The organism is Pseudomonas sp. AF32 (genome assembly GCF_022342325.2).
In the GTDB taxonomy this organism is placed as follows: domain Bacteria; phylum Pseudomonadota; class Gammaproteobacteria; order Pseudomonadales; family Pseudomonadaceae; genus Aquipseudomonas; species Aquipseudomonas uvaldensis.
This window is the reverse complement of the sequence record NZ_RQJK02000015.1, coordinates 1-57,154: the sequence shown is the minus strand read 5'-3', so window position 1 is coordinate 57,154 and position 57,154 is coordinate 1. Positions and strand designations below refer to the sequence as shown.

The window sequence follows — 57,154 nt, the reverse complement described above, 5'->3', positions numbered from 1 at the left end:
CGCCACGATGCATTGACGGGCCTGCCCAACCGTCGGTATTTCGACGAGCTGAAGGAAATCGAATTCCGTCGCGCGCTGCGCCACAAGATCCCGCTGACAGTGCTCATGTGCGATGTCGATTTTTTCAAGGCCTACAACGACACCTACGGCCACCTGAAAGGTGACCAGTGCCTGCAACAGATCGCTGAAACCCTGCGCAGCGTCTTCGAACGCTCGGGGGAACTGACCGCGCGCGTGGGCGGCGAGGAGTTCGTCGTCATGCTGCCCAACGTCGACGCCAGACAGGCTTACGAGGCGGCCCAACAAGTGCGGGCACACTTGGCCGCACGCGAGCTGCCCCACGGCGGCTCGGCGGTATCGCCCTTCGTCACCTTGAGCATCGGCGTGGCCGAGCTGGACCCACTGACCATGGACCATTTCGATCAGTTGCTGCAACGCGCCGACCAAGCGCTTTACCGGGCCAAACACCAGGGGCGCAATCGCGTCGCCCTCCAAGACCAGTGAGACCTGTATGCATTACTGCCTGACGTTCTGCCTGTATTGCATCCTCGTTTTGTTCCCCCAGGCGAGTCATGCCCTGGAGATCGAGGTGGTGACCGAGGACTCCCTGTATGCCTACCTTCGTGATGACAAACTCGTGGGGCCAGGCACCCGCGTCGTCGAAGAAACCCTGAAAAAAGCAGGACTGACCGATCACCATATCCTGCTCTATCCTTGGGCCCGGGCTTATGAAAAGGCCCTGCACGAACCCAATGTACTGATCTATCCAATGGATCGCACCGCGCTGCGCGAGCCATTGTTCAAATGGGTGGGTGAACTGGAGCGGGTCACGATCAAGCTCTACAAGCTGCGCAAGCGCCACGATATCGTTCTGGCCAGCCTGGAAGACGCCAAACGCTACAGCGTGGGGGTGGTGCGCAACGACTCCAAGCAGTTACTGCTGGAACAACAGGGATTCACCCGGCTGGTCGTCTCGGCCGATCGTCGCGACAATTTTCAAAAACTGCTCAACCACCAGGTCCAGCTATTGCCCATGCCCGAGAATGCGGCACGAGTGATCAGCGAGGACGAGCACGTGCCGTTTGACGCGCTTGAAGAGGCCTATTCCATCGACGAGCGGCCGGCCAGTGTCTCCATGGCCTTCAGCCTGGACACTTCAGACGAAATCGTCGCCCGGGCACGGCGCGCTTTCGAGCAGTTGAAGGCTTCTGGCGAAGTGGATCGGATCATGCGGGAGGAACGTTAGGCTCTGTACGAAAAGTCGCTGAACGGCGATCAGGCGTCGTTCGTACAAAGCCCGGGCTGAAAATGAAACAAGACTGCCTACGCCACGTCGATACATCTCTGCTACGCTGGCCGGCTCGCAGGTAGCGCCATCGCGAGCAACCATCAAGTAAGGGAGGCTTAACGGACATGATTGTCGGCATTGACCTGGGCACCACCCATAGCCTGATCGCGGCATGGCGCGATGGCGCCGCGCAACTGGTGCCCAATGCGCTCGGTGAATGGCTGACGCCCAGTGTGGTGGGGCTCGATGATGAAGGTCGGATGATGGTCGGCCGGCCCGCACTGGAACGCCTGCAAACCCATCCCCAGGCGACCGCCGCGCTCTTCAAGCGCTACATGGGCAGCGCCCGCCTGACCACGCTGGGCAATCGCCCGTTCCGCGCCGAAGAGCTTTCGGCCATGGTCCTGCGCAGCCTGCGCGAGGATGCCGAGCGGCATTTCGGCGAACCGGTCGAGGAAGCCGTCATCAGCGTGCCGGCCTACTTCAACGATGCCCAGCGCAAAGCCACGCGCATCGCCGGTGAACTGGCCGGCCTCAAGGTCGAACGGCTCATCAACGAACCCACGGCTGCCGCCCTCGCCTACGGGCTGCACCAGCGCGACAACGCCAGCACCTTTCTGGTGTTCGACCTCGGCGGCGGGACCTTCGACGTGTCGATCCTGGAACTGTTCGAAGGGGTGATGGAGGTCCGGGCCAGTGCCGGCGACAACTACCTGGGCGGCGAAGACTTCGACACATTGCTGCTCCAGTCTTTCGTCGCCACCCAGGCCAAGGCTGCCGCAGGTCCCGTCCCCCTTGGAGACGCGCACCTGTTTGGCCGCTTGCGCCGTGAAGCCGAACGCGTGCGCAAATCCCTCGGTCATGACCCCAGCACCACGTTTTCGGTGCGCCATGGCGACCGGGAATGGCACCATGAATACACCCAGGCGCAGATGGCCGAGCTCTATGCCCCGCTGTTCGCTCGCCTGCGTGCGCCCATCGAGACCGCCCTGCGCGATGCCCGCATCCGCGCCAGTGAACTTGACGAAGTGCTGCTGGTCGGCGGAACCACCCGAATGCCGCTGGTACGCAAATTGACCGCCAGTCTGTTCGGGCGCTTCCCGTCCATCCAGCTCAACCCTGACGAAGCCGTGGCACTGGGTGCTGCCGTGCAGGCGGGATTGAAAAGCCGCGATGCGGCGCTTGAAGAAGTGGTGCTCACCGATGTCTGCCCTTATTCCATGGGCATCGAGATTTCCGTCGAGTACGGTGGCAGACTCGAATCCGGCCATTACCTGCCGATCATCGAACGCAACTGTGTGGTGCCCGTGAGCAGGGTCAAGCGTGTGGTGACCCTGCGCGACCAGCAGAAAGTCGTTGTGCTGAAGGTTTATCAGGGCGAGAGCCGCCAGGTCAGCGAGAATATTCTCCTTGGCGAACTGGAAATTCCAGTGCCGCCCATGCCTGCGGGGGAAGTGAGTATCGACGTACGTTTCACGTACGACACCAATGGCCTGCTGGAAGCCGATGCGCAAACCGTCCAGACCGGGGAACGGCACAATCTGGTGATTGCCAATAACGCCGGCGTGCTGGACGACGAAGAGATCGCCCGGCGTCTCAAAGCGCTGGAGGCGCTGAAGATCCACCCGCGCGACGAACAGCCCAATACCGTGCTGGTCGCACGACTTGAACGCCTTTACCAGGAAAGCCGCGGTGAACTGCGTCAGCGGATCGATGACCTAGCCACTCGTTTCGCCCAGATGCTCGAAACCCAGGAGCTTCATGATATCCGGGCGATGCGGATACAGATTTCGGAGCAGCTCGATACGTTGGAACGGGATGTCTGGCGATGAGTTGCTGGGAAGTATTGGGACTGTCGGAAGACGCCGACAAGCGCAGCATCAAGCGCCAGTACGCCAGCCTGCTCAAGCGCCATCGGCCGGACGATGATCCCGAGGGTTTCCAGAAGTTGCGCCAAGCCTATGAACAGGCTTTGGAATGGGCCGAATGGCAACCTCAAGCCCCTACCCTCAGCCAACTGCCTGCGCCTCTCGACGACGTTCAGGCACCACTGCCCGTGCCACCTCACCCACTCGAAAGGCCCTCCCCGGCCCAGCGCCTGGCTGAGCAATGCCTGGAGGGGATCGACGCTGCCAACCTCGCCGACCGCCTGGCCCAGGCGCGCCTCCAGGGTTGCGAGCAAGCGTTCGAGCACGGTCTGCTGCAGCGCTGTCTGCCAGATGAGGACAACTACGCGCTGGCCGAAGCGGCCATCGAGCAGTTGCACTGGCTCACGCCCTGGCAGCGTGAAGACCTGCCCCCTGCCGCCACCGAACACCTGCGCAGCAGGCTCATGGATCATGCCTGTTCCCGCTTGACCGAGGTCTGGCACGATACCCAGCGTTTCCTCGATCTGGCCCGACAGCTCGCAGCCAGTCCCTGGCTGCAAACACTGGACGCGCGCCAATGGCTGAACCAGAGTCTGGCCATCATCCTGCTGCAGGCACCGGGCTGGTCGGAACGACTCTTCGAAGGCGTGTGTGCCCAACAGGGGTGGAGGCTGAGCGGCCACCACAGCGCTTGCCCCGAGCCCTGGTGGAGCCAGCTGCTGGCTCAAAGTCACTGCGCCACGTTCGTGCAAAACCAGGTCCGGCTCACCCAGTTCTACGACAGCAGCGCCTCCCAGGCAGCACGCATGTTGTTTGGATCCCTGGACGAAGACGCCCGCGTGCGCCTGAGCATTACGTTCAGCGCGGCCGACTGGGACGCCTGCGAGGAGCTGTATCGCACTGTTCAGCTTCGCCATCCGCAACTGTTGTACCAAATGCCCCAGCTGGCCCCCGACAACTGGCGCCCGCTGCGCCGGCGGCCACCTGCGGTGGCCGTGCCAGCGGCCATCGTTGGCGCCAGCGCCTGCATGAGTTGGCTGCTGGAGTATCGCCTCGGTGGCAGCTTCTACGTCAGCGTGATCGATCTGCTCCTGCGTGCCCTGTTTCTCGGTGCTGTCGCGTGGATACTCAACGCGGGCTGCAAAATGTTGAGCCGCGCATGGCGCCTCGACCAGTGGCTCCACGAGCGATACGGGCACTGGCTCAGCTTCAGGCGTCCTGCCCCGCTACCGATTCGCGAGAGCCTGTGGGTCGGGCTGCTGGGTGGTGTCATCTACATGGCTGGGGGGCTTGCAGGGTCGGCCACGTATTTCGGCATCCTCGCCCTGTCGGCCATCATGAGCCGGTTCGCGGCTTCCAAACGCGTCGCTTCACTGTATTCGCGGCTTTATGAACGGTTGCCGGACGACGTCCTGGTCGGCCTTTTCCTGGGCATCCTCATTCCCCTGGTCCTGTTGGGCAATACCTTCGCAGGGAACGCGCCACTCGCCGCCAACGAGGGTCTGCAGGCCTGGCCGCAGCGAACCTGCGTCGCCCGCCAGCTCACCACGACGCCCTGCCCAGCGCAATTGTCCGCCACCCAGTGGCATGTGCCCAAGACGTCCCAGGCAGATCAACCATGATCAGTAACCGAGCCTTTGCCATTGCCGTTATCGCGCTGCTGGGCCTGACCTGGCTGGTCCTGCAATTGGAGGGGCCAAGGCACATCGATCAGCAAACCCGTTCGCGTTGGCTCGAAGTCCAACAGATCAACACCTGCCTGTTGAACGGCGCGGACCTTCTGGAACGTCGCTTTGCCGACTACCGCGACTTGATTGCGCCAGCCACCGAGACCAGCCCTTACCGGAGGTTGTTTTCCGGCTTCGGCATGGGCTCCGGCAACGTCATTCCTTCCAAGGACACCCAACCATCGCCCTGCTACCGATGGTTCGATGGAGAACCCGGCAGCTTGCAGTACTTCGCCAAAAACTACGTCAGAGCCTATGACAGCCTGCGACCGCATGCCGAAGCGACCGAGCGATGGCTGGCGACCCGGCCCAGCGATCGGGATCAATCGCGACTCGAACCACTCGACCGCGCCCTGCGCTCGGGTCTGCAAGAAGTCCGTACCCAATCGATTCCCTTGCGCCAGGCCTTGGAACGGCCGCAACTGTTGGTTCGTGAGCAGCAGCTGGCATCCATCGAACAACGCCTGGGGCACGACCAGCATTGGCATACGCTGCGCTTCATGATCCACGCACGCGAAACCATCAACGCTCTGGACGCCATGACCAACGGGGCGGATTTGACACCGCAACAGTTGCTCGACTTCTATCGACCGCTCACCACCAGCTGGACGGCCGCCGAGGCCTTCGTACAGGCGCGGCCCCGGTTACGCTCGTCCGATGGCGGGCAGCCCGTGTGGAGCTCAATCAGCCTGGCGGCCAAGGAATGGCTCGGTGCCGTCGAGCGCCTGCAACGACACTGGGCATCGGGTGCCGACGCCACGGCGTTGAACCAGGATCTCGCCGCGGTCCGGTCCGGCTACGATGAATTACAGACGCGCTACAACGCGGCGGTGGCGCTGCAGTATTGAGACAGGTATCGAGTCGTCAATGACCGTTCGCCGCCGTGGCACGTCGTCCGGCCCGCTTTCGGCATGCGTTGCCAAATGCCTGGAAGATTGCCAGGTAATCCGGATTGCGCATCACCTGCCATTCCGGATGCCACTGTATGCCCAAGGCAAAAGCCTTACTGCCTTCTACGGAAAGTCCCTCCACCAGCCCGTCCTCGGCCACCGCCTCGACGCGCAGGCCATTGCCCAACCGCGCAATGCCCTGGCCATGTACGGAATTGACTTCGATCACGCCTGACAGCCCCAAACGGGAGAGCACCCCGCCGGGCTGCACGGTCATGGCGTGGGTGCGGGCATACTGGTCTTCGACGGGCTCGTTACTGGGAGGCTCGTGTTCGGCACCTGGCCCATCGAGTTGCTGATGGAGGGTGCCACCGAAGGCCACGTTCATTTCCTGAAAACCCCGGCAGATGCCCAACACCGGGACACCGGCCTCGACGGCAGCGCGCCAGAGCGGCAGCGTCAACTGATCGCGGGCGGCGTCGTGCGGTGTACCGGGCGGGCTGGGCAGACCGCCGTAATGTTTGGGCTCGATATTGGAGGGCGAACCGGTGAAGAGCAGCCCGTCCACGTTTTCGAGGATCTCGGCCAGGTCAAGCAAGTCCGGGAACAGAGGCAAAATGAACGGTAGCCCTTTGGCGGCGGTGGCAACCGCCTGGGAATACTTGTCGTTGCTGATCTGGACGGCGTGCGGGCCGATCTGCCAGGCGCACGCGGTAACGCCTATGATGGGCGGACGAGACATGGAGCCCGTTTCTTCGTCCCCGCTGGGGGACACTTCGAGCTTTTCGTCGCTTGGTTTCGATTGGGCAGAAGCTCGCCCCTGGGATGGCTTTTCAATGTCGGCATGATCGGGATGCATCGGCAGGCTCTTTATCGCAGGAAATTCGAGCGTTGGATGCCGATGCAAGACAGGTTGTTCATTCAGGATGACAGGAATCGTCACCGCTACGCAGGGCGTGATGCAGGCGAGTCCTACTCTTTTGCCGGGTCCTTGGCGGTTTTCTTGCGCTTACTGGAAGCGCCCACCTTGTACTCGTCGGTAGCAGCCTCCGTCACTGCATGTGCAGCCAGAGGTTCACTGCGGGAATGATAATAAGCGGGGGCTTTCTTCACGGCGGGTCGAACCGTTTCCATGCGAGCTGCCTTGGCCGGCGCCGTCGGCACGAAAGCACTTGGGTCCATCGCGAACCGCTTTGCCAGTGCATAGGCCATCTTGTGACTGATAGGCCTGTCTCCGCTGAGCACTTTCGACACCGCCGTCTTGTCACCGATCTCGGGAAGATCCGATCCGGTCAGCCCGAGGGTTTCCATCAAGTCCCTGATCAGTTGCACCGGGGTGCATGTCGCCTCGAGGGCGGCATTGGATTCGCGAAACTGGTCGGACTCGCGTTGGTAAGCCAGGATTGCATCCTCGAGCTCGATGAGAATCTTCTCCTCCACCTTGCTCAGTTCGCGACCATCGGTGAGTTCATCGAGCAGGTCGGTCGCCCGTTCATAGTCGGCAGGCGTCTTGATTCCATGCACGAACTCACCGCGCAGGCGGTCCAGTACTGCTTGCAGCTCACCGAGGGTTGCGATCACGGTCTGGAGGTGGTTTGGGGCTGCGCTCATCTCTTTATCCCTTTGTTTCTTGCATACCAGACGTTCGCGACGTCGTAGTCGGCATGTGTGTAGATGTGTTTGACGTAGAACTTCTGCCGGATGTAGTTGATACCGCCTATCACCCTGAGGTTGTTGCCGCCTACGTCAATCACGACCCAGTTCACTGCGGCCCTGGGCTTGAACAGGTCGATACCGTGCGTACCGAAAAGTCCTTGCAGGTCCGCGAATGCTGTCGGACGGGCCATCTTCAAAAGGCGCAGGCAGCGATCGAGCCCGGCCTTGTCGTTCGGGTATAGAACTGCTGCGTCGTCAAAACGTGATGGCTTGAGTATATCCATGGGCTTCCCTGTCCTTGAGCCGGATGCTACTCCAGTTGTGTTTTTTCACAACCTGAATTTATCGGCATCGGTAAAATTCAAAGCGCGCGCATTGGAGAATGCTCGCGCTCCCCTTGCTGATACTGCCTCGGCGTGCACCCAAACTCCCGACGAAATACTGTGTGCAGATATTGCGCCGACTTGAAGCCGCAGTTCCGGGCCACGTCCGCAATCGCCAGATCCGTCTTCTGCAACCCGCTGGCAGCGGCCGCCAATTTGAACCGCAGGATCTCGTCATGCACGCTGCGTCCTCGCTCCCTGCGAAAATGCGCCTCAAGCGATGACCGCGAGACCCCGACATATCCCGCCACTTGGGCGGTCTTGATGCCCTGGCAGGCGTACTGGCGGATAAAGAGCAGGGCTTGCATGACGTAGGGGTTACCCAGCGGCTGATGCAGGCTCGACGCCTGGACGTTGATTGCGTCCGGAGGGATCAGCACCTGAGTGCCCGAAGACGGCATGCCATGCAACATCTGGTGGAGCAGCCGTGCGGCGGTCCGCCCCATGGTTTCGGTGCCCTGGATGACTGAGCTCAGCGGTACCCGGGTCAAGCTTCGGGTCAGAGGGTCGTTGTCGATGCCGATCAGCGCCACTTGCTCCGGTACGGCGATACCGGCCGTCAGGCAGGCTTGCAGCAATTGCCGGGCTCGCGCATCGCTGACGGCGATGATGCCGATGGGTTTGGGCAGGCTTTGCAGCCAGGCGATCTGCTGTTCGACGGCGCTGTCCCAGAGCGGTGCGCTGGTACCCATGCCGCGATAGACCTCGGCCGGCAGGCCATCGCGTTGCACCAGTGAGCGAAAGGCCTTTTCCCGCTCCTGCGCCCAGCGATTGGCTTGCGATTCAGGCAGGCTGAAGCAAGCGAAGCGCGTCAACCCGGCTTCGATCAAGTGTTCGTACGCCAGCTTGATCAAGGCGAAGTTATCGGTGGCGACATAAGGAATGCCCTTGGGGTAGGCGCCCTCGTCCTGGTAGGACCCACCCACGGCCACCACGGGCATGCGGATCCCGGCCAGCGCCTCACCGATCTGCGGGTCGTCGAAGTCGGCGATGATTCCGTCGCCCTGCCAGCGCTCGATGCCTCTCAATCGGCAGAGGAAATCCTCTTCCAGGAACAGATCCCAAGAGGCGCGAGTACTGCTCAGGTAATTGCCGATACCGCTGATGATGCCGCGGTCATAGATCTTGCTGCCATTGAACAACAGCGCAATGCGGTGGACAGGAGGCACGGTTTTCATTGTCTGGACCCTGGGCCGGAAACACCGAGACGGTCAGTGCAGATTACTACTCAAAATCGCACCACGCTTTGGTGATTTTCATAATCGGCAACCTTGGAGCCGTTGCTAGTATCGAGACACCGCCAAGAACAACAAGGAAATTGCAATGCCTTACTTTCCCGTTGTCGACAAGATTCGCTACGAGGGGCCTGCCAGCGACTCGCCCCTTGCCTTTCGCCACTACGACGCCAACAAACTCATCCTTGGCAAACCCATGCGCGAGCACCTGCGCATGGCGGTCTGCTATTGGCACTCATTCGTCTGGCCGGGGTCGGACGTGTTTGGCGCCGGTACCTTCAAGCGCCCCTGGCACCAGGCCGGGGATCCGATGGCCGTGGCCATCGGGAAGGCCGAGGCAGCCTTCGAGTTTTTCTCCAAACTGGGCGTCGACTACTACTGCTTCCATGACACCGATGTCGCCCCCGAAGGCCACTCGCTGAAGGACTACCGCAACCACTTTGCCCAGATGATCGATCATCTGGAACGCCATCAGGAGCAGACCGGGATCAAGTTGCTGTGGGGCACCGCCAACTGCTTCAGTCATCCGCGCTTTGCCGCCGGCGCCGCCACCAACCCGGACCCGGAAGTGTTCGCCTGCGCTGCCGCCCAGGTGTTCAGCGCCCTGAACGCCACCCAACGCCTCAAAGGCGCCAATTACGTGCTGTGGGGCGGGCGCGAAGGCTACGAAACCCTGCTCAACACGGACCTGAAACGCGAGCGCGAGCAGTTGGGCCGCTTCATGGGCATGGTGGTCGAGCACAAGCACAAGATCGGCTTCAAGGGCGACCTGCTGATCGAACCCAAGCCCCAGGAACCGACCAAGCACCAATACGACTACGACAGCGCCACAGTCTTCGGCTTCCTGCAACAGTTCGGCCTGGAGAAAGAAATCAAGGTCAACATCGAGGCCAACCATGCGACCCTGGCCGGTCACAGTTTCCATCACGAGATCGCCACGGCCGTTTCGCTGGGGATCTTCGGCAGCATCGATGCCAACCGCGGCGATCCGCAGAACGGCTGGGACACCGACCAGTTTCCCAACAGCGTCGAGGAAATGACCCTGGCCGTTTATGAAATTCTCAAGGCCGGCGGCTTCAGCAATGGCGGCTTCAACTTCGACGCCAAGGTCCGGCGCCAGAGCGTGGACGAGATCGATCTGTTCTACGGCCACATCGCCGCCATGGACGTGCTTGCCCTGTCTCTGGAACGCGCCGCCGCCATGGTGCGCAATGACCGGCTCCAGCAACTCAAGGATCAACGCTACGCCGGTTGGCAACAGCCTTTCGGTCAGGCAGTTCTGGCGGGCGAGTTCAGCCTCGCCTCGCTGGCCGAGCACGCCTTCGCCAACGAACTGAATCCCCAGGCCGTCAGCGGTCGGCAGGAGATGCTCGAAAACGTAGTCAACCGGTTCATCTACCCCTGACGACGGGAGGACCGGGGGCGCCGCGAGGCTGTTACATTCTCGCGACAAATCTCTGCTCGCGTCGCCCCGCGACTCTCTACAGTTCTACCGGCATTACGTTCACCGTCAGGCAGTGTCTTTCAAACAACAATAAAAGGACGCAACCCATGAAAACTTTCAAACGCACGTTGCTCGCCGGCGCCCTGGCCCTGCTGTCGCTTCCGGTCATGGCCGACGCCACCCACCCGAAGATCGGTTTCTCCATCGATGACCTGCGCCTGGAACGCTGGTCGCGTGACCGGGATTACTTCGTCGCGGCGGCGGAAAAACTCGACGCCAAGGTCTATGTGCAATCGGCCGATGCCAACGAGCAGAAACAGATTTCGCAGATCGAAAACCTCATTTCCCGTGGCGTCGATGTGATCGTCATCGTGCCGTTCAACGCCACCGTGCTGACCAACGCCGTCGCCGAAGCCAAGAAGGCCGGAATCAAGGTCGTGTCCTATGACCGACTGATCCTGAACGCCGATATCGACGCCTACATTTCCTTCGATAACGAAAAGGTTGGTGAAATGCAGGCCAGCGGCGTGTTGAAGGCGGCGCCCAAGGGCAATTATTTCCTGCTGGGTGGCGCGCCGACGGACAACAACGCCAAGGTCCTGCGCGAAGGCCAGATGAAGGTGCTGCAACCGGCCATCGACAAGGGCGATATCAAGATCGTCGGCCAGCAATGGGTGAAGGAATGGAACCCCACCGAAGCCTTGAGCATCGTTGAAAACGCCCTGACCCGGAACAACAACAAGATCGATGGCATCGTCGCCTCCAACGACGCCACCGCCGGCGGCGCCATCCAGGCCCTGGCCGCACAGAAACTGGCCGGCAAGGTACCGATCTCGGGCCAGGATGCCGACCTCGCGGCGGTCAAGCGGGTGCTCGACGGCACCCAGACGATGACCGTCTACAAGCCACTGAAACTGATCGCCTCGGAGGCCGCCAAGCTCTCGGTGCAACTGGCACGCAACGAGAAACCGGCCTTCAGCTCGCAGTACGACAATGGCAGCAAGAAAGTCGACACCATCCTGCTGACGCCCACACCGTTGACCAAGGACAACATCGACCTGCTGGAAAAGGACGGGTTCTACACCAAGGCGCAGCTCGCCGGGCAGTGACCGGCGCAATGCGATTGAACCTGTGGGAGCGGGCTTGCTCGCGAATGCGGTGTATCAGCCAGCTACGTTTGTGACTGATTCACCGCTTTCGCGAGCAAGCCCGCTCCCACAGGGTTGCGCCTGATTTTGGCATTAAGACGAACCTGGCCCTGCGGCCATATCTCTTCGAGCCTTCCTCATGTCCGACTACCTCCTGCAAATGAACGGCATCGTCAAGACCTTCGACGGCGTCAAGGCCCTCAACGGCATCGACATCAAGGTCAGGCCCGGTGAATGCGTTGGCCTGTGCGGCGAGAACGGCGCCGGCAAATCCACGCTGATGAAAGTGCTGTCGGCGGTCTATCCCTACGGCACCTGGGACGGTGAAATCCTCTGGGACGGCCAGCCGCTCCGGGCGCAATCGATCAGTGAAACCGAAGCCGCCGGGATCGTCATCATTCACCAGGAACTGACGCTGGTTCCCGACCTGTCGGTGGCCGAGAACATCTTCATGGGCCACGAGCTGACGCTGCCCGGCGGACGCATGAACTATCCGGCGATGATCCACCGCGCCGAAGCCCTGATGCGCGAACTCAAGGTACCGGACATGAACGTCTCGCTGCCGGTGTCCCAGTACGGCGGCGGCTACCAGCAACTGGTGGAGATCGCCAAGGCGTTGAACAAACAGGCGCGCCTGCTGATTCTCGATGAACCGTCATCGGCCCTGACCCGCTCGGAAATCGAAGTGTTGCTGGACATCATCCGTGACCTCAAGGCCAAGGGCGTGGCGTGCGTGTACATTTCCCACAAGCTCGATGAAGTCGCTGCCGTATGCGACACCATTTCAGTGATCCGCGATGGCAAACACATCGCCACCACCGCCATGGCCGACATGGACATCCAGAAAATCATCACCCAGATGGTCGGGCGGGAAATGAGTAACCTCTACCCCACCGAACCCCATGACATCGGCGAGGTGATCTTCGAAGCGCGCCACATCACCTGCTACGACGTCGACAACCCCAGGCGCAAACGGGTCGACGACATTTCGTTCGTCCTCAAGCGCGGGGAAATCCTCGGTATCGCCGGGCTGGTGGGCGCCGGCCGCACCGAACTGGTGTCGGCACTGTTCGGTGCCTATCCCGGTCGCCACGAAGGCGAGGTCTGGCTCGACGGCCAACCGGTCGACACGGGCACGCCGCTCAAGTCGATCCGCGCCGGCTTGTGCATGGTGCCCGAAGATCGCAAGCGCCAGGGCATCATTCCGGACCTGGGGGTGGGCCAGAACATTACGCTGGCCGTGCTGGAAAACTATTCGAAAATGACCCGCATCGACGCCGAAGCGGAGCTGGGCTGCGTTCACCGGGAAATCTCGCGCATGCACCTCAAGACGGCCAGCCCGTTCCTGCCGATCACCGGACTTTCCGGCGGCAACCAACAGAAGGCCGTGCTGGCGAAGATGCTCCTGACCAAACCCCGCGTGCTGATTCTCGACGAGCCTACCCGAGGCGTCGACGTCGGGGCCAAGTACGAGATCTACAAACTGATGGGCGCGCTGGCGGCCGAAGGCGTGTCGATCATCATGGTGTCTTCGGAACTGGCCGAAGTGCTGGGAGTTTCCGACCGCGTGCTGGTGATCGGCGAAGGCCAGTTGCGTGGCGACTTCGTCAATCAGGGACTCACCCAGGAACAAGTGCTCGCCGCCGCGCTCAGCCATCCAGACAGTCATGACAACAAAGATCGGAAGTCCGCGTAGATGAATCAGGTCAAACAACTTTTCAGCCGCTACAAAATGCTCGCGCTGGTGATTGCCGTGGCGGTCATCTGGTTGTTCTTCAGTTGGCAAACCGACGGCGGGTTCCTGACGCCGCGCAACCTGTCCAACCTGCTGCGGCAAATGTCCATCACCGGCATCCTCGCCTGCGGCATGGTGCTGGTGATCATCAGCGGCGAAATCGACCTGTCGGTGGGCTCGTTACTCGGGTTGCTGGGGGGCCTGGCGGCGATCCTCGATGTGGTCTACCACATCCCACTGCTGGCGAACCTGAGTCTGGTGGCCTTGTGCGGACTGATGATCGGCCTGGGCAACGGCTACATGACCGCCTACCTGCGCATTCCGTCGTTCATCGTCGGTCTGGGCGGCATGCTGGCCTTCCGCGGGATTCTGTTGGGCGTGACCGGCGGGACCACCATCGCCCCGGTATCACCGGAGTTGGTCTATGTCGGCCAGGGTTATTTACCCCACACCGTGGGGACCGGGCTGGGCGTGCTGTTGTTTGCCCTGACCCTGTTCCTGACCTGGAAACAGCGCCGCAACCGCGCCCTCCATGGTCTGGCCGCCCATTCATGGGTGCGTGACGTGTTGCGCGTGGTGCTGATCGGCGTGGTGCTGGCCGGGTTCGTCTATACCCTGAACAGCTACGACGGCATCCCGGTGCCGGTGCTGCTCCTGCTGATCCTGCTGGGGGTCTTCAGCTATGTCACCAGCCAGACCGTGTTTGGCCGACGGGTCTATTCAGTGGGCAGCAATATGGAAGCCACGCGGCTGTCCGGCATCAACGTGCAGGCGGTAAAACTGTGGATCTTCGGCATCATGGGGGTGATGTGCGCCCTCGCCGGCATGGTCAACACCGCCCGCCTCGCCGCGGGCTCGCCTTCGGCGGGCAACATGGGCGAACTCGACGCCATCGCTGCCTGCTTCATCGGCGGCACCTCCATGCGCGGTGGCTCCGGCACCGTCTACGGTGCCCTCCTCGGTGCACTGGTGATCACCAGCCTGGACAATGGCATGTCCATGCTTGATGTCGACAGTTACTGGCAGATGATCGTCAAGGGCAGCATTCTGGTGTTGGCGGTGTGGGTGGATGTGAGTACGCGAACCGGACGGCGGTGATATCGCGGGCAGGCTGTGGCAAATTGTGACCATTGACTTTATTAGTCACCTGACTAAAACTGATTTTCCGTCGAACCTGGCCGGTGAATGGGCCGGCGCGGTCCGACGGGCGCCGAATCAGTAATGACGAGGGTCAAATGATTAATTCCAAAGGTCGCAAGCGGATTGTAGTCACGGGGGCCGGCATCGTCGGTCCGCTGGGGTGTGGCGTCGAAGAAGTATGGCGTCGTTTGCTCGACGGACGCTCAGGCATCCGTCGACTTCCCGACGAGATGGTCGAGGGCACGGGGGTCGCGGTAGGTGGCCAGGTGCCGACGCTGGAAGAAGACGCCGTGGCCGGTTACACGCCGGACCGGTTCATCCCGGCGAAAGAACGCAAGAAGATGGATCGCTTCATCGAATTCGCACTGGTCGCCGCCCACGAAGCGCTGGAGCAGGCAGGCTGGCATCCGACACAGGCGTCCCGGCAAGAGCGGACGGCTACGATCATCGCGTCGGGCGTCGGAGGTTTCGCAGCGATTGCCGAGGCCATTCGTATCACCGATACCCGCGGTCCTCGCCGGCTATCGCCGTTCACGGCCCCCTCCTTCCTGGCGAACATGGCGGCAGGACACGTCTCTATCCAGAACGGTTTCAAAGGCCCCCTCGGTGCGCCGGTGACAGCCTGCGCCGCCGGTGTGCAGGCCATTGGCGATGCGGCCCGTCTCATCGCCAGCGATGAAGCAGACATCGCCATCTGCGGCGGCACGGAGGCGGCGATGGATCGTGTGACCCTGGGTTGCTTTGCCGCCGCCCGGGCGCTGTCCACGCATTCGGCGGAGCAACCTGAAACCGCCTCGCGCCCATTCGATCGCGACCGCGATGGTTTCGTCATGGCTGAAGGCGCCGGGCTGCTGGTCATCGAGTCACTGGAACATGCGCTTGCCCGAGGCGCCACGCCCCTGGCGGAACTGGTGGGTTATGGCACCAGTGCCGATGCCTACCACCTGACCGCGGGCCCCGAAGACGGCAACGGTGCACGACGCGCCATGGAACAGGCGCTGCGCCAGGCTGGAGTGGACGCCAGCGAGGTCCAGCACATCAATGCCCATGCCACCTCGACCCAGGTCGGCGACAAGGGCGAGCTGGCCGCGATCAAGTCGGTATTCGGGACCGGTTCAAACGTGGCGATCACCTCCACCAAGTCCGCCACTGGCCATTTGCTCGGCGCCGCGGGAGGCATCGAGGCGATCTTTACGGTATTGGCGCTGCGTGACCAGATCGTGCCTCCTACCCTGAACCTGTCCAGCCCCGATGAGGCTGCCGATGGATTGGACCTGGTTGGCCTCAGCGCCCGGAAAATGCCCATCACCTACGCACTGTCCAATGGCTTTGGCTTTGGTGGGGTGAATGCCAGCGTGTTGTTCCGTCGCTGGGAAGCTGCATCGTGATGGCCGGACCGCAGGCACCTTCGCTGCCGCGAACCGAGGGCGAGACCGCCGCTGCCCCCACCACCGGGCAGTCGGCGCTGACCGGCAGGATCGTGGCGCTGTTGGCCGGCCTCGCTGCGATCAGCATTCTGTCCACCAACATCATCCTTCCGGCCTTTGCCGATATCGGGCGAGAGCTTGGCGTGCCAACGCGGGCGCTGGGCCTGACCCTTTCCAGTTTCTTCATCACGTTCGCACTGGCCCAGCTCATCGTCGGCCCGCTGGCGGATCGGTATGGTCGCAAGAAACTGGTTCTCGGCGGCTTATCCATATTCGTGGCGGGGACGGCCGTCGCAGGCTTCGCCACTTCCCTGGAAATGCTCCTGCTTGGACGGATTATCCAGGCATTGGGGGTCTGCGCGGCGGCGGTGCTTTCCCGCGCCATCGCTCGCGATCTGTTCGAAGGCGAAAGTCTGGCCCGGGCCTTGTCGCTGACGATGATCGCCACGGCTGCCGCGCCGGGCTTTTCCCCGCTGATCGGTAGCCTGGTGACCTCGACGCTGGGTTGGCGGGCGATCTTCGGGCTTGTCGCTCTGGCGGCCTTCGCCATCGCGATCTTCTATGCCCGTGGGCTCGGGGAAACGCACCCAGCCGAGCGGCGTGCCCCGCTTTCGCCACTGAGCGTTCTTTCGGCGTACGGCGGCTTGCTGCGCGACCGCCGCTTCGTGCTTCCAGCCGTGTCGGTGAGCCTGTTGATGAGCGCACTGTTCGCTTCTTTCGGCGCGGCTCCGGCCATCCTGATGAGCGGGATAGGCCTGACATCTCTGGAGGCCGGGTGGTATTTCGCCGCGACTGTATTCGTCGTGTTCGCGGCGGGCATGGCGGCTCCGCACCTGGCCCGACGCTATGGCAGTCGGCGGGTTGCCGCCCTGGGCTTCGCCACCGCACTGGCGGGCGGACTTGTGCTGATCGTTGGCCCCGCCGATCCGGGGCTGGCCTGGTACTCCCTGTCGATGGTCATCTTCCTGTGGGGTATGGGCCTTGCGAACCCGTTGGGAACGGCCATTACCCTGGGCCCCTTCGGTAAAGAAGCCGGCCTCGCCTCTGCGCTGCTGGGTTTTCTCACCATGGGCGCGGCAGCGATAACGACGTGGTTGGGCTCGGCATCGGACCTCGCACCGGTGACCACCCTGGGCGCCACGCAGGCCAGCGTCTGTCTGATGGCGATCATCCTGTTCCTGTTTACACGTCGTACCTGAACCACGTGTCGCGCGCTGATGGCCGATCGTCAGGCCTTGACCATCAGCGCTGCCTGCGTATCCGCAATCCGGTGCAACAGCTCGATGACCCAATCGATGAACACACGTACCCGGGGCGACAATTGGCGGTGCGGCGGGTACACGATTGAGATCGGCCAGGTTGGTACGGCATAGGCATCCAGCACCTGCACCAGACGTCCCTCGTCAAGCTGCCGCTGCACGTGGTAACGCGGCACCTGGATCAAGCCGAAACCCGCTTCGCACGCCGTGACGTAAGCATCGGCATTGTTGACCGTCAGCTCACCCGGCAACTGCAACTCACGCACCTGCCCCGCCACCTCGAACTCGAACGGGAAATACCGCCCGTTGCCCGCCCCGAAGTTGATCGCACTGTGGCCGTCCAGATCCTCCAGTTGGCGCGGGGTACCCAAGCGGGCCAGGTAGGCCGGGCTGGCGCACGTCAATTGGTTCAACCGTACGATGGGCCGCGCCACCAGTCCCTGATCCACGATATTGCCGGCGCGGATCGCGCAATCCACGCCTTCACGTTGCAGGTGCACCTGCCGGTCGTGAAAACCCAGGTCCAACCGCAGCAGCGGGTAACGTCGATAAAAATCCTGCAGGTGCGGCAGGATCCAGGTGCAACCAAAGGCAATCGGCATATCTACTTTCAAGGCGCCGCGAGGCTGGCTGCGTTGCACCGACATCGAGCCCTCGAGGTCATCGAGATCGTCCAGCAGCCGACCGCAACGCTCGTAATAAGCCTCGCCATCGAGGGTCGCACGCACCTGCCGCGTGGTGCGCTGGAGCAGCTGCACGCCCAGATGTGCCTCCAACTGTTGAATCAACAGGCTGACCGTGGCCCGAGGCAACCCGAGATCATCGGCGGCCTTGCCGAAACCACCCAACTCAACGATCCGCCTGAACACTTGCATGGCTTGTAAGCGATCCATCATTCGCACCCAATTATTCGTGAATCACGAACAGTTAAACCAAATACCCAGGCTTTATCCAGTCATCTGTCCAGCGGAAACTGAGCCGGTCACTGATAACCAAGGAGATCCCATCATGAAAACCCGCCAACTGGGCCACGAAGGCCCCTACGTTTCCGCCATCGGCCTGGGCTGCATGGGCATGTCGGATTTCTACACCACGGGTGTGGACGAACGGGAAGCCGTCGCCACGCTGCATCGCGCACTGGAGTTGGGCGTCACACTGTTCGACACCGCTGACATGTATGGGCCGTACACCAACGAGGAGTTGCTCGGTCGGGCCCTGCGAGGCAAGCGTGAGGGCATCTACCTGGCGAGCAAGTTCGGCCTGGTGCGCAGCGACGATCCTCACGCCCGAGGCGTCAACGGGCGCCCCGAATACGTCAGGCAATCCATCGATGGCAGTCTCAAGCGCCTGGGTACCGACTATCTCGATCTCTATTACCAACATCGCATTGACCCCCAGGTGCCGGTCGAGGAAACGATTGGCGCCATGGCCGACTTGGTCAAGGCTGGTAAGGTGCGCCACATCGGTATTTCCGAAGCCAGCGCCGACACCATCCAAAGGGCCCACGGAGTGCATCCCCTGGCGGCGGTCCAGAGCGAATTCTCCCTATGGTCGCGGGACCCCGAACACAACGGCGTGCTGGAGACCTGCCGTCGCCTGGGAATAGCGTTCGTTGCCTATAGCCCTCTGGGGCGCGGCTTCCTGACGGGTGAGCTCAAAAGCCCGGATGACTTCGCCGCCGATGACTATCGCCGCTTCAACCCTCGCTTCCAGGCCGACAATTTCTATCGCAACCTGGCGCTGGTGGATCGGGTCAGAACCATGGCGGCAAGCAAAGGGGTCAGCGCTTCCCAACTGGCTTTGGGCTGGGTATGGGCCCAGGGTGAACACGTCATTCCGATCCCGGGCACCAAGCAACGCAAGTACCTGGAAAGCAATGTGGCGGCTGGGGCGGTTGTGCTGGATAAAGAGGAATTGCGCCAGTTGGATGGGATTTTCGGCGCCGACGGCGTGGTTGCGGGTGAGCGGTACGGTGCCCAGCCAATGACGCTGTTGAATGGTTGAGCGCATACCCGACGCGGCATACCAGGCTCTGTTTGAGAAGTCTTGAGACGAAGGTCAGGCAAGGCGAAAACAGCCGAGCAAGCGCAGCATTGCGAGGCGGTTTTCAACGCAGCATGAACGAGTATCAAGGCTTTTCAGACAGAGCCTAGCGACGCAGCGCTTGCTTGTGCGCATACATGGCCGCATCCGCGTCGGCCAACAGGCTGTCGATCGACGCGTGGCGCTGCGGTTCATATTCGATCTGGCCCACGCTGAAGCGGATGTCATAGCCGCGCTGCAACGTTGCATTTCGTTCATCCAGGATTTCCTGGAGCCGTGCCATTACCGACGCTATCTCGACATGGGAAGCCCCCGTGAGCAACGCCACGAATTCATCCCCACCCAAACGGCCAATCACGTCACTTTCGCGAAAGGCGATGCGCAGCACGTCGGCAAAGATTTTCAGCGCATGGTCGCCCTCGGCGTGGCCAAAATGGTCGTTGACCGCCTTGAAACCGTTGAGGTCGAAGAACAGTAACGTCGCCGGGCGCGCCAAGCGATCACAGACGCCCAGGGCATGCTGGGCAAGAGTCTTGAAACCACGCCGGTTGGACAGCAGCGTCAGTTCGTCCATGCTCGCCATCTGCACGGCAATCAACTCCTGCTCGGCCATGCGCGCCAGGTCGCGCAACAACTCGCGTTCCTCGCTGTTCAGTTTGCGGGGACGGGTATCGATCAGGCACAACGTCCCCAACTTGGTACCATCGTCCAGCCCCAGCGGCTGCCCGGCATAGAAGCGAATGCCCGGCTCGTTCACCACCAGCGGATTGTCGCAGAACCGCTCGTCTTGCTCCGCATCGCAGATTTCCAGGACGTGATCCTGCAAAATCGCATGCCCACAGAAGGAAATTTCGCGTGAAGATTCACTGGCGTCCAGGCCGGCATTGGATTTGAACCACTGTCGATCGGCGTCCACCAGGGACACCAACGCAATGGGCACATCGAACAGGCGTCGGGCCAGCCGGGTCAACCGATCAAAACGCTCCTCCGGCGCGGTGTCGAGCAGCTTGAGCGCTTGCAGATTCTTGAGGCGGACCGCTTCATTGTCAGGTTTACCTGGCGCGAGCATCGTGAACTCCATTGAGGGGACTTCTTGCAGTAGGATCCAGCTGGAGTCTAGTCCAGCCCTGCGTCCCTTCAACGCCTGACGAGCCCGGGCTGCAAATCCCACGGGCATTTACGGACCAAGGCTAATACACTGCGACACAGGTTCAACATGAGGACGCCACCCGATGAAGCCCGTCCACCCAGATGACACGCCGCGCTTCTGGCGTGACGCCGCCCTGCCCTTCATCGAAGCCCGGGCCATCGCCGACGGACGCAAGGTCTGTTATTCGCGTCACGCTCACGATCACTTCTCCATCGGAGCGATTACCGCCGGGTGCAGCACTTACCTTCACGAGCAGTCGACCTTCCGGGTTGAAAGCGGCACGGTCGTGCTGATGAACCCCGGCGACGTTCATGCCTGCAACCCCATCGACAATCAAGCCTGGTCCTATGTGATGTTGTATGTCGACACCCAGTGGCTAACGGACTTGCAACAGCGGATCGGCTTTGACGAAGCCCCGGATTTCCAGGGCTTTGCCACCACCCATAGCCGCGACATCGAACTCTTCCGCGCCTTGCTGGAGCTGTATCGGCTCCTGGTGGATGAACGGATCGACACCCGGCGCAAACAGTCCGCCGCCGAAGCGTTCTTCACCGATTTGCAACAACGTCTCAACCCAGCGGGTCGTCCGGACCGAGGCAGCCATCCGGGCCTGATGCGGGCCGCGCAATTCATCCACGACCACTGCACCGAAGCCTTGAAGCTCGAAGACATTTGCGCCGCCGCGCAGCTTTCGCCGTCCTACCTGAGCCGGGCCTTCAAGCGCCATTACGGGATGACGCCACATGCTTTTCTGGTCAACCGACGGATCCAGTTCGCCCGCCGTCAACTGCGCGAAGGCAGGCTGATCGCCGATGTCGCGCTGGACAGTGGCTTTGCCGACCAGGCGCATTTCCAACGGGCCTTCAAGCAGCACCTGGCGGCGACGCCTGGCCAGTATCGTGGCTGACGCCGGGCAATCTCAGGGCAGCAGCAGGTACACCGCACTGACAACCAGCAGCGCCGCCATGGTCCGATTGAACAGGCGCATGGTCGCCGGGTTGCCCAGCCAGGCCCGCAAAAAACTCCCGGCATAGGCCCAGCAGCCCACCGAGACGTAACAGATCACCAGGTAAATGGCCGCGAATTGCCAGACCAGCCGCGCTTCACCATCCGCCACGAATGCCCCCATTCCCGCCACGCAAGCCAACCAGGCCTTGGGGTTGAGCCATTGCATCAGCGCGCCATGGAACATCGACGGCGCCCTTCCCGCCTCTGCAGCGCCGAGGTCTCCATCATCCAGCGCCAGCTTCCAGGCCATGAACAATAGAAACCCCACGCCTCCCAGTTGCACCACCCGCGTGAGACCAGGCCAATGCTGCAAGACTTCATGCAACCCCAGCCCCATCAGCACCAGCAGCAATACAAATCCCAGGGTTGCGCCGGCCACATGGCCCAATGTGGCGCGAAAACCGTAACGGGCTCCGGAACTGAGCGCCACGATATTGACCGGCCCCGGTGTAATGGAGGCGACCAGCGCAAAAGCCGCCATGGAAAATATCAGACTCATCGCCATACCTTCTTCTTGTCTGTGAGGTGGCGATCAGGATAAATGGCGTGCTACTCGGGGTATTGGACAAAACTGCCCAGCGAACTTCGCCAACCATGGCCACCTGAGCAGCGCCGTCCTGGCTCTTTTTACTCAAACTTTACGCTGCATCCGTCCGGAGAAATCGATACTGGGCGGCTCATTCACCGGACGCACACCATGTCTTTTGCGGTATTACGGTTCATCGGCTTCATTCTCGGCATTTTCTTGATCACCCTGGCCGCCAGCATGGCGATCCCGCTCCTGACGCTCATGTTGTACGAGCGAAACGATGACCTGTCCGCCTTCCTGTGGTCGAGTCTGATCACCCTTGTCTGCGGCATCGCCCTGGTGGCGCGCGGTCGCCCAGAGCACACGCATATGCGCCCCAGGGACATGTACCTGCTGACCAGCGCCAGTTGGATCATCGTTTGCGCATTCGCCGCCCTGCCAATGGTGTTCATCCAGCACATCAGCTACACCGACGCTTTTTTCGAGACGATGTCGGGCATCACGACCACCGGTTCGACCATCCTGACGGGCCTGGACAATGCGTCCCCCGGCCTGTTGATCTGGCGCTCGATGCTGCACTGGCTTGGCGGCATCGGCTTTATCGGCATGGCCGTGGCGATCCTGCCGCTGCTGCGGGTCGGCGGCATGCGCCTGTTCCAGACCGAATCATCGGACTGGTCGGAAAAAGTCACCCCGCGCTCCCATGTCGCGGCGAACTACATCCTGTGGATCTACACGGGCCTGACCGCTCTGGCGGCCCTGGCCTTGTGGTGGGCCGGCATGACCCCCTTCGAAGCGATCAATCACGCCATGTCGCTCATTTCCACGGGAGGCTTTTCTACCTCGGATGCGTCCCTCGGGCATTGGCCTCAACCGGCCATCCACTGGGTATCGGTGGTGGTGATGATGGCCGGTTCCCTGCCCTTTACCCTGTATGTCGCCACCCTGCGCGGCAACAGGCGTGCGTTGCTCAGGGATCAGCAAGTCAGAGGATTTGTCGGCTTCCTGGTCATCACCTGGCTCGTGGTCGGGACCTGGCTGAGCCTGAACAGCGATCATTCTTGGTGGGACGCGGTGCGTATCGTGGCGGTCAATGTGACGTCGGTAGTGACCACCACAGGCGTCGCACTGGGCGATTACACCCTCTGGGGGAGTTTTGCCTTGCTGCTGTTTTTCTACCTGACATTTGTCGGCGGCTGTTCGGGCTCAACGGCCGGCGGACTCAAGATCTTTCGCTTCCAGGTGGCTGGCGAGTTGCTCATGGGCAGTTTGAAACAGCTGATCCATCCACGGGCGGTGATCCAGAAAAAGTACAACAACCGTCCCATTGACGAAGAGATCGTCCGTTCGTTGCTGACCTTTTCGTTTTTCTTCACCGTCACCATCGGCGGCATCGCCCTGGGGCTGGCGCTGATCGGTCTGGACTGGACAACCGCCTTGACCGGCGCAGCCACCGCCGTGTGCAACGTGGGGCCGGGGCTGGGATCGATCATCGGGCCAGCCGGCAACTTTTCGACCTTGCCGGACGCGGCCAAATGGCTCTTGACCGTTGGCATGTTGCTCGGCCGATTGGAGATTCTGACCGTCCTGGTACTGTTCACGCCCATGTTCTGGAAATACTGAGCGCTTGGTTTGTTGCACGAATACCCGGCCCAATAAAAAACCGCGACACCTTGGCAAGAGGCGTCGCGGCTTGTTTAGTGGCAATCAGCGGTCGTTCTTGATCGACGAGCTGGTCGCGTTGGTCAGGCCCTTGGTGTTGTGAGTACCGGGCGTTGTGGCGGAAATCGCCGACGCCTTGGTCAACCCACGGGTATCACGGTCCTTGGCGATGCTCGACGTCACGGAAGCATGAGTCTCACTGGTACGGTCGGTGCGCGTGGTGCCGGTGTGCTTGCCGCTCAAGCCGTGGTCGCGAGTACGGGTGCCGGAATGATCGCTGCTCAAGCCCAGACCATGACCGCTGGAGTCGCCGGACTTGCCACTGCCATGGCCATTGCCACCACCATGACCGCCGCCATTGCCGCCTCCGTTGCCGCCTCCATTACCACCACCGCCGCCACCACCGTTACCGCCACCTGCGGCGTAACTTGCGCCAATTGGAGACAGGTCGGCCGGCAGCAAGGCAGAAGCACCGAGCATCAGGGCACAGACCGCAACGGCGATAAAGGATTTCTTATGTTTGGACATGATGTCTCCGAAAGACAAAAACAACGGTTGAACCTCTAAGACTCGAAGGTTCAATTTTTGTTCGCGGCAATCCGATAAACGACTCACAAAATTCACTGTCGATTTTTCGGTGGAGACCTCCCGGACTCGTCTTTATGCTCAACCCATGAACAGACAAGACTCGCGACTCCCGCCCCATGCCGAGATGGTCCGCGCCATGCTCGAACGAGACACCGCCTACGAAGGCGTGTTCTTCACTGCGGTCAAGACCACCGGCATTTTCTGTCGCCCCGCTTGCACGGCACGCAAGCCGAAGCCGGAGAACGTCGAGTTCTTCGCCCATGCCGACGAAGCCATGTCGGCCGGCTACCGCGCCTGCCTGCGCTGCAAGCCCCTGGACGCCGCCGCTATCGCGCCGGATTGGATCCAGGCGCTGCTCAAGGCCGTAGACGCCGAACCCGACCTGCGCTGGACCGACGCCTTGTTGCTGGAGCAAGGCATCGAGCCGCTGAAGCTGCGGCGCTGGTTCAAGCAGCATTTCGGCATGACCTTTCATGCGTATCTGCGTACCCGACGCCTGGGCATCGCCCTGGGAGGGATCAAGGAAGGTTCGTCCATCGACAGCGCGGCATTCGATTCAGGCTATGAATCCCTGAGCGGGTTCCGCGATGCCTTCGTGAAGTCCTTCCATATCACCCCGGGCCGGGCCGCCCTCAGCGAACCCTTGCTCTTTACACGCCTGACCACGCCGCTGGGGCCCATGTTGGCGATGGCCGAGCGGCGCGGCCTGGTGCTGCTGGAGTTCCTGGATCGTCCGGCCCTGACCCGAGAGATCGAAGAGTTGCAACAACGCTATGGCTACACCGTTGCACCGGGGCATAACGCGCATCTGCAGCAAATCGAAACCGAACTGGCGGACTATTTCGCGGGTAGCCTCACTGCATTCAAAGTCCCGCTGCATATGCCGGGCAGTGCATTCGCCATCCGTGTCTGGGCCGAACTGCAAAAGATCCCCTACGGCGAAACCCGCAGCTACGGCGCCGTCGCGGCGATGCTCGGCAGCCCCGGCGCCAGCCGCGCCGTCGGCCTGGCCAATGGACAGAATCGACTGGCAATCGTTATTCCCTGCCATCGGGTGATCGGTGCGGATGGTTCGTTGACCGGCTATGGTGGCGGACAGCCGCGCAAAGCCTTTCTGCTGCGGCTGGAAAAAGCCGCGGTGCAGGTTTCGCTGCCCCTGGCGTTTTGACGGATCTGGCGAGACGAATCCCCCGATGCCCGTGCCATACCGCGATGCCAGCGCTTTCCTGGCGAACCTCGACGAGGACTGGCGACGCCACGTCGAAACGGTCGGCCCCTGCCTGTTGCAACCCAAGCCGACCCGCGAGCCTTATGAAGCCCTGGTCCGGGCCATTGCCTACCAACAATTGCATGCCAAGGCAGGCGATGCGATTTTTGGCCGGTTGTTGGCCCTGTTCCCCGCACAGGACTTTCCCACGCCCGAACAGATCCTGGCGACGGACTTCGAACAGCTGCGTGCCTGCGGATTCTCGGCCAGCAAGATCACGACGATCCACGGCATCGCCCAAGCGGCCCTGGACGGCGTGGTGCCGGATTACCCGACGGCCCTGGCCATGGACGATGAAGCCCTGATCGAGCGCCTGGTCACCCTGCGCGGCGTCGGCCGTTGGACCGTGGAGATGCTGTTGATCTACAGCCTGGAACGGCCGGATATCCTGCCGGTCGACGATTTTGGCGTTCGCGAAGGATATCGTCGCCTCAAGCGGCTGGAAAAACAGCCCAGCCGCAAGCAGATGATCGAGATTGGCCTGGCGTGGAGCCCCCATCGGACCGTCGCGGCGTGGTATTTGTGGCGGGTGCCCAGCCGCTCTGTGGGAGCCGAGCTTGCTCGCGAAGGGGCCAGCACTGTCGCCTGTTACCCCACTGACCGCAAACGCTGAACGTCTACGCTATCCAGGGTCATTCATTCTCCGTGGAGATCCCCATGCACCTCGAAGGCTCCTGTCACTGCGGCGCGGTGTCATTCAGTCTGGACAGCGCTCATCCCTATCCTTACCAACGCTGCTACTGCTCGATCTGTCGCAAGACCCAGGGCGGTGGCGGTTATGCGATCAACCTGGGCGGCGATGCCCGCACGCTCAAGGTACGGGGTCGCAAGCACATCTCGGTCTATCACGCACGGCTCAAGGACGCAGGTGACAAACGCGCCCACCGCAGCAGCGCCGAACGGCATTTCTGCTCCCTTTGCGGTTCGGGACTCTGGCTGTTCAGCCCCGAATGGCCGGAACTGATTCACCCTTTCGCCTCGGCCATCGACACGCCGCTGCCGGTGCCGCCGGAGCACACTCACCTGATGCTCGGGTCCAAGGCATCCTGGGTCGAGGTCGACGCGCACCCGCACGACCAGCGGTTCGACGTCTATCCGCGGGAGTCCATCGCCCAGTGGCATGAACGGCTGGGCTTGGCCGGTTGAGATTGCATATCCAGGGTGACCACTGAATCCCAGGCGTCCAGGAATTCTGTGGGAGCCGGGCTTGCCCGCGATGACGGCGGCACATCCAGCCTCGCTTGGACAGGTACACCGCTATCGCGAGCAAGCTCGGCTCCCACGGTGGACGCACCGCTACAGCGCGGGCACGCCACTGTGGAAACGAAACTCCACATCCGGCGATTCGATCAGCTCGCGCTCGGCCTCACGAACCTTGTCGATCACCCGTGCGATGTCATCGGCGTCGCCATACTGGTAGGCCAGTTTCAGATACCCTTGGAAGTGTCGGGCTTCGCTTTTCAGCAGGCCGAAGTAGAACTTGCCCAATTCCTCGTCCAGGTGCGGCACCAGCGCCTCGAAACGCTCGCAACTGCGGGCTTCGATGAAAGCGCCGACCACCAGCGTATCCACCAACTTGACCGGCTCGTGGCTACGCACGACCTTGCGCAGCCCCGAGGCGTAACGCCCGGCGGAGAGCTGGCGCAAGCCAACCTTGCGCTTTTTCATCAGGCGCATGACCTGCTCATGGTGCACCAGTTCTTCCCGGGCCAGGCGCGACATCAGGTTGATCAGGTCGACGTGGGAATGGTACTTGGCGATCAGGCTCAAGGCGGTGCTGGCGGCCTTGAATTCACAGTTCTTGTGATCGATCAGCAAGGTGTCCTGATCGGCCAGCGCGGCCTGGACCCAGGCATCCGGGGTACGGCAGCCGAGGAATTCGTGGATTTCGGGAAGGATCATGGGGCTCACGGGCAAAGGTAGTCGAGCGAAGGGCGCCGATTATACCGGCCTGCCCCCAGACCACCAGCCACCGTCGTTGATATGCGTCAAGTCGACGACTCACCGCCAGCAACTATAGTTGAGCAACACCCTGCCATTTATCGCTGGAGACGCCGATCATGCAAGCCATTCGCAGTATTCTGGTGGTCATCGAACCCGAACACTCGGAAAGTCTGGCGCTCAAGCGAGCCAAGCTGATCGCCGGGGTGACCCAGGCTCATCTGCATCTGCTGGTCTGCGACAAAAAACACGACCATGGCGGCATGCTCAGCGTACTCAAGGCCGGCCTGGTGGCGGATGGGTACAGTGTCACCACGGAACAGGCCTGGAACGAAAGCCTCCACGAAACCATCATCGATGTGCAGCAGGCCGAAGGTTGTGGCCTGGTCATCAAGCAACACTTTGCCGACAGCCCGCTGAAAAAAGCCCTGCTCACCCCGGCGGACTGGAAGCTGTTGCGCCATTGCCCGACCCCGGTGCTGCTGGTGAAAACTGCGGGATCCTGGAAAGACAAGGTGATTCTGGCCGCCGTCGACGTGGGCAATGCCGACGGGGAACACCGGCACCTGCACAACACCATCATCGATCATGGTTATGACATTGCCCTCCTGGCCAAGGCGCACCTTCACGTCATCAGCGCCCACCCCACCCCGATGCTATCGTCCGCCGACCCGACGTTCCAGCTCAAGGAAACCATCGAAGCCCGCTACCGCGAGCAATGCCGCGCCTTCCAGGCCGAATTCGACATCGACGACCAACACCTGCATATCGAGGAAGGGCCGGCGGATGTGCTGATTCCGTATATGGCGCGCAAACTCCAGGCGGCCGTGACAGTAATCGGCACCGTGGCGCGTTCGGGCTTGTCGGGGGTTCTGATCGGCAACACCGCCGAAGCGGTGCTCGATACGCTGGAAAGCGATGTGCTGGTGCTCAAGCCTCAGGAGGTCGAGGACCATCTGGTGGAATTGGCAGTCAAGGAATAAAAACCGCTGTCGTGGCGAGGGGATTTATCCCCGTTGGACTGCGAAGCAGGCCTTATGATTGAAGTGATAGCCTGGCGCACCGAGATACAAGGCCTCGGGTCTGCTACGCAGCCCAGCGGGGATAAATCCCCTCGCCACAGGGGTTGCAGCAGGTCCTCGATCGCAGCATCACCCGCCCATCGCATCCTTGAGGAACCCCGGCGCGATGTAGCGCTGGTAATGCGCTTCGGACAGCAGGAAAAACTCCCGATCGATGGCATCGCGCAAGTCAGGCAGCTCCCAATCGCGAAACTCCGGCAGCAGCACCATGCCATAGGCTTCCAGATTATTGATGACCCGCGCCCCCCGGGCGATCAACTGGTAGGCCCAGCAGTATTCCGACTGCTGGGGCACGAAACGGATCTGCCGACTCACCAGTTGCTGGCGCAGCAGTTCGGGGTCGAAGACTTCCAGCTTGGCGACCATCACCTGCACCAGCAGCTTTTCCAGCCGCAGCCACACCGCCCGTTTCTCGTCCTCGTTATAACCGTTCCAGTGGATCACTTCATGGTGGAACCGCTTGCAGCCACGGCATACCAGGTCACCGTAGACAGTGGAGCAAAGGCCGACGCAAGGGGTCTTGATAAGCTGGTTGGGCATAAGAAACAAGGCACGCAAAAGCAGGACAGGCCGGCATGTTAGCCCTTTGTCTAAGATTGATCACCCCTCAAACCCCGCTCAAACTTCAGGAGCCAACTTACCTTTAATTTTTTTTTCCCGTAGAATCAGCCAGCCTTTTAAGGCGCCAAATGTCCGTTAGAAGCTGTTTTCAAAGCGTCACGAGCACAGTCGTTCCTTCAGAACGGTGTTGGCGAAGGGTCTTTCCAGCGGGGAAAGCCCAACGCCAACCCTCATCAGCTCCCCGTTCTGCAGGCGTAAAACTTTGAAAGCAGCTTCTGTGAGGAACCCCGGCAACGCTGGCATGGTGGCTCAAAAAGCCTCCGACGCGCATGCGTACCGCGGGCTCCTGGATGAGCGTCCCGGACACCCATTTGGGACCACTGATGAGGGTAATACTGTGCTTGAAGCCTACCGCAAACATATCGAAGAGCGCGCAGCACTGGGTATCGTTCCCCAGCCGCTTAACGCCGAACAAACCGCAGGCCTGGTCGAGCTGCTGAAGAATCCCCCGGCTGGCGAAGAAGCTTTCCTCGTTGACCTGATCACCAATCGCGTTCCGCCTGGAGTCGACGAAGCCGCCTACGTCAAGGCCGGTTTCCTCTCCGCCCTGGCCAAGGGCCAGGCCCAATCGCCTCTGCTGGACAAGAAGCGTGCCGTGGAACTGCTCGGCACCATGCAGGGCGGCTACAACATCGTGACCCTGGTGGAACTGCTGGACGACGCCGAGCTGGCGCCGGTAGCTGCCCAGGAACTCAAGCACACCCTGCTGATGTTCGACGCCTTCCACGACGTCGCTGAAAAAGCCAGGAACGGCAACGTCCATGCCCAGGCCGTGCTGCAATCCTGGGCCGACGGCGAGTGGTTCAAGAAGCGCCCGGTGCTGGCCGACAAGATCAGCCTGCGCGTTTTCAAGGTCCCTGGCGAAACCAACACCGACGACCTGTCCCCTGCCCCGGACGCCTGGTCCCGCCCGGACATCCCGCTGCACGCCCTGGCCATGCTGAAAATGGCTCGCGACGGCATCGTGCCTGACGAACAAGGCAAGACCGGCCCGATGAAGCAGATCGAAGAAATGCGCGGCCAGGGTTTCCCGATCGCCTACGTCGGTGACGTGGTCGGTACCGGTTCGTCGCGTAAATCGGCGACCAACTCGGTCCTGTGGTTCTTCGGCGACGACATTCCGTACGTGCCGAACAAGCGTGCCGGCGGCTTCTGCTTCGGCAGCAAGATCGCTCCGATCTTCTACAACACCATGGAAGATGCCGGCGCCCTGCCGATCGAGTTCGACGTGTCGAACATGAACATGGGCGACGTGATCGACCTGTACCCGCATGCCGGCAAGGTCTGCAAGCACGGCACCGATGAAGTCCTGACCACCTTCGAAATGAAGACCCCGGTCCTGCTGGACGAAGTCCGCGCCGGCGGCCGTATCCCGCTGATCATTGGCCGTGGCCTGACCGAGAAGGCCCGCGCCGAACTCGGCCTGCCGCCATCGGACCTGTTCAAGAAGCCTGAAGCTCCGGCCGAAAGCACCAAGGGCTACACCCTGGCGCAGAAAATGGTCGGCAAGGCCTGCGGCGTGAAGGGCGTGCGCCCTGGCACCTACTGCGAACCGAAGATGACCACCGTCGGCTCCCAGGACACCACCGGTCCGATGACCCGTGATGAACTCAAGGACCTGGCGTGCCTGGGCTTCTCCGCTGATCTGGTGATGCAGTCCTTCTGCCACACCGCGGCGTATCCGAAGCCGATCGACGTGACCACCCACCACACCCTGCCTGACTTCATCATGACCCGTGGCGGTGTGTCCCTGCGTCCAGGCGACGGCATCATCCACAGCTGGCTGAACCGCATGCTGCTGCCTGACACCGTCGGCACCGGTGGCGACTCCCACACCCGTTTCCCGATCGGCATCTCGTTCCCGGCCGGTTCCGGCCTGGTAGCCTTCGCTGCCGCCACCGGCGTCATGCCGCTGGACATGCCAGAGTCGATCCTGGTGCGTTTCAAGGGCAAGCTGCAACCAGGCGTCACCCTGCGTGACCTGGTTCATGCCATCCCTTACTACGCCATCCAGAAAGGTCTGCTGACTGTCGAGAAGAAAGGCAAGAAGAACGCCTTCTCCGGCCGCATCCTGGAAATCGAAGGCCTGGAGACCCTGACCGTCGAGCAAGCGTTCGAACTGTCCGACGCCTCGGCCGAACGTTCGGCGGCCGGTTGCACCATCAAGCTGTCCAAGGAATCGATTGCCGAGTACCTGCAATCGAACATCACCCTGCTGCGCTGGATGATCGGCGAAGGCTACGGCGATGCCCGCACCCTGGAGCGTCGTGCCCAGGCGATGGAAGCCTGGCTGGCCAACCCTGAGCTGCTGGAAGCCGACAAGGACGCCGAGTACGCCGAAGTCATCGAGATCGACCTGGCCGACGTCAAGGAGCCTGTGCTCTGCGCGCCGAACGACCCGGACGACGCTCGCCTGCTCTCCAGCGTTGCTGGCGAGAAGATCGACGAAGTGTTCATCGGTTCGTGCATGACCAACATCGGTCACTTCCGCGCCGCCGGTAAGCTGCTGGATCAGGTCAAGGGCCAACTGCCAACTCGTCTGTGGCTGTCGCCGCCGACCAAGATGGACGCTCACCAGCTGACCGAAGAAGGCTACTACGGCATCTACGGCAAGGCCGGTGCACGGATGGAAATGCCAGGCTGCTCGCTGTGCATGGGTAACCAGGCACGCGTGGAGCCAAACTCCACCGTGGTTTCCACCTCGACCCGTAACTTCCCGAACCGTCTGGGTGACGGCGCGAACGTCTACCTGGCCTCGGCCGAGCTGGCATCCGTCGCGTCCATCCTGGGTCGCCTGCCGACCGTCGAGGAGTACATGGAATACGCCGGCAAGATCGACAGCATGGCAGCGGACGTGTACCGCTACCTGAGCTTCGACCAGATCGCCGAGTTCCGTGAAGCGGCTGCAAACGCCAACATCCCGGTCGTCCAAGCCTAAGATTTCGACGCCCGACTAAAAACGCCGCCCCTCCTGCGAGGGGCGGCGTTTTTTTATGCTCGCGATTTGGTTGCAAGCCGTAGCACCGCTATCGCGAGCAGGAGGTTTGTGGTGTACACCCAACCGGAGAACACCCGAGAACCCCTGTGGGAGCGGGCTTGCTCGCGAAGACGGCTGCACACCCAAAATCGATGCCAACTGATCCACCGCTTTCGCGAGCAAGCCCGCTCCCACAGGGGGATTGTGGCGAGCAGCAGGCCCAGATACACCCAGATCCCGGTCAGGCCAGGAGGGAGTAAACCAACGCCGTAATCGCCACCAACCCCACCATCACCACAAACACATTGGACGCCTGGCCGCGGTAGCGGGCCATGGCCGGGATTTTGCGGATGGCGTACATCGGCATCAGGAACAGGATGGCGGCGATGACCGGGCCGCCGAGGGTTTCGATCATGCCCAGGATGCTCGGGTTGAGCGTGGCGACGACCCAGCACACCACCAGCATGAACGCTGCGGTGAGGCGGTCCAGGGTTTTGGGCGCCGGACGACGACCGCTCTTGACGATCAGGCCCTTGAGACCTTCGCTGGCGCCGATGTAGTGGCCAAGGAAGGATTTGGAAATCGCCACGAACGCGATCAACGGCGCGGCAAAGGCAATGGTCGGGTTGCTGAAATGGTTCGCCAGGTACGACAGGATCGACAGATTCTGTGCCTTGGCTTCAACCAGTTGCGCCGGCGACAAGGTCAGCACGCAACTGAACACGAAGAACAGCACCATCACCACCATCAGCACATGAGCGCGGGACAGGATCTGCGAGCTGCGTTCCTCGGCATTGGCGCCGTAGCGACGTTTCTGATCTACCGCAAACGCCGAAATGATCGGGGAATGGTTGAACGAGAACACCATCACCGGAATCGCCAGCCACAGGGTATGCAGCAACGCCGAAGGCTCCGGCACCGTGGACGCGGTGATCAGAATCCCACCATTCCAGTGCGGGATCAGGAACACCGCCAGGAACAGCAACGCCACGATAAACGGATAGACCATCAGGCTCATGGCCTTGACGATCACCTGTTCGCCACACCGTACCACCGCCAGCAGCCCCAGAATCAATACCAGCGACAGCACGGCCCGAGGCGGCGGCTGCATATGCAGCTGGTGCTCCAGAAAGCTGCCCACCGTGTTGGTCAGCGCCACGCTGTAGATCAGCAGGATCGGGAAGATGGCAAAGAAGTACAACAACGTGATCAACGCGCCGGCCTTGATGCCGAAGTGTTCTTCCACCACCTCGGTAATGTCCGCACCGTCTCGACCGGACAACACGAAACGGGTCAGGCCCCGGTGCGCGTAGAACGTCATGGGAAACGCCAGCAGTGCCAGGATCAGCAACGGCCAGAAACCGCCCAGGCCAGCATTGATGGGTAGGAAAAGAGTGCCTGCACCGATGGCGGTGCCAAACAGGCCCAGCATCCAGGTGGTGTCGTGGCGACTCCATTGACTGAGAGTGGCTGGGGCTGTCGCTTCAAAGCGCTCTTCGACGCTATTGGCCTGATCATTCATCCGGTCGGATCTCCGCTTTCCGGTCACGTGCACCCGGCCAGGACGAGTCGGAAAAGCCCGACAGGCAGCGCCCTGACCGAAACAGGGCCGCGATTGTCCGGGATTAGCGAGCAGAAGCAAAGACTTAGCTGAGGAGTGGTTGTAAACGGCAAAAAAATGCCAGGGAGCGAGGTATCGCCGCTTTGCCCCAGCTCCTACACTCAGAAACAGAATCCACGCACCCTGTGGGAGCGAGCCTGCTCGCGATAGCGGTGGATCAGCCGGCATCGATGTTGACTGACACACTGCTATCGCGAGCAGGCTCGCTCCCATAGCTTATTCAGGAGCCCAGCATGACCGCAACCGTCCTGGTACTGGTTGAAACCGTCAATGATTACCTGCCGATTCTCGAGCGCCAGGGTTATCACCTGGAGCTGGCGCCCACTCCCGCCGAACGCAAGGCGGCGATTTTCGAGCATGGCGAGCGGTTCAATGCGGTGCTGACCCGCGGTCCCCTGGGTCTGACGGCCGATGAGATCGGCGCGCTGCCCAACCTGCAAATCATTTGCGTGATCGGCGCCGGCTACGAGCAGGTGGACCTGCAGGCCGCCCGGGACCGCGGCATCGTGGTAACCAATGGTGCCGGGGTCAACGCGTCGTCGGTGGCCGACCATGCCATGGCGCTGCTGTTGGCGCTGGTGCGCGATATCCCTCGCGCCGACGCCTGCGTGCGCCGGGGCGAATGGGCGAAGGTCATGCGCCCCTCCCTGGCCGGCAAGCGACTGGGAGTGCTGGGGCTTGGCGCGGTAGGCATGGCGATTGCCAAACGGGGGGCCCTGGGCTTTGACATGAACGTGAGCTACCACAGCCGCCGGGTGCGCAACGATGTGCCCTATACCTACTGCGCCACGCCCACGGAACTGGCCCGGGTTTCGGATTTCCTGATCATCGCCACACCCGGTGGTCTCGATACCCGGCAGTTGATCAACAAGCAGGCGCTCGACGCCTTGGGGCCCAATGGTTTTCTGGTGAACATCGCCCGGGCCAGTGTCGTCTCGACCGCTGAACTGATCAGCGCCCTGGAACATCGGCGCATCGCTGGCGCAGCCCTGGACGTCTTCGACCACGAGCCCGAAGTGCCCGACGCGTTGAAGAACCTGCCCAACGTGGTCCTGACGCCCCATGTCGCCGGCCTTTCGCCGGAAGCGACCCGTGGCACGGTAGAGCTGGTGGGCCAGAACCTGAATGCCTTCTTTTCCGGCAAGCCAGTGCTCACGCCGGTGCCGTTACCTGTTCCACAACGTTAAAGCACGCCCAGCAAGGTCCATACTCGACGGGATTCGGCATCGGCGTTGATCAACTCTCCCAGCAGCTCGCTCAGCGGCTTGTTGCCCCATTCCACGCCGCGCCGTATGAGATAGGGCACCGGGCTATGAGGTTCGGTGCGCGCCAGATACCCGGCGATGACCAACAACTGTCGATAGGCTTCCTCACGACTGGCCGGTTCCTGAAACACCGGGGACGATGCGACGGGCCCCTGGGGCTCCTGCGGCGCAGCCACGGAAGGCACGGCCACAGGCGCGACGGTGGGTTGCTGTGGATGCATCGCGATGAACTCCTCTACCAATGCCAGCAGGGCCTGTATGACGTCTTGCAAGGCTTTGTAGCCGGGCGCCAGCGAGCCCAGGTAAGCGTCGCTCCAGGTGTCGAGCCGGTGCAGATGTTGCAAGCTCAGCATCAGACTGCCCTGACGATGCAGCCAGAACGACAACGGCGTGTTGCGGATCAGCTCGGTGAGTTTCTTTTGATCGTTGCGTGCGGTTTCCGCCGACGCCTTGGCGTTTTTGCTGTCGTTGGCCTGGACCTGCTGACGCTGCAAACGCTGCCAGTCATTCAGGCAAAAACTGTCGAAGGACGGATCGCGGCCATCGAACAAAGCCACCCGCGTCAGCAGCACTTCGGTGTAGCGACGCGCCAACCATTCCAACGGGATCACACGCCATGACTGGTCGCCCTCGTCGGCCTGGGGATGCAGGTGCTCGGGGTAGCGCTCGCACAGGCCCACCACCAGCGCCAGGCTACCCGGCAAGCCTTCCAGCCCACTCAAGTGCAGCCAGGCTTCCCCCAGCCAGGCGCTGATCATCAGGTCCTTGCTGCGTTCGAGCAGCAGCGTGGTGGCGAGCCGTTCCAGCTCCGGCCACTGGGCTCGCTTGACCGACGCCTGCCACACCCCCGTTGGCAGACTGGTGTCGTCCTCCCTGCGCAATTCGCGCAACTGGTCGTATTCCGGTTCATAGCGCAGATCCAGTCCGCAGGGCGATTGGGCGCTGATCGGCTCGAGCAACGCAGTGACCAGCTCGGGCAACGGGGATATCGGTACGCTCACAGGCCCTCCTCACGGGTCGCGATGGCGGGGCTCGACGAGGTCGCCATGAAAGGTGAACGGGGCGCCTGGGTCGGCAGCGGCGGGATCGACAGGGGCAGCTTCGAACCCTGGCTCATCAGCGACAGACGCAGGAACATCAGGGTTTGCTGCGTCGTGCGGGCCTGGATCTGTGCCAGGGCCGGGGTCTGGGCTGCAATCTGGCCCGTGACCGGAAGTTGCAACGTCAGCGGAAAGTCGGTGTAGTCAACGTTCGGTTGGTGCTGCACCGACACCAGCGAACGCATCAGGCGTAGCAACGACCACGGGCCCTGGTATTCCCAACCAGCCTCCAGGTCGCGCACCACCAGATTGGGCTGCAAGGGGTCATTGGCCGGTCGCTGGTAACCGTTGCGGGCCCAGCGCAGGGTCAGCCGCACGGGTTGCCCGATCATCCAGCGCAAATTCTGCCCGGCTTCGCCTGGATAACTGATCTGCTGGTTGCCGGCGTCGATTGCCCAGGCGATGACCTGGTCGGCACCGCGCTCCTCATCGCGGTCGGTGCGCCAGCGTACATCCATCTCCACGCCAAGAAGGCCGCTCTTGTCCCGCACGAACAACGGCCCCAGCCAGGCACCCGCCTGCTTCAAGCGATTGAGAAAATCCTCGGCCGCCAACCGTTCCGGCGTCTGACTCAACGCGAGCCCGGCCTGGGCCAGTGGCAAGCGTGTATCGATCAACTCCAGCAGCCGCTGAACCCGTGCCGGATCTGCGTCACTGGCCCGCACGTCCTGGGAAAACGGAAAACGACCGGCCAGGTACTGGTTGAAATAACTGGCCAGGTCGTTCCAGGCGGTCGCCGCCTGATGCTGTTGCAGGTACAGGCAACGTTGCAAGGCCGTCTGCTGCAACGTGACGGCGCGCTGCGCCAGGTCGCCGCGTCCGCCTGACAGATTGGAGGTCTGCAGAATCTGCGCACAGGACGTCGTGTCCATTTCGTTGAAGTCCCGGCTCACCAATTGCGTCAATTGCGCAGCCGAACTGGCCGGATTCTGATTCTTGTACTTGAGCAACTCGTCGTTGATCGCCATGAACCGCGACACCTGATCGTGCTCCAGGGCCGACAGGTTGTCTTGCTGGACAATCAACCACTCCAGCGCCGGCATGCGCTGCTCGGCGATTTGCAGCATGGCATCGAACTGCTGGTTCAGACTCAGCTTCAAGCCCTGTGGATCGGCGGCACCGTACAGTTGCAAACCGAAGTTCTTCGAGCCGTCCCAGCGCTGGATGTCGGCTCGTTGGCTGAACAACGGCTGGGCATCGATTTCGCTGAGGCCGCTGTTGATCTGGGCCATTGCGCGACGATTGAGCAAACGCTGGAAACGCGTCGCCAGATCACTGCGATGCACGTCCATGAAAGCCTTTTGCAGCGCTACGGCCTGGGACGTCTGCACATTGAAGCCCATGCCCGGCAGTTGCTCATCGCTTTCATCCAGGCTTAGCCACATGGCCTGTGCCGCGGCGCTTTCTGCAGCCTGCATCAGCGCATCGCGGTAAGCCGGCGGAATGCGTGGCAGCTCTTCATTGGCGTAGCTCCTGTAGCTGGCGAAGTAATTCAGGGCAACACTGAAGTCATCGCTGCCATCGGCCTGACCCAAGGTATCGGGCACATTAACCGACGGTGCCTTTTGCAGGGCCAGGGCTACGAAATCGCGCTTGAACAGGGCCTTCACCGCATCGTCGAGGGCGGTGACATGCTCTTGTAACACCAGCAAGCCACTGCCTTGCTGGACCAGCAGATTGTCTCGGGACCCGCTCTGCACGATCCACTGGTCGCGAAAACTCTGCTGCAATTTCGCCGCCCGGCTTTCCAGGTCCTGTTCGAGTTCCGGCCCCAGCAGGGTGCTGTGGCTGACCTTGTCCATCAACTGGGTGTAACCGGGCACCAGATCCTGGCCCTTGCCCCGGCCCCAGGCCGCATTGGTCAGGCTGACCAGGCTTTGCAGGTCATCGACCAGCGCCATCAGGTCTTCCAGCTCCCCCAACGAATTGCCACCGCCGGCCTCCAGCCTTTGCAGGTGCAACTTGAGGTAACCGGCCTGGCGCACGAAATTGTCGGCAAGGAAATAATGATCGAGCCAGCGCTGCATCAAACCGGTGAAATTGTCGGAAACCAGCGGTCGCGCAGCGTTCAGGTCCAGCCCTTTGAGGTCGGTGTTCTGTGCGTCGAACAGCACTCGGTTATAAAACCGTGCGCGGCTCAAGGTGCCGGCATTGAGATTCAGCGACAAGGCGTTGTTGCTCAGGAGCACCAGTTCATCCAGCGGCGCCTTGGGATTGCCGACCGCCTGGCTGAACAGCTGGTTCTGCTGTTCGAGGCGCACCGCCCGCTCCACCAGGTCCCTGGCCTTCACGTAGCTTTGCCACTGGGCCGGGTCTTCGCTTTCCACGTTGCCGCGGCGTTCGGTGTTGCGGATGGCCTTGAGTTGTTCCAGATCCGATACCAGCAGGTCGCGCAGGGGCAGGATCCAATGATGCCGGGCAGTCTGGCGCAGCCCCTCCTCCAACTGTGTGTCCACCGAGGAAAACCACGAAGTGGGAAACATCACCGAGACGAAGCGCCAGCGCGGGGCCTGTTCCAACACGCTCCAATAGTTCTGCACGTTGTAGCGGGTCGGCTCCAGCTGCGGTTGGTCAGGATCGACCACCAGATGATTCTTGTGGGCGCGCAGGATCAACTGCGACAGGCCCTCGGCCTCTTCCACCGAATCGTGCCAGACCCAGAGCATGCCTCCCAGCCAGATCAGCCCGACCACCAGCGCGGTAGCGCCGGCCAGGCGATGCCAACGCTGGCGCAGGCGCAACAGGCGCGGCACGGGCTGAGCCAGCCCACGCTCGGCCACCAGTCGGCGCGTCCACAGTTGCCGGGCGAATACCGTTTGCCGCAACACCTTGTCGTCCGCTGGAAAACCGTCCCCGTTGACAGCAGGCGCCTGGCTCGCGGTGAAGTACAAGCCGCGAAAGCGCGGTGCCTCGCCCTGGGCGTTGCCCTGGAATACCGGCTCCAGCAAAACCTGCAAGGCCCGTCGCAGCCCTTCGAAACGCTCCGGCAAACCATACAGGTCGCCGCTTAACTGCCCCGACAGTGCACCAATCTCGATGATCGACTGCGACAACGCCGCGTTGACCAGATCCAGCGCCTGATCACTCCACTGCGATTGCCAGGCCGCCTCGGGCGCGTACGGCGACGACCAGCCCAACGTCGACTCACGGGCCTGAGCGGGCAGCGCGCTGACCAGTTCCTGGAAACCGGGCAGTTGCTCCATCCCGGTGATGATCACGTACACCGGCAAGCTGAGACCGAAACGCTGCAACAAATCGATAAAACAACGGCGGACCTTGAGGCTCAACTCGGTGGCGCGCTCGATATCGTCGAGTTTGTCGAACGGCACGGTCCAGATCACCGCATCCAACGGCCGCCGGCTGCGCAAGCGCAGAATCAAACCCAGCAAGCGCCACCAGTTGCCCCGTTGCCGATTCATGCCTTCGCCGGGCAGGAACAGCGCCTGAGGTACCACCAGCACCGCGCCTTCGGCGTCCGACCACCAGCGCCCGAACCATGCTGCCTTGTCTGTCGGCTGCAAGCGCCATTGGCTGCATAACTGAGCGCTTTCGGCTTCGTGGCCGAGCATCATCAACCAGGGCATCTGGTAGCGGTCGCGGGTGCCCTGTTCCTGCTCCATGTGGCGAACCGCCCCATAGAAACTGCGAATGGCGGCGCCCCCCTGGGTCCGCAACCACCAGACCAGCGCTGCTATCAGCACCACCAGGACGATGGCCAACAGCACCAGGGCGAAGATGCTCAGGGGGTTCATGAATCCTGCTCCTGGACCATCGACTCGTTCAGTTGCAACACCGGCTCGAGTTCCGAGCGGATGTCACGCCAGAACACCTGCCCCAACCCCGTCAGCAGAAGGACCATCGCCAGGATCGCCAAGCCCAGGCGAAAGCCGTCCGGCAGCGAGGTCTGCGCCGGCATGCGTATCGGTGGCGCCGCCGCGGACATCGCCAGGCGCTGACTGACATCCTCGAAGTCCGGGTCGTGCTGCCAGGCAAATGTGAACAACGCCACGCGCCATTTTTCATGCTGGAGCTGACCCGGCTCGCCCCGCAGGCGCCCCTGGAAACCGAGGATCAGGCATTGCAGATAGACATTCGCCAGATCCCGAGTACCGGGCATCTGCTCGTCCAGCAGTTTCTTGATGGCCGCTGGCAGCCGTTCGCCGGCTTGGCGGCTGGAATACATGCGCGACTCCAGCGGATGCTGTTGCCAGGCGAGTTGCCCCGGCCAGGGCGTGAACAACAGGGTTTCATCCACCAGCGCGACGAACGCGTAGACCAGCGCCTTGACCTGCTCGGTGGCGGAATCCCCGACCGTGGCGAAGGCGGTCCGCCACAGGCGTTGGGCACTGCGTCCGGAAAACTCCACCACCCGGCTGACCAATGCCGCACTGTCGTTGTCCTTGGGCAGGTCCTGCCATTCCTGGGACCACTTCAGCCAAGCCTGCCGGAAAGCGCTGCTCAGCGGCGCCTCATGCAGACCCCGAACCGCCCCGCCACTTCCGTCCGGCATACGACTCCCCTTCTGCGATCAGGCACTTTCACCGGTTTGCGCGACGAACAACACCACCTGCCACGGACCGCTGGCCTGGGCCGACGCCGGCGCAACAATGTGCAACGGCAGTTGCCCGTCGAACCATTGGCCACTGGCACTCACCACGAACAATCGGGTGTCATCGCCCACGCTGTAGGCCACCTGTTCGTTGCGACTCATGGCCTGGTGAGGCAAACCGCTCATGCGTTGGCGACTCAGCAACGGGACATGGGGCGCGGATGCGATGATCGCTGCGCGCAGCCAATCGGCAGCGGCCTGCTCACTGGCACCGTTGGGCATGCGCAGGCCGATGACCAGTCGCTGGCTTGGCTGGTCGTCGGGCAGTTGGATGGAAAAGACCGGGTCGTTGCGTTCGAAGGCCAGGCTGCGATATCCGGCACGGACCCGCTCCAGGGTGTCTTCCAGCCAGTCGAGCAGCGGTTCGTAGCCCCGTTGCAGCTCCAGGAAATCCAGCGGGGCAAAAGCCGGGACGCCAGCCAAGGGATTGAGCGCCGACCAGGCTCCGGCCAGCCCCAGCAACAAACCGTAGAGCGTCTGGGGCGCGGCCACGCGCATGTTCAGAGCCCCTTCGACCTCGGGCAAGCGTGCCCACAGCGCCGTTATTTGCCGGCGGACTTCCATCGCATCGTCCTGGTTACCGGCCGCCTGGGCCTGACGCAACCGTCCGGCGAGAAACAGGCACTTCTCCCGCGCCCGAGCACACAGCCCGGCGATACGCCGCCCGAGCACCGACTCGGGTAACAACACGGGGGTGGGCGGCGTATAGGGCACGCGCAGGAAGCCGCCGCCCTCCTTGCGGATGCGCAGCAGCGGCAGGCAGATCGAGTCGGCCTTGCTCAGCTGCGTGCACAACCTTGGATTGGGTCGCCACACGGTGATGGATTCCGGGAATTCGCCGCTGGTGAGGTCCGGCAGGGCGTCGCCCACCACCGATTGCAACCGCCCCTTGAGCGGCAGCAACTGCCCGGCGCGCCAGAGTGGGCTGATCGCCAGGTAAACGGTCACGGTGGCGTCGTCGGTCTTGTCGACCGCCTCGGTGATGTCCAGCTCCAGGGTCGGCCCGACGCCGGCTTGCAGACTGACGGGCAAGCCGTCCGGCAAGGTGCCTTGCAGTTGCAGGAGCCGGACCTGGCCGGCGCTGAGGGCCGAAGGGTCGACCTCCAGCTGGCTGACCCCCCAGAACCAGGGATTGCAGGCGGCCGCGACATGCGCCGCCAAGGCCTCGGCGCGCAACCCTTGCAACTGAAAATGCTGGGGCAACAGTTGCATGCCCTCGTGCCAGCACACCGCGTCAGGTAACAGACTCATACGACTCCCTTCGACATTACAGTGTCGCCGCACCTGGGCGGCCCGCGGTCATTCAAGGCTGATTGGCACCGAGCTGCCCATCGTTCACGAGGGTCATCTCGCGACTGTCGAACTTCAGCCAGGCCTTGCGCTGATCGTCCAGCCGAAGCCGGTGGGCTCCGGGAGTGTTATAGCTGGCGAAGACCAAAAGTCCAGCGGCGCGCCGGCCCTCCAGCGGGAAGGGTTGGCGGTCGATGAACTGCCCGGGAACCAGCTCCAGCCCCCATACCGACATGAGTTGACGATAGTCGCGCTGGAACTGTTCGCGCTCTGCAAACCACTGCCTGGCGGTAATGCCCGAGAGTTGCTTGAGCAGGTCCGGATCGTTCACGGCGACGAAATCCACGGCGATCGGAGTGTCGTCATTGGCACGGGGCGCGACGTCCAGGGTCAGGCTGTCCAGATCGACGCTGGGCGCAAACAGCGAGCAACCCGTGAGTGCCACGCTGAAAAAAAATCCTGAAAAAAACACACGCAAAATGAATCTTCCTTTTCGTCGCGGTCAAAAATTGTTTTTGCTTGCATTTTTATAGACCTGTTCTAGCGTCTTGGATAGTTCGGCCAACACGGTCGAATGGACCAGGTTCGTCAAGGGAATGACAGGTTTTCTGCCCTCCGTTTGCAACCTGCGGATCAGCAAGGGAATGCGATGAGCGGGCCTCCCGATGCATTGCTTCCACTCATGCATCGGAGTCGGCCGCCATGGCAGAAAGTACCCAGCACAAGCTCGACAGAGTCCGTCCTCCCCGCGTCCAGATCACCTATGACGTGGAAATCGGCAATGCCATCGAGAAGAAAGAATTGCCACTGGTGGTCGGCATTCTGGCCGACCTCTCGGGCAAGCCACTGGAGCCGCTGCCCAAGCTCAACGAGCGGCGCTTCACCGAAATCGATCGCGATAATTTCAACGAAGTGCTCGCCTCCATCGGCCCACGCGCCACGCTGCAGGTGAACAACACCCTCAGCGGCGACGACAGCAAACTCAATATCGAACTCAAGTTCCGTCACATCGATGACTTCGACCCGGTCAAGGTCGTGGAACAGATCACGCCACTGCGCCGGCTGTTCGAAGCCCGCCAGCGCCTGCGCGATCTTTTGACCAAGCTCGACGGTAACGATGACCTGGACAAACTGCTGCGCGACGTGATCGCCAACACCGAGGGCTTGCAGGAGATCAAGTCGGCCCGACCACAAGACGTACCCAAAGAGCTGCCGACCGTGGCCGCCAACGATGCCCCGGCCCCGACCGACGAACCACAGGCCTGATCGTGCTCATCACTCAAGGGAGATAAAGCCATGCCTGCTTCATCCAGCGCTCAAACCAGCGAGAGTACGACCCAGACCCTGTCCCTGCTGGACAAGATCATCGCCGAAGGCCGCATGGCCCATGACGACAGCCAGCAGGACTATGCCCGAGACATGCTCGCGGAATTCGCCACCCAGGTCCTCGACGAAGGCATGGCCATCGACAAGGACACCGTGGCGATGATCAACGACCGCATCAGCCAGATCGACCAGCTGATCAGCGCCCAGCTCAACGAAGTGCTGCACCACCCCGAGCTGCAGAAGCTCGAAGCGTCCTGGCGCGGCTTGCACCTGCTGGTGCAGAACACCGAGACCAGCACCCGGCTCAAGCTGCGCCTGCTCAACGTGACCCAGAAAGAGCTGCAGAACGACCTGGAAAAAGCCGTCGAGTTCGACCAGAGCGCGCTGTTCAAGAAAATCTACGAAGAAGAGTACGGCACCTTCGGCGGGCATCCGTTCAGCCTGTTGGTGGGTGACTACACCTTCGGCCGCCACCCGCAGGACATCGGCCTGCTGGAAAAACTGTCGAACGTCGCCGCCGCGGCGCACGCACCGTTCATTGCTGCCGCCAGCCCGCGCCTGTTCGACATGACTAGCTTCACCGAGCTGGCAGTGCCGCGGGACCTGTCGAAGATTTTCGAAAGCCAGGAGCTGATCAAGTGGCGCGCCTTCCGGGAAAGCGAAGACTCGCGCTACGTGTCCCTGGTGCTGCCGCACTTCCTGCTGCGCCTGCCCTATGGTCCGGACACCCTGCCGGTGGAAGGCATTAACTACGTCGAGGACGTCAACGGCACCGACCACAGCAAATACCTGTGGGGCAATGCCGCCTGGGCGCTGTCGCAACGCATCACCGAAGCCTTCGCCAAATATGGCTGGTGCGCCGCGATTCGCGGGGCCGAAGGTGGTGGCGCGGTCGAAGGCCTGCCGGCCCATACCTTCCGCACCAGTTCCGGCGACCTGTCGCTCAAGTGCCCGACCGAAGTGGCGATCACCGACCGTCGCGAGAAGGAGCTCAACGACCTGGGCTTCATCGCCCTGTGCCACAAGAAAAACAGCGACGTGGCGGTATTCTTCGGTGGCCAGACCACCAACAAGGCCAAGGTCTACAACACCAACGAGGCCAACGCCAACGCGCGGATCTCGGCGATGTTGCCGTACGTGCTCGCGGCCTCACGCTTCGCCCATTACCTGAAGGTGATCATGCGCGACAAGGTCGGCAGCTTCATGACCCGCGACAACGTGCAGACCTACCTCAACAACTGGATCGCCGATTACGTGCTGATCAACGACAACGCGCCCCAGGAGATCAAGGCGCAATACCCGCTGCGCGAAGCGCGGGTGGACGTGACCGAGGTGGCCGGCAAGCCGGGGGCCTACAAGGCCACGGTGTTCCTGCGGCCGCATTTCCAACTTGAGGAACTGACGGCGTCGATCCGGCTGGTGGCAACCCTGCCGCCACCGGTCGCTGCCTGACCCAGGAATCCTGTGGCGAGCGAGCTTTTGTGGCGAGGGGATTGATCCCCTCGCCACGGTTCGGCGTTCGTCTTAGCGGTATCGGGCACCACCCATTTGTCTTATTCAGGAGTTCCACACAATGGATGCGATCATTCTCGACCTCGGCGGCGACATCAAGGGCGACAGCCTGCTGGAGGGGTTCACGGACAAGATCGAGGTCATGTCCTACAGCCATAACGTGGCCATGCAAGTCACCAATGATGTCAGCAACTCGGAGCGTACTTCAGGCAAACCCCATGTCGGCGAATTCACCCTGACCAAGTTCGTCGACAGTTCCACCCCTACCCTCAACGAGTACTGCTGCGCCGGCAAGCCGATCCCGGAAGCCATCATCACCATCGGGCGTAATGCCGCCGAAGGCAGCGGCCAGATCATGCCTTTCATCGTCTACACCCTGAACAACGTCGTGCTGTCCAACGTCAGCGTCAGTGGTGGCACGGGGGGCAAGCCGGTGGAGACCCTTTCGCTGAACTTCACCAAGATCAAATGGGAACTCACCGCCCAGAAAGATGACGGCACCAAGGAAGGCACGGCGGGCACGACCTGGGACATGGCCGCCAACAAGATGACCAAGTGACGGAGCCGCGCCATGGCTGGCTTCGGGCTTCGACCTCCGCTGTTCGAACGCTTGGCCGACACCGCGGAGGGCGCCAGCCGGGTGTTCGATCGGCAGGCGTTGCAGGATTCGGTTCATGCCGAACTGCATCGCCTGTTCAACACCCGCCGCGGCCCCCTGGCGCTCACCGAACCGCCGAGCATCCTGGACTACGGCATCGCTGACTGGACCGCGTTGCAACAGCAGCGCAGCGATGACCGTCGTCAACTGACCCGCGAGATCCGCCAGGCCATCAATCACTTCGAACCTCGCCTGCAATTGGGCGAGGTCCAGGTCGTTCCGGTTCCGGGTCATGCGCAACGACTGAGCATACGGCTGTCGGGCGTGCTGCGTGGCGACCCGCACCCATGGCCCGTGGCATTTGTCATCGAGCACGCCGGCGACGGCCTTGAGGTACGCCATGAGCGACTCGATTGATCCGCAACTGCTGGATTATTACCAGCGCGAACTGACCTGGCTGCGACATGCCGGCAGCCTGTTCGCCGAGCGCTACCCCAAGGTCGCCCGACGCCTGGAGTTGTCTCCGGGAGAATGCCCCGATCCGCACGTCGAGCGCCTGCTGGAAGGATTCGCCCTGCTGGCGGCTCGATTGCAACGCCGGCTGGACGATGACTACGCCGAATTCAGCGACGCCTTGCTTGAACAACTCTACCCGTTGGCCATGCGCCCGCTGCCTTCTTGCGCGATCGTGCAGTTCGAACCCGACCCGAGCAAAGGTAACCTCGACGACGGCTACCCGCTGCCTCGGGATACGCCGTTGTTCATCACTACCGACAAAGGCCAGAGCATCCACTTTCGCACCACGGCCGCCGTGCACCTGTGGCCGCTGCAAGTGGACGAAGCGTTGTTGCTGGGCAGTGACGAAGCCCAGGCGCTAACCGGCGTGGTCCAGGCCCGCTCGGCCTTGCGCCTGGAGCTGCGGTGCCTGGGGGAGCGCCAGTGGTCGACATTGGGGATCGAGACGCTGCGGGTGCACTTGGCCGCCTCACCGATGATCAACGCCTGGCTGTACGACCTGCTCGGCGCTCACGCGGTCAAGGTGCTGGCCGGCCCACCGGGCAGCGTACCGGAACCGTTGGCCGGCCTGCCCCGGGTTGTAGGTTTCGGCGGTGAAGAAGCTTTGTTGCCGGATGAAGACGGCGTGCACCCCGGCATGCGCTTGCTGGCGGAATATTTCGCCTTTCCCGATAAGTTCGGCTTCTTCGATCTGCCATTGGCGGGGGCAACCAGCGACAGCCCGTCGCTGTACCTCTACATCGTGTTCGACCGTGCCCCTGCCAGTCGCCTGCCGCTCCAGGCCAGCGACATCGCCCTGGGCTGCACGCCGGTGATCAATCTGTTTCCCAGGACCAGCGAGCCCCTGCGCCCGGACGGCACTCGCAGCGAGTACCGGCTGGTGGCCGACAGCCATCGGGAAAACAGCGTCGAGATCCATAGCATCCGAGGCATGCGCGCCAGCACCCGCGAGGGCGTGCGCCAAATACCGGCCTATTACGGCAGCCAACACGGCAGCGACCAGCCCTGTTATTGGTATGCACGACGGGTCAGCGGCATGAGCCCGAACCGCCTGGGTACCGACCTGATGGTCAGCCTGGTGGACACCCGACTCGATCCCCTTGCCGATACTCGGGACTACAGCCTGACCGCCGAATTGCTTTGCACCAATCGGCACCTGGCCCAGAGCCTGCCTGCCGGCACGCCGTTGGGCTTCGAGCGCCCGGGCCCGGTGGCCTGGGCTCGCCTGCGCAATCCGCCCAGCCCACAGAGCCTGCCGCGCCTGGACGGCGAATCGCGCTGGCGGCTGGTCTCACAGCTGACGCTCAATCACCTTTCGCTGGTGGAGGGTCCCCAGGCCCTGGACGCACTGCGCGAAATTCTCGAGTTGCATAACCTGCGGGACGAAGCCAGTGCCCGGCGGCAGATCGAAGGCGTATTGGGCCTGGGCTGCGAGCGAGTGATCGCCCATGTCGGCGAAGACGCCTGGCGCGGCTGGCGCAACGGCCTTGAAGTGCGCCTGCAACTGGATCCGCAGCACTTTGTCGGCAGCAGCGCCGTGCTGTTCTCCGGCGTGCTGGCACAATTCTTTTCACTTTATGCCACCGCCAACCGTTTCGTGCGCACGGTGCTGGTTCAGTCCGACAAGGAGGTGAAGACATGGCAACCCCAAGCCGGCAAACCCCTGACGCTCTGAACCTGAGCCAACGACTGCGGCGCGATCCGCAGCGCTTCGAATGGCTCCAGGCACTGCTATTGCTGGAGCGTGAAGACCCGCAGGCCGAACCCCTGGGCAGCGGTACCGCGCCCCACGCCGAAGCCCTGCGTCTGCGCGGTCCATTGACGCCGCTGTTTGCCGCCAGTGAAGTCGAAAGCCTGAGCCAGGAACCCGGCTTGCCGCCAGTGCTGACTACACCGATCTTCGGCCTCGGCGGCCCCGACGGTACGTTGCCCTACGCCTATCAGGAGTGGCTGCAACAACGGGCGCGGGCAAAGGACCATGCACCGGCGGAGTTTCTCGACCTGTTCCAGCATCGCCTGCTCAGCCTGCTCTACAAGGTCATGCGCAAGCATCGCATCGCCCTGGGTTTCACCGCCCCGGGGGCGTCCGCCGTACAAGCACAACTGCGGGCACTGACCGGCCTGCTGCCCAAGGCTCTGCAAGAACGCCAGGCTGTGCCCGACTCCGCCGTGCTTGCCTGCACCGCGCTGTACGCCGATGGCCGCCGCTCCCTGGCCGGGTTCGCGGCGATCGTTCGTGAGCAGTTCGGGTTGCCGGTGGAGCTGACCGCCTATGAGGGTGGCTGGCGAGAAATCCCATCCGCCAGTCGCAGTCGCTTGCAACCGGGCGGCCGCAACCTGCGCCTGGGACGCAACGCGGTGGCCGGCACGCGGGTCTGGGATGAACACGCTGGCGTGCGCCTGACCCTGGGCCCGCTGAACTCCACCCAAGCCAGCGGATTGCTGCCCAACGGCGAGACCCATCCATTGCTCGCCAGTCTTTTTGCCCTGTATTTCGGTCCCGATCTGGACTGCACGCTGGTCCTGCTGATCCGCGGCGCCGGTCCACTGCAACTGGGCCCTCAGGCACCGCCGCGGCTGAACTGGAACGGCGGCCTGCAACGCCAATCCAACCTCGCCGTGCAACGGATCGAAACCCGCCTTCGTCAGCCGGAGATCGCCTGAAATGGAACTGGCCAGCCTGATCGGACGCCTCAACCCGGACAACCGTCGTGCCCTTGAGCGAGCCGCGCAACGTTGCATGCAGCGCAGCCACCATTACGTGGAAATCGAACACCTGTTGCTGGAACTGTTGGACATTGAAGGGGGCGACTTCGCTTGCTTGCTGCCGCGTTTCGGGCTGGAGCGCGATGCGGTGGCGACGGAAACCAACAAGGCCCTGGACCTGTTCAAGTCCGGCAGCACCCGCACGCCCGCCCTGTCCGCGCAAACCATCGGTCTTTTGGAAGACGCCGTCGTCCAGGCCAGCGTGCTAGGGCTGGACAGCATCCGTTCCGGCCTGTTGCTGCTGGCCCTGCTGGACCGCGATGAGCGCCGCAGCCTGCTACTCAATAGTGCCTCATCGCTGTTGCGCATTCCCCGAGACGCGTTGCGCACGCATCTGCTGGAGTGGACCGAAAGCTCCCGGGAGCATGTCGGCGGCGCACGCCCGGCCAGATCCGCCGAGGCGCCACAGAAACAGGACCCGGTACTCGACCAGTACACCCAGGACCTGACCGACGACGCCCGCAACGGTCGTATCGACCCTATCGTCGGGCGCGACGGTGAGATTCGCCAGTGCATCGATATCCTGCTCAGGCGTCGGCAAAACAACCCGATCCTGGTGGGCGCGCCCGGCGTCGGCAAGACCGCCGTGGTGGAAGGCCTGGCCCTGCGCATCGCCGCCGGGGATGTGCCGCCATCGTTGCAGGAGGTCACGCTGCGGGTGCTGGATCTGGGCCTGCTCCAGGCCGGCGCGGGGGTCAAGGGGGAATTCGAGCAGCGCCTCAAAGGCGTGATCGATGCGGTACGCAGCGCCGATAAACCGATCATCCTGTTCATCGACGAAGCCCACACCCTGATCGGCGCTGGCGGCGCAGAGGGTGGCAGCGACGCCGCCAATCTGCTGAAACCGGCCCTGGCCCGGGGCGAACTGCGCACCCTGGCCGCCACCACCTGGCTGGAATACAAGAAATACTTCGAGAAAGACCCGGCGCTGACCCGGCGTTTCCAACTGGTGCAGGTCGAGGAACCGGACGAAGTGACCGCCGTGGAAATGCTCCGCGGGGTCGCCGCCAAGCTGGAACAGCACCACGGCGTGCAAGTACTGGATGCCGCCATTCACGAAGCGGTGAAACTGTCCCATCGCTATATTTCCGGACGGCAATTGCCGGACAAAGCCATCAGCGTGCTCGACACGGCCTGCGCGCGTGTCGCCCTCGGCCAGCATGACATACCACCGCCCCTGGAAAGCCTGCGCCATCGGCAGAACAGCCTGAAGGACGAACTCGAACGCCTGCGCCGGGAACAGGCCACCGGACTGGACCACCGGGAACGCATTACGCTGCTTGAAAACGAATCCACCGGCAACGTGCAGGCCATCCGCGAACTGGAGACCCGCTGGGGCGAAGAGCGCGAAGCCGTGCGCGAGCTGCTCGACACTCGCCGCGAGCTGCTGGCCTTGAGCGAACGCGCCGACGCCGGAAAGCCCGATACCGAAATCGATAACCGCATCGACCATCTGGCCGCCGAGCTGCTGCGCCTGGAGGCTGGCCTGGATGCCATTCGCCAGGACGATCCCCTGGTTCCAGAACAGGTGGACAGCAAAACCGTCGCCGCCGTGATCGCCGGCTGGACCGGTATCCCGGTGGGCAAGATGCTCGCTGACGAAGCCCATGCCGTGCGAACCCTCGGTCAACGCATGGGCCTGCGGGTCATGGGCCAGGACACGGCGCTGAATACCATCGCCCAGCGCCTGCAAGCCTACCGCGCCGGCCTCACCGACCCTCAGAAGCCGGTCGGCGTGTTCCTGCTGGTGGGCCCGACCGGCGTGGGCAAGACCGAAACTGCTTACGCCCTGGCCGATGCCCTGTACGGCGGCGAACGCAACCTGATCAGCATCAACCTCTCGGAGTATCAGGAGGCCCATACCGTCAGCCAACTCAAAGGCGCCCCGCCCGGTTACGTCGGCTACGGCAGTGGTGGTGTGCTCACTGAAGCGGTGCGGCGCAAGCCCTACTCGGTGGTGTTGCTGGATGAAATCGAAAAGGCTCACCCCGATGTGCTCGAAGCCTTCTACAACGTCTTCGACAAAGGGCTGATGGAAGACGGCACCGGGCTGGTGGTGGACTTCAAGAACACCGTGATGCTCGCCACCAGCAACGTCGGCGCCGAGCTGCTGCTCGACACCCCGACCGCGCAAGTGGGCAGCGACGGGTTCAACGAGGCCTTGCACAAGGTGCTGCTGAAGGCGTTTCGCCCGGCGTTCCTGGCGCGCATGACGGTGGTGGCGTACCGGCCGCTGGATGAAACGACGCTGGAAGGGATTGTGCTGGCGAAGCTGGAGAAACTGCGTGGGCGCTACAAGGCGGCGACCGGCAAGCCGTTCGAATTCGATGCCGGGATCGTCAAGGCCGTGCTCGCCAAGTGCAGCGCGGCGGGCGCACGGGATATCGAGAATGTGTTGATGACGCAGGTGACGGGGAAGTTGGCCCAGTGGGCCTTGGAGTAAACGCAACGCCCATGTAGCACAGGGAGATTGTCTTATGAGAATTGGCAGTTTCAACGTCGAGAAAAACGGCAAGTCCTCCACGCTGGAAAAACAGACGCAGGTGGACATCTTTCTCTATAACTGCTGCTCCAGCAATTACTGGGATGCGGACATCGTTTTCCTGTGTGAAATACATTCGGCGCAAATCGACAACTACTGCTCGAACCTGGCAGCCATCTACAAAAATTACAGCGTCTATTCCTTCGCCGGCGGCCACTCCAATGCCTACATCGTCCTGGTCAAGAGCTTCGAGAAACTGCAGGTGATCAGCCAGGGCAGTCTCTTCACCTTGAACAGGGACTTGATTGCCGTCGAAGCCCACGGCGTTAACGGCTACACCGGCTATGTGTTCCTCGCCCATTTCAAATCGGGACAGAACGGCGTGACCAAAAGCCAGCTCAAATCCTGCACGGCCCTGGGCGGTAAGTGGGTCGCGACCGGGGACCTGAACCTGGATTACCAAAAGGTGGGAGAGCTCGATACCGCAGGATTGGCCTATGAGTGCTGGGGTGGCCAGCAAACCCAAAGCAAGGGCGGCATCCTCGACTGGGTGCTGGCGTCCGTGGATGTAACCGTCACACCGGTCGACATCACCGGCCTTGCCCATGTGTTCGATATGTCCGGCCCCGATCACCGCCCTATCCTGTTCGATGTCAAAGGCTGACAGCATGCCCCGCTCCACCGACAGCAACACCACCCTCTCCCTCACCGCAGCAGCGGTATCGGCGCTGTATCCTGAATCCCTGTCCGGTGAAGAAAGCCTCAACGCGCTGGGCTCGCATATCCTCAATGGCGTTGTCGACGGTGCCCCGCTGACGCTGACCAGCGCGGTCGCCAGCCACGTTACCACTACGCTGCATAAAGATGCCCTGCTACGCCCATTGGACTGGCTGGTCGCCGAGATCCGCCAGCTTCCCGCCGACGCCACCGCAGAACGCTACCAACTCCTGCTGCGCCCATGGCTCTGGTGGCTGAGCCTTGCCAGCAACAACCGAGTGTTTCAAAACCTCGCCACCTCGGACATCGTCACCACGATTTTCAAGGCCCATGGTTTCACTGACTTCCAGCTCAAGCTCACCGGCAGCTACACCCCGCGGGAATATTGCGTGCAGTACGGCGAAACCGATCTGGCTTTCGTCTCGCGCCTGCTGGAAGAAGACGGGATTTTCTGGTTCTTCGCCCACGAGGATGGCAAACACACGCTGGTGCTGGCCGACAGCAACGATGCCTTCGCGCCCATCCCCAACGGGCCGACGGTGAATTATCTCGGGCAGAAAATGGGCGAGCGGGAGCTGCATGGCATTCGTTCGGGGCAGGTGTGCCTGCAAGCGGTGGCCGGGGTTTACCAGGCGACGGATTACGAATTCACCACGCCGACCACATCGCTCTTCAGCCAGGCCGAAGCCGTGGCCGGGCCGAGCGCGATGTACGAACATCCCGGTGGTTACACCGCCAAGGCCCAGGGCGATGCGCTGACCAAGCAGCGCGTGGATGGTTTGCGCAGCCAGGAGAAGCGTTTTATCGGCGAAAGCGATTGCCGCTGGCTGATTCCGGGCTACTGGTTCACCCTCGCCGGCCATGAAGACTCGACGCTGAACATCGACTGGGTGGTGATTTCGGTCAGCCACGAAGCCAGCCACGACAGCTATCGCAACCGCTTCGAAGCCATCCCCAAGGCCACGACGTATCGACCGGCACGCCTCACGCCGAAACCGCGCATGCACAGCCAGACGGCGCTGGTGGTGGGCAAGGCCGGCGAAGAAATCTGGACCGATGAATACGGCCGGATCAAGTTGCAATTTCCCTGGGACCGCACCGGCAAGAACGACGAGACTTCGTCCTGCTGGGTTCGCGTGGTCCTGCCCTGGAGTGGCAAGGGGTTCGGCATGCAATTCGTGCCTCGGATCGGCCAGGAGGTCATCGTCACGTTCATCGACGGCGATCCGGACCGTCCGCTGGTGACCGGTTGCGTCTACAACGGTGATAACGCCCTGCCCTATGCGCTGCCGGCGAACCAGACCCAGTCCGGGATCAAAACCAACTCGTCCAAAGGCGGGGGTGGTTTCAACGAATTGCGCTTCGAAGACAAGAAGGACGCCGAAGAGGTGTTTCTCCAGGCCCAGAAAGACTTCAACATCAATGTGCTCAACGACACCACCGCCACCGTCGGCCACGACGAAACCCTTACGGTGCAGAACGCCCGCACCCGCACGGTCAAGGACGGCGACGAAACCGTGACTCTGGAGAAAGGCAAACGCAGCGTCACCATCCAGACCGGCAGCGACAGCCTGGACGTGAAGGACACCCGCACCGTAACCGTGGGCTCGGACCAGAACCACAGCACCGGCGGCAACTATGCACACAAGGTCACCGGGAATTACGACCTGACGGTGGATGGCAACCTGACCATCAAGGTCAGCGGCACCCTGACCCTGCAAAGCGGCGGCAGCTTTACGATCAAGAGCGGCGCCGACCTGGCCGCCCAGGCCAGCACCTCCATCAGCCAGAAGGCCGGCACAGCCCTGAGCAATCAGGCCGGTACGTCGCTGGAAAACAAAGCCGGCACCACCCTGACCAACGACGCCGGCATCAGCCTGGTGAACAAGGCCGCCGCCGAACAGACCGTGGATGGCGGCGGCATGCTGACGATCAAGGGCGGCCTGGTGAAGGTCAACTGACGGGAGCGCAGCGATGGCCTCGAAGAAGCTCAACGTGGAACGCAACGACAGTCAGCTCAGTGGACAATTGGTGGATGGTCGTCTCGACGGCCCGCTGAAAATCGATGAAGCCGGGCGCCCCCAAGCGACACTCAACTATCAGCACGGCGAGCTGCAAGGCAGCAGCACCTTGTATCATCCGAACGGAAAGGTCTCGGCGGTCTTGCCCTTCGTGGGGGGCAAGTTGCAAGGCGTGGCCAGCTTCTATGCCGCCGAAGGTGGATTGCAGCGCCAGGCCAGCTACCGCGCCGGCTTGCTGCACGGCGAGGCGAACAACTACTTCCCGGACGGACAACTGGCCGAAGCCGAGTTCTATCGCAACGGCGTGCGCGACGGTCGCTACCGCCGCCTGCATCCCAACGGCAAGCCCGCGGTCGAGGCCCGTTACCTCAACGGCCAACTGCTGGAGCCGGCACAGGCCTATGCCGAAGACGGCCGGCCGCTGGATGCCGAAGGCAAACCCATCTCCCGGGTGCGCTGGTGGTTCAGGCGCTGGAACGACCCGGCGCAGGCCTGAACACGCCGAGGAGCTACCTGCTTACCGCTGATCCCCTGTGGGAGCGGGCTTGCTCGCGAAGGCGGTGGGTCAGTTAGCATACTCGTCATCTGATACACCGCTTTCGCGAGCAAGCCCGCTCCCACATTTGAGCTGTGTGATGGCCGCTGGGTTTTCCTTCAGGGAATCAACATCTGCACCTGCCCCGGCACGACGATCTTGATCACTCCGGCCCAGGTGCACATCAGGGTGCTGTTGGCGTCGATGGCCGGCATGTTGCCCAGCAGCAGGGTCGGCGCGCCGCCGGGGATCCAGGGGGTCGCGGTGGCCGGGATGCAGGGCATGGGGGTCAGTACGCCCAGGGCTGCCGCGGTGGCTGCGGCCACGGTCGGGTTGGCCAGGCTCTGGCACATGCCGAACGTGGTGATGTTCACCAGCGGGATGTGATCCATGATATTCGCCGCCGGCATCCCGCCGGTCAGCATTCGATTGACCGGCAATACATTGAGTACCGCCGGAGCTACGCCGAAACTGCATTGCAGGGTGGCGGTACTGCAGACTTGCGGGCATCCCATCGCGACGACTCCTTTCAGGCGCTTCAGAAACCATAGCCCACCCGGGCGCATCAGGCCCGCTGATTATCCGGCAACACGCTAACCTATAAGGCCCGGGCGTGCTTGTGACGCCTCCCACGCGCCATTAGATTAAGCAATGATCGATGGCCTCCAAAATAAGCAGAAGGGATAAGCATGGCGTTTACAGATCAGTCCACCCGCGTGCGCGACGGTGAAGAACTCGATGCCAGTCTGATCGACCCGTACCTCAAGGCCCATATTCCAGGCCTGACCGGCCTGCCCCGAATCAGCCAGTTTCCCGGGGGCGCGTCGAACCTGACCTACCTGCTGGAATACCCCGAGCAGGAATTTGTCTTGCGCCGGCCGCCATTCGGCCACAAGGCCAAGTCCGCCCATGACATGGGTCGTGAATTCCGCATTCTCAATCAATTGCGCGACGGGTTTCCGTACTGCCCGAAAGCCTTCGTGCATTGCACCGACGAATCGGTGATGGGCGCCGAGTTCTATGTCATGGAACGGGTCAAGGGCATCATCCTGCGCTCCGACCTGCCACCGGAACTGGGCTTCGACGCCGCCCGGACCGAGGCGTTGTGCAAAAGCTTCATCGACCGACTGGTTGAACTGCACCGGGTCGATTACCGGGCCTGTGGCCTGGCCGACCTGGGTAAGCCCGAGGGCTATGTCGCCCGGCAGATCCGTGGCTGGAGCGACCGCTACGAAAAGGCCCTGACACCCGACGCGCCAAAATGGGAAGCGGTCAAGGCCTGGCTCAATGACAAGATGCCCGCCGACCACCCCACGTCGAGCATCGTTCACAACGACTATCGCTTCGACAACGTGATTCTCGACCCCGACAACCCGATGCAGATCATCGGCGTGCTGGACTGGGAACTGACCACTATCGGCGACCCGTTGATGGACCTGGGCAACAGCCTCGCCTATTGGATCGAAGCCGGCGACCCGGGCCCCGTCCAACTGATGCGCCGCCAACCGAGCCATGCCCCCGGCATGCTGACCCGCCGCGAGTTCGTGGATTACTACGCCGAGCGTGCCGGGATCCGCATCGATAACTTCGATTTTTACTACACCTACGGCTTGTTCCGCCTGGCGGGCATCGTCCAGCAGATCTACTACCGCTTCTTCCACGGTCAGACCCAGGACAAACGCTTCGCGCAGTTCGTTCAGATGAACAAACTGCTGGAGCAGATGAGTCTGCAGGTCATCGCCAAATCCACGCTCTGAACGCACCTACAACAAGGAAACAGCATGTCCAAGACCCAGTTGTTCGACCTCGACGGCAAAATCGCTTTCGTTTCCGGCGCCAGTCGCGGCATCGGCGAGGCCATCGCCAAACTGCTGGCCCAGCAAGGCGCCCATGTGATCGTTTCCAGCCGCAAGCTCGACGGCTGCCAGCACGTGGCCGATGCCATCATCGCCGCGGGCGGCAAAGCCACCGCGATCGCCTGCCACATCGGTGAAATGGAACAGATCAGCCAAGTGTTCGCCGGCATCCGCGAACAGTTCGGGCGGCTGGACATTCTGGTGAACAACGCGGCCACCAACCCGCAATTCTGCAACGTGCTGGACACCGACTTGGGCGCGTTCCAGAAAACCGTCGACGTGAACATTCGCGGCTATTTCTTCATGTCGGTGGAAGCCGGCAAGCTGATGCGCGAGCACGGCGGTGGCAGCATCATCAACGTGGCGTCGATCAATGGCATCTCGCCGGGGATCTTCCAGGGCATCTACTCGGTGACCAAGGCTGCCGTGATCAACATGACCAAGGTCTTCGCCAAGGAGTGCGCGCAGTTCGGCATCCGCTGCAACGCCCTGCTGCCGGGCCTGACCGACACCAAGTTCGCCTCGGCACTGGTCAAGAACGACGCGATTCTGAAAACCGCCCTGGCACAGATCCCCCTCAAGCGCGTGGCCGATCCGAGCGAAATGGCCGGTGCGGTGTTGTTCCTGGCCAGCGATGCGTCGAGCTATACCACGGGTGTGGCGCTGAATGTGGATGGGGGGTTCCTTTCCTGAGGCGACACTGTCCCCGTGTGGGAGATTCTATGTTGCAGGGCAACCCTGCAATATCGGCTTCGGCTGGCATTCGCTCTGATTTTTCATCAGAGCGAATGCAACTCGGCAGAGCTTACGGGCAAGCACCACCAATGCCTGAGTTTTTGAAAAGCCTCTTGCCAGGTATGACTCGTAGAAGG

At 62.2% G+C, this 57,154-nt stretch carries 49 protein-coding genes and 1 pseudogene (1 of these 50 cut by a window edge); 32 read left to right on the top strand and 18 right to left on the bottom strand.

Translation table 11 applies throughout. The annotated features are described in order from the left end of the window. From EGM97_RS15460 to EGM97_RS15440, 5 genes are all read left to right on the top strand, one after another. Positions 1-504, top strand: the final stretch of a protein-coding gene (locus tag EGM97_RS15460) for a GGDEF domain-containing protein (protein WP_238962113.1). Its footprint begins 849 nt before the window's first position; the window shows 504 of its 1,353 coding nt (coding positions 850-1,353); its start codon lies beyond the left edge, outside the window; its stop codon occupies positions 502-504. A gap of 7 nt (positions 505-511) precedes the next feature. Further along, positions 512-1,246: a substrate-binding periplasmic protein gene (locus EGM97_RS15455; protein ID WP_238962114.1), complete on the top strand. Its 735-nt coding sequence runs from the start codon at positions 512-514 to the stop codon at positions 1,244-1,246. A gap of 167 nt (positions 1,247-1,413) precedes the next feature. Beyond that, entirely contained in the window at positions 1,414-3,120 is a 1,707-nt protein-coding gene (locus tag EGM97_RS15450; protein WP_238962115.1) for a molecular chaperone HscC, read from the top strand. Beyond that, positions 3,117-4,778 (top strand): J domain-containing protein, encoded by a 1,662-nt coding sequence (locus tag EGM97_RS15445; protein ID WP_238962116.1) that lies wholly within the window; start codon positions 3,117-3,119, stop codon positions 4,776-4,778. Before EGM97_RS15450 ends, EGM97_RS15445 begins: the two co-directional genes overlap by 4 nt. After that, complete coding sequence (locus EGM97_RS15440; protein ID WP_238962117.1) at positions 4,775-5,731, top strand: DUF3829 domain-containing protein; 957 nt, start codon at positions 4,775-4,777, stop codon at positions 5,729-5,731. Before EGM97_RS15445 ends, EGM97_RS15440 begins: the two co-directional genes overlap by 4 nt. A gap of 16 nt (positions 5,732-5,747) precedes the next feature. Here the strand turns inward: EGM97_RS15440 and EGM97_RS15435 are convergent, their stop codons facing one another. The 4 genes from EGM97_RS15435 to EGM97_RS15420 all read right to left on the bottom strand — a co-directional run bounded on the left by EGM97_RS15435 (position 5,748) and on the right by EGM97_RS15420 (position 8,990). Further along, the gene (locus tag EGM97_RS15435; protein WP_238962118.1) at positions 5,748-6,515 is read right to left on the bottom strand and encodes a gamma-glutamyl-gamma-aminobutyrate hydrolase family protein; all 768 of its coding nucleotides are present in this window, start codon (positions 6,513-6,515) and stop codon (positions 5,748-5,750) included. A 230-nt stretch (positions 6,516-6,745) separates the two neighbouring features. Further along, positions 6,746-7,384 (bottom strand): helix-turn-helix domain-containing protein, encoded by a 639-nt coding sequence (locus EGM97_RS15430; RefSeq protein ID WP_238962119.1) that lies wholly within the window; start codon positions 7,382-7,384, stop codon positions 6,746-6,748. Next, positions 7,381-7,713, bottom strand: a complete 333-nt coding sequence (locus EGM97_RS15425; RefSeq protein ID WP_238962120.1) for a type II toxin-antitoxin system HigB family toxin — start codon at positions 7,711-7,713, stop codon at positions 7,381-7,383. The genes EGM97_RS15430 and EGM97_RS15425 overlap by 4 nt, the downstream gene beginning before the upstream one ends. A gap of 77 nt (positions 7,714-7,790) precedes the next feature. Beyond that, positions 7,791-8,990 (bottom strand): XylR family transcriptional regulator, encoded by a 1,200-nt coding sequence (locus EGM97_RS15420; RefSeq protein ID WP_238962121.1) that lies wholly within the window; start codon positions 8,988-8,990, stop codon positions 7,791-7,793. Positions 8,991-9,135: 145 nt separating this feature from the next. Here EGM97_RS15420 and xylA point away from each other — a divergent pair, with 145 nt between their 5' ends. The 6 genes from xylA to EGM97_RS15390 all read left to right on the top strand — a co-directional run bounded on the left by xylA (position 9,136) and on the right by EGM97_RS15390 (position 17,140). Then, the gene (gene xylA, locus EGM97_RS15415) at positions 9,136-10,452 is read left to right on the top strand and encodes a xylose isomerase (RefSeq protein WP_238962122.1); all 1,317 of its coding nucleotides are present in this window, start codon (positions 9,136-9,138) and stop codon (positions 10,450-10,452) included. 146 nt (positions 10,453-10,598) lie between these two features. Beyond that, positions 10,599-11,600, top strand: a complete 1,002-nt coding sequence (xylF, locus tag EGM97_RS15410; RefSeq protein ID WP_238962123.1) for a D-xylose ABC transporter substrate-binding protein — start codon at positions 10,599-10,601, stop codon at positions 11,598-11,600. Between the two features lie 178 nt (positions 11,601-11,778). Next, on the top strand, positions 11,779-13,335 hold the full coding sequence (xylG, locus tag EGM97_RS15405; RefSeq protein ID WP_238962124.1) for a D-xylose ABC transporter ATP-binding protein: 1,557 nt from the start codon (positions 11,779-11,781) through the stop codon (positions 13,333-13,335). Further along, the gene (locus EGM97_RS15400; RefSeq protein WP_238962125.1) at positions 13,336-14,472 is read left to right on the top strand and encodes a sugar ABC transporter permease; all 1,137 of its coding nucleotides are present in this window, start codon (positions 13,336-13,338) and stop codon (positions 14,470-14,472) included. A gap of 137 nt (positions 14,473-14,609) precedes the next feature. Next, positions 14,610-15,902 (top strand): beta-ketoacyl-ACP synthase II, encoded by a 1,293-nt coding sequence (gene fabF, locus EGM97_RS15395; RefSeq protein ID WP_238962126.1) that lies wholly within the window; start codon positions 14,610-14,612, stop codon positions 15,900-15,902. After that, entirely contained in the window at positions 15,902-17,140 is a 1,239-nt protein-coding gene (locus EGM97_RS15390) for a multidrug effflux MFS transporter (protein ID WP_275300602.1), read from the top strand. The genes fabF and EGM97_RS15390 overlap by 1 nt, the downstream gene beginning before the upstream one ends. Positions 17,141-17,169: 29 nt before the next feature. Here EGM97_RS15390 and EGM97_RS15385 read toward each other — a convergent pair whose 3' ends face one another. After that, positions 17,170-18,093, bottom strand: a complete 924-nt coding sequence (locus EGM97_RS15385; RefSeq protein WP_238962128.1) for a LysR family transcriptional regulator — start codon at positions 18,091-18,093, stop codon at positions 17,170-17,172. Positions 18,094-18,208: 115 nt separating this feature from the next. Here EGM97_RS15385 and EGM97_RS15380 point away from each other — a divergent pair, with 115 nt between their 5' ends. Then, positions 18,209-19,204, top strand: coding sequence for an aldo/keto reductase (locus tag EGM97_RS15380; RefSeq protein ID WP_238962129.1), 996 nt, complete (start codon positions 18,209-18,211; stop codon positions 19,202-19,204). A gap of 145 nt (positions 19,205-19,349) precedes the next feature. Here EGM97_RS15380 and EGM97_RS15375 read toward each other — a convergent pair whose 3' ends face one another. Continuing rightward, entirely contained in the window at positions 19,350-20,312 is a 963-nt protein-coding gene (locus EGM97_RS15375; protein WP_238962130.1) for a sensor domain-containing diguanylate cyclase, read from the bottom strand. 163 nt (positions 20,313-20,475) lie between these two features. On the opposite strand from EGM97_RS15375, the gene EGM97_RS15370 reads away from it, so the two are divergent. Further along, the gene (locus tag EGM97_RS15370) at positions 20,476-21,300 is read left to right on the top strand and encodes a helix-turn-helix transcriptional regulator (protein WP_238962131.1); all 825 of its coding nucleotides are present in this window, start codon (positions 20,476-20,478) and stop codon (positions 21,298-21,300) included. A gap of 12 nt (positions 21,301-21,312) precedes the next feature. On the opposite strand, the gene EGM97_RS15365 is transcribed toward EGM97_RS15370, so the two are convergent. Further along, entirely contained in the window at positions 21,313-21,900 is a 588-nt protein-coding gene (locus EGM97_RS15365; protein ID WP_238962132.1) for a LysE family translocator, read from the bottom strand. 198 nt (positions 21,901-22,098) lie between these two features. Between EGM97_RS15365 and EGM97_RS15360 the strand changes: the two genes are divergently transcribed. Next, positions 22,099-23,553: a TrkH family potassium uptake protein gene (locus tag EGM97_RS15360; RefSeq protein ID WP_238962133.1), complete on the top strand. Its 1,455-nt coding sequence runs from the start codon at positions 22,099-22,101 to the stop codon at positions 23,551-23,553. Positions 23,554-23,637: 84 nt separating this feature from the next. Here EGM97_RS15360 and EGM97_RS15355 read toward each other — a convergent pair whose 3' ends face one another. Next, positions 23,638-24,120, bottom strand: coding sequence for a hypothetical protein (locus EGM97_RS15355; protein ID WP_238962134.1), 483 nt, complete (start codon positions 24,118-24,120; stop codon positions 23,638-23,640). Positions 24,121-24,265: 145 nt separating this feature from the next. On the opposite strand from EGM97_RS15355, the gene EGM97_RS15350 reads away from it, so the two are divergent. Genes EGM97_RS15350 through EGM97_RS15340 form a run of 3 tightly spaced genes read left to right on the top strand, consistent with a single transcriptional unit; the run spans position 24,266 to position 26,593 of the window. Continuing rightward, the gene (locus tag EGM97_RS15350) at positions 24,266-25,348 is read left to right on the top strand and encodes a bifunctional transcriptional activator/DNA repair enzyme AdaA (protein ID WP_238962135.1); all 1,083 of its coding nucleotides are present in this window, start codon (positions 24,266-24,268) and stop codon (positions 25,346-25,348) included. 25 nt (positions 25,349-25,373) lie between these two features. Continuing rightward, a complete protein-coding gene (locus EGM97_RS15345) occupies positions 25,374-26,060 on the top strand; it encodes a DNA-3-methyladenine glycosylase family protein (protein ID WP_238962136.1) in 687 nt (228 codons plus the stop codon). Positions 26,061-26,104: 44 nt separating this feature from the next. After that, positions 26,105-26,593: a GFA family protein gene (locus EGM97_RS15340; RefSeq protein ID WP_238962137.1), complete on the top strand. Its 489-nt coding sequence runs from the start codon at positions 26,105-26,107 to the stop codon at positions 26,591-26,593. A gap of 150 nt (positions 26,594-26,743) precedes the next feature. Here the strand turns inward: EGM97_RS15340 and EGM97_RS15335 are convergent, their stop codons facing one another. Further along, the gene (locus EGM97_RS15335; protein ID WP_238962138.1) at positions 26,744-27,349 is read right to left on the bottom strand and encodes a MiaE family protein; all 606 of its coding nucleotides are present in this window, start codon (positions 27,347-27,349) and stop codon (positions 26,744-26,746) included. A 158-nt stretch (positions 27,350-27,507) separates the two neighbouring features. On the opposite strand from EGM97_RS15335, the gene EGM97_RS15330 reads away from it, so the two are divergent. Further along, positions 27,508-28,371, top strand: a complete 864-nt coding sequence (locus tag EGM97_RS15330; RefSeq protein ID WP_238962139.1) for a universal stress protein — start codon at positions 27,508-27,510, stop codon at positions 28,369-28,371. A gap of 168 nt (positions 28,372-28,539) precedes the next feature. On the opposite strand, the gene EGM97_RS15325 is transcribed toward EGM97_RS15330, so the two are convergent. Then, positions 28,540-29,010 (bottom strand): DUF1289 domain-containing protein, encoded by a 471-nt coding sequence (locus tag EGM97_RS15325; RefSeq protein ID WP_238962140.1) that lies wholly within the window; start codon positions 29,008-29,010, stop codon positions 28,540-28,542. Between the two features lie 418 nt (positions 29,011-29,428). Here EGM97_RS15325 and acnB point away from each other — a divergent pair, with 418 nt between their 5' ends. Further along, a complete protein-coding gene (acnB, locus tag EGM97_RS15320) occupies positions 29,429-32,029 on the top strand; it encodes a bifunctional aconitate hydratase 2/2-methylisocitrate dehydratase (RefSeq protein ID WP_238962141.1) in 2,601 nt (866 codons plus the stop codon). A 280-nt stretch (positions 32,030-32,309) separates the two neighbouring features. Here the strand turns inward: acnB and EGM97_RS15315 are convergent, their stop codons facing one another. After that, positions 32,310-33,590, bottom strand: a complete 1,281-nt coding sequence (locus tag EGM97_RS15315; protein WP_238962142.1) for a serine/threonine transporter — start codon at positions 33,588-33,590, stop codon at positions 32,310-32,312. A 332-nt stretch (positions 33,591-33,922) separates the two neighbouring features. Here EGM97_RS15315 and EGM97_RS15310 point away from each other — a divergent pair, with 332 nt between their 5' ends. Beyond that, entirely contained in the window at positions 33,923-34,876 is a 954-nt protein-coding gene (locus EGM97_RS15310) for a 2-hydroxyacid dehydrogenase (protein WP_238962143.1), read from the top strand. On the opposite strand, the gene tssA is transcribed toward EGM97_RS15310, so the two are convergent. Genes tssA through EGM97_RS15285 form a run of 5 tightly spaced genes read right to left on the bottom strand, consistent with a single transcriptional unit; the run spans position 34,873 to position 42,431 of the window. Beyond that, a complete protein-coding gene (tssA, locus tag EGM97_RS15305; RefSeq protein ID WP_238962144.1) occupies positions 34,873-35,955 on the bottom strand; it encodes a type VI secretion system protein TssA in 1,083 nt (360 codons plus the stop codon). The genes EGM97_RS15310 and tssA overlap by 4 nt on opposite strands. Beyond that, a complete protein-coding gene (locus EGM97_RS15300; RefSeq protein ID WP_238962145.1) occupies positions 35,952-39,806 on the bottom strand; it encodes a type VI secretion system protein in 3,855 nt (1,284 codons plus the stop codon). The genes tssA and EGM97_RS15300 overlap by 4 nt, the downstream gene beginning before the upstream one ends. Continuing rightward, a complete protein-coding gene (locus EGM97_RS15295) occupies positions 39,803-40,564 on the bottom strand; it encodes a DotU family type IV/VI secretion system protein (RefSeq protein ID WP_238962146.1) in 762 nt (253 codons plus the stop codon). The genes EGM97_RS15300 and EGM97_RS15295 overlap by 4 nt, the downstream gene beginning before the upstream one ends. An 18-nt stretch (positions 40,565-40,582) precedes the next feature. Next, a complete protein-coding gene (gene tssK / locus EGM97_RS15290) occupies positions 40,583-41,914 on the bottom strand; it encodes a type VI secretion system baseplate subunit TssK (protein ID WP_238962147.1) in 1,332 nt (443 codons plus the stop codon). 52 nt (positions 41,915-41,966) lie between these two features. Beyond that, a complete protein-coding gene (locus EGM97_RS15285) occupies positions 41,967-42,431 on the bottom strand; it encodes a type VI secretion protein (RefSeq protein WP_238962148.1) in 465 nt (154 codons plus the stop codon). A 224-nt stretch (positions 42,432-42,655) separates the two neighbouring features. Between EGM97_RS15285 and tssB the strand changes: the two genes are divergently transcribed. The 10 genes from tssB (at position 42,656) to EGM97_RS15235 (ending at position 54,387) form a co-directional block, all read left to right on the top strand. Then, positions 42,656-43,219 carry a type VI secretion system contractile sheath small subunit gene (gene tssB, locus EGM97_RS15280; protein ID WP_238962149.1) on the top strand — a complete coding sequence of 188 codons (564 nt, stop codon included), beginning with the start codon at positions 42,656-42,658 and terminating at the stop codon, positions 43,217-43,219. Positions 43,220-43,249: 30 nt separating this feature from the next. After that, complete coding sequence (tssC, locus tag EGM97_RS15275; RefSeq protein WP_238962150.1) at positions 43,250-44,731, top strand: type VI secretion system contractile sheath large subunit; 1,482 nt, start codon at positions 43,250-43,252, stop codon at positions 44,729-44,731. 121 nt (positions 44,732-44,852) lie between these two features. Beyond that, positions 44,853-45,350, top strand: a complete 498-nt coding sequence (locus EGM97_RS15270) for an Hcp family type VI secretion system effector (protein ID WP_238962151.1) — start codon at positions 44,853-44,855, stop codon at positions 45,348-45,350. A 12-nt stretch (positions 45,351-45,362) separates the two neighbouring features. After that, positions 45,363-45,806: a type VI secretion system baseplate subunit TssE gene (tssE, locus tag EGM97_RS15265; RefSeq protein WP_238962152.1), complete on the top strand. Its 444-nt coding sequence runs from the start codon at positions 45,363-45,365 to the stop codon at positions 45,804-45,806. Beyond that, positions 45,790-47,580 carry a type VI secretion system baseplate subunit TssF gene (gene tssF, locus EGM97_RS15260; RefSeq protein WP_238962153.1) on the top strand — a complete coding sequence of 597 codons (1,791 nt, stop codon included), beginning with the start codon at positions 45,790-45,792 and terminating at the stop codon, positions 47,578-47,580. Before tssE ends, tssF begins: the two co-directional genes overlap by 17 nt. Then, positions 47,544-48,569 carry a type VI secretion system baseplate subunit TssG gene (gene tssG, locus EGM97_RS15255; protein ID WP_238962154.1) on the top strand — a complete coding sequence of 342 codons (1,026 nt, stop codon included), beginning with the start codon at positions 47,544-47,546 and terminating at the stop codon, positions 48,567-48,569. Before tssF ends, tssG begins: the two co-directional genes overlap by 37 nt. A 1-nt stretch (position 48,570) precedes the next feature. Next, positions 48,571-51,114 carry a type VI secretion system ATPase TssH gene (gene tssH / locus EGM97_RS15250; protein ID WP_238962155.1) on the top strand — a complete coding sequence of 848 codons (2,544 nt, stop codon included), beginning with the start codon at positions 48,571-48,573 and terminating at the stop codon, positions 51,112-51,114. A gap of 34 nt (positions 51,115-51,148) precedes the next feature. After that, positions 51,149-51,817: an endonuclease/exonuclease/phosphatase family protein gene (locus tag EGM97_RS15245; RefSeq protein WP_238962156.1), complete on the top strand. Its 669-nt coding sequence runs from the start codon at positions 51,149-51,151 to the stop codon at positions 51,815-51,817. Positions 51,818-51,821: 4 nt separating this feature from the next. Beyond that, entirely contained in the window at positions 51,822-53,831 is a 2,010-nt protein-coding gene (gene tssI, locus EGM97_RS15240; protein WP_238962157.1) for a type VI secretion system tip protein TssI/VgrG, read from the top strand. Between the two features lie 13 nt (positions 53,832-53,844). Next, entirely contained in the window at positions 53,845-54,387 is a 543-nt protein-coding gene (locus tag EGM97_RS15235) for a toxin-antitoxin system YwqK family antitoxin (protein ID WP_238962158.1), read from the top strand. Positions 54,388-54,545: 158 nt separating this feature from the next. Here the strand turns inward: EGM97_RS15235 and EGM97_RS15230 are convergent, their stop codons facing one another. Continuing rightward, positions 54,546-54,941 (bottom strand): DUF4280 domain-containing protein, encoded by a 396-nt coding sequence (locus tag EGM97_RS15230; protein WP_053157233.1) that lies wholly within the window; start codon positions 54,939-54,941, stop codon positions 54,546-54,548. Between the two features lie 174 nt (positions 54,942-55,115). Between EGM97_RS15230 and EGM97_RS15225 the strand changes: the two genes are divergently transcribed. Beyond that, positions 55,116-56,183: a phosphotransferase family protein gene (locus tag EGM97_RS15225; RefSeq protein WP_238962159.1), complete on the top strand. Its 1,068-nt coding sequence runs from the start codon at positions 55,116-55,118 to the stop codon at positions 56,181-56,183. A 24-nt stretch (positions 56,184-56,207) separates the two neighbouring features. Continuing rightward, complete coding sequence (locus tag EGM97_RS15220; RefSeq protein ID WP_238962160.1) at positions 56,208-56,975, top strand: SDR family oxidoreductase; 768 nt, start codon at positions 56,208-56,210, stop codon at positions 56,973-56,975. Between the two features lie 27 nt (positions 56,976-57,002). Here the strand turns inward: EGM97_RS15220 and EGM97_RS15215 are convergent. Continuing rightward, positions 57,003-57,154, bottom strand: a pseudogene (locus EGM97_RS15215) (IS110 family transposase); the annotation flags it as partial.

What these genes read in the sequence shown, in the direction of transcription:
- EGM97_RS15455 (WP_238962114.1), top strand. Translation starts at nt 512, where the DNA reads ATGCATTACTGCCTGACGTTCTGCCTGTATTGCATCCTCGTTTTGTTC.
- EGM97_RS15450 (WP_238962115.1), top strand. Translation starts at nt 1,414, where the DNA reads ATGATTGTCGGCATTGACCTGGGCACCACCCATAGCCTGATCGCGGCA.
- EGM97_RS15445 (WP_238962116.1), top strand. Translation starts at nt 3,117, where the DNA reads ATGAGTTGCTGGGAAGTATTGGGACTGTCGGAAGACGCCGACAAGCGC.
- EGM97_RS15440 (WP_238962117.1), top strand. Translation starts at nt 4,775, where the DNA reads ATGATCAGTAACCGAGCCTTTGCCATTGCCGTTATCGCGCTGCTGGGC.
- EGM97_RS15435 (WP_238962118.1), bottom strand. Translation starts at nt 6,515, where the DNA reads ATGTCTCGTCCGCCCATCATAGGCGTTACCGCGTGCGCCTGGCAGATC.
- EGM97_RS15430 (WP_238962119.1), bottom strand. Translation starts at nt 7,384, where the DNA reads ATGAGCGCAGCCCCAAACCACCTCCAGACCGTGATCGCAACCCTCGGT.
- EGM97_RS15425 (WP_238962120.1), bottom strand. Translation starts at nt 7,713, where the DNA reads ATGGATATACTCAAGCCATCACGTTTTGACGACGCAGCAGTTCTATAC.
- EGM97_RS15420 (WP_238962121.1), bottom strand. Translation starts at nt 8,990, where the DNA reads ATGAAAACCGTGCCTCCTGTCCACCGCATTGCGCTGTTGTTCAATGGC.
- xylA (WP_238962122.1), top strand. Translation starts at nt 9,136, where the DNA reads ATGCCTTACTTTCCCGTTGTCGACAAGATTCGCTACGAGGGGCCTGCC.
- xylF (WP_238962123.1), top strand. Translation starts at nt 10,599, where the DNA reads ATGAAAACTTTCAAACGCACGTTGCTCGCCGGCGCCCTGGCCCTGCTG.
- xylG (WP_238962124.1), top strand. Translation starts at nt 11,779, where the DNA reads ATGTCCGACTACCTCCTGCAAATGAACGGCATCGTCAAGACCTTCGAC.
- EGM97_RS15400 (WP_238962125.1), top strand. Translation starts at nt 13,336, where the DNA reads ATGAATCAGGTCAAACAACTTTTCAGCCGCTACAAAATGCTCGCGCTG.
- fabF (WP_238962126.1), top strand. Translation starts at nt 14,610, where the DNA reads ATGATTAATTCCAAAGGTCGCAAGCGGATTGTAGTCACGGGGGCCGGC.
- EGM97_RS15390 (WP_275300602.1), top strand. Translation starts at nt 15,902, where the DNA reads ATGGCCGGACCGCAGGCACCTTCGCTGCCGCGAACCGAGGGCGAGACC.
- EGM97_RS15385 (WP_238962128.1), bottom strand. Translation starts at nt 18,093, where the DNA reads ATGGATCGCTTACAAGCCATGCAAGTGTTCAGGCGGATCGTTGAGTTG.
- EGM97_RS15380 (WP_238962129.1), top strand. Translation starts at nt 18,209, where the DNA reads ATGAAAACCCGCCAACTGGGCCACGAAGGCCCCTACGTTTCCGCCATC.
- EGM97_RS15375 (WP_238962130.1), bottom strand. Translation starts at nt 20,312, where the DNA reads ATGCTCGCGCCAGGTAAACCTGACAATGAAGCGGTCCGCCTCAAGAAT.
- EGM97_RS15370 (WP_238962131.1), top strand. Translation starts at nt 20,476, where the DNA reads ATGAAGCCCGTCCACCCAGATGACACGCCGCGCTTCTGGCGTGACGCC.
- EGM97_RS15365 (WP_238962132.1), bottom strand. Translation starts at nt 21,900, where the DNA reads ATGAGTCTGATATTTTCCATGGCGGCTTTTGCGCTGGTCGCCTCCATT.
- EGM97_RS15360 (WP_238962133.1), top strand. Translation starts at nt 22,099, where the DNA reads ATGTCTTTTGCGGTATTACGGTTCATCGGCTTCATTCTCGGCATTTTC.
- EGM97_RS15355 (WP_238962134.1), bottom strand. Translation starts at nt 24,120, where the DNA reads ATGTCCAAACATAAGAAATCCTTTATCGCCGTTGCGGTCTGTGCCCTG.
- EGM97_RS15350 (WP_238962135.1), top strand. Translation starts at nt 24,266, where the DNA reads ATGAACAGACAAGACTCGCGACTCCCGCCCCATGCCGAGATGGTCCGC.
- EGM97_RS15345 (WP_238962136.1), top strand. Translation starts at nt 25,374, where the DNA reads ATGCCCGTGCCATACCGCGATGCCAGCGCTTTCCTGGCGAACCTCGAC.
- EGM97_RS15340 (WP_238962137.1), top strand. Translation starts at nt 26,105, where the DNA reads ATGCACCTCGAAGGCTCCTGTCACTGCGGCGCGGTGTCATTCAGTCTG.
- EGM97_RS15335 (WP_238962138.1), bottom strand. Translation starts at nt 27,349, where the DNA reads ATGATCCTTCCCGAAATCCACGAATTCCTCGGCTGCCGTACCCCGGAT.
- EGM97_RS15330 (WP_238962139.1), top strand. Translation starts at nt 27,508, where the DNA reads ATGCAAGCCATTCGCAGTATTCTGGTGGTCATCGAACCCGAACACTCG.
- EGM97_RS15325 (WP_238962140.1), bottom strand. Translation starts at nt 29,010, where the DNA reads ATGCCCAACCAGCTTATCAAGACCCCTTGCGTCGGCCTTTGCTCCACT.
- EGM97_RS15315 (WP_238962142.1), bottom strand. Translation starts at nt 33,590, where the DNA reads ATGAATGATCAGGCCAATAGCGTCGAAGAGCGCTTTGAAGCGACAGCC.
- EGM97_RS15310 (WP_238962143.1), top strand. Translation starts at nt 33,923, where the DNA reads ATGACCGCAACCGTCCTGGTACTGGTTGAAACCGTCAATGATTACCTG.
- EGM97_RS15300 (WP_238962145.1), bottom strand. Translation starts at nt 39,806, where the DNA reads ATGAACCCCCTGAGCATCTTCGCCCTGGTGCTGTTGGCCATCGTCCTG.
- EGM97_RS15295 (WP_238962146.1), bottom strand. Translation starts at nt 40,564, where the DNA reads ATGCCGGACGGAAGTGGCGGGGCGGTTCGGGGTCTGCATGAGGCGCCG.
- tssK (WP_238962147.1), bottom strand. Translation starts at nt 41,914, where the DNA reads ATGAGTCTGTTACCTGACGCGGTGTGCTGGCACGAGGGCATGCAACTG.
- tssB (WP_238962149.1), top strand. Translation starts at nt 42,656, where the DNA reads ATGGCAGAAAGTACCCAGCACAAGCTCGACAGAGTCCGTCCTCCCCGC.
- tssC (WP_238962150.1), top strand. Translation starts at nt 43,250, where the DNA reads ATGCCTGCTTCATCCAGCGCTCAAACCAGCGAGAGTACGACCCAGACC.
- EGM97_RS15270 (WP_238962151.1), top strand. Translation starts at nt 44,853, where the DNA reads ATGGATGCGATCATTCTCGACCTCGGCGGCGACATCAAGGGCGACAGC.
- tssE (WP_238962152.1), top strand. Translation starts at nt 45,363, where the DNA reads ATGGCTGGCTTCGGGCTTCGACCTCCGCTGTTCGAACGCTTGGCCGAC.
- tssF (WP_238962153.1), top strand. Translation starts at nt 45,790, where the DNA reads ATGAGCGACTCGATTGATCCGCAACTGCTGGATTATTACCAGCGCGAA.
- tssG (WP_238962154.1), top strand. Translation starts at nt 47,544, where the DNA reads ATGGCAACCCCAAGCCGGCAAACCCCTGACGCTCTGAACCTGAGCCAA.
- tssH (WP_238962155.1), top strand. Translation starts at nt 48,571, where the DNA reads ATGGAACTGGCCAGCCTGATCGGACGCCTCAACCCGGACAACCGTCGT.
- EGM97_RS15245 (WP_238962156.1), top strand. Translation starts at nt 51,149, where the DNA reads ATGAGAATTGGCAGTTTCAACGTCGAGAAAAACGGCAAGTCCTCCACG.
- tssI (WP_238962157.1), top strand. Translation starts at nt 51,822, where the DNA reads ATGCCCCGCTCCACCGACAGCAACACCACCCTCTCCCTCACCGCAGCA.
- EGM97_RS15235 (WP_238962158.1), top strand. Translation starts at nt 53,845, where the DNA reads ATGGCCTCGAAGAAGCTCAACGTGGAACGCAACGACAGTCAGCTCAGT.
- EGM97_RS15230 (WP_053157233.1), bottom strand. Translation starts at nt 54,941, where the DNA reads ATGGGATGCCCGCAAGTCTGCAGTACCGCCACCCTGCAATGCAGTTTC.
- EGM97_RS15225 (WP_238962159.1), top strand. Translation starts at nt 55,116, where the DNA reads ATGGCGTTTACAGATCAGTCCACCCGCGTGCGCGACGGTGAAGAACTC.
- EGM97_RS15220 (WP_238962160.1), top strand. Translation starts at nt 56,208, where the DNA reads ATGTCCAAGACCCAGTTGTTCGACCTCGACGGCAAAATCGCTTTCGTT.